This window comes from Klebsiella sp. HMSC09D12 (genome assembly GCF_001808475.1).
GTDB classification, from domain to species: domain Bacteria; phylum Pseudomonadota; class Gammaproteobacteria; order Enterobacterales; family Enterobacteriaceae; genus Klebsiella; species Klebsiella oxytoca.
Genome location: NZ_KV793382.1, coordinates 1 through 55,492 on the forward strand (window position 1 = coordinate 1; position 55,492 = coordinate 55,492).

Annotated in this window: 52 protein-coding genes and 1 riboswitch; of the genes, 26 read left to right on the plus strand and 26 right to left on the minus strand. The window is 56.1% G+C overall.

What is annotated here, in order from left to right; all coding sequences use genetic code 11:
* Window positions 1-98 precede the first annotated feature (98 nt).
* From HMPREF3178_RS01085 to HMPREF3178_RS01095, 3 genes are all read right to left on the minus strand, one after another.
* Window positions 99-1,202 carry a branched-chain amino acid ABC transporter substrate-binding protein gene (locus HMPREF3178_RS01085; protein WP_016807580.1) on the minus strand — a complete coding sequence of 368 codons (1,104 nt, stop codon included), beginning with the start codon at window positions 1,200-1,202 and terminating at the stop codon, window positions 99-101.
* A 256-nt stretch (window positions 1,203-1,458) separates the two neighbouring features.
* Window positions 1,459-2,703, minus strand: a complete 1,245-nt coding sequence (locus HMPREF3178_RS01090; protein ID WP_004106549.1) for an aromatic amino acid transport family protein — start codon at window positions 2,701-2,703, stop codon at window positions 1,459-1,461.
* 150 nt (window positions 2,704-2,853) lie between these two features.
* Window positions 2,854-4,119, minus strand: a complete 1,266-nt coding sequence (locus HMPREF3178_RS01095; RefSeq protein ID WP_004116085.1) for a 4-aminobutyrate--2-oxoglutarate transaminase — start codon at window positions 4,117-4,119, stop codon at window positions 2,854-2,856.
* Between the two features lie 117 nt (window positions 4,120-4,236).
* Between HMPREF3178_RS01095 and HMPREF3178_RS01100 the strand changes: the two genes are divergently transcribed.
* Complete coding sequence (locus tag HMPREF3178_RS01100) at window positions 4,237-5,751, plus strand: MocR-like pyridoxine biosynthesis transcription factor PdxR (protein WP_017145296.1); 1,515 nt, start codon at window positions 4,237-4,239, stop codon at window positions 5,749-5,751.
* A 32-nt stretch (window positions 5,752-5,783) separates the two neighbouring features.
* Here HMPREF3178_RS01100 and rpoH read toward each other — a convergent pair whose 3' ends face one another.
* The 4 genes from rpoH to ftsY all read right to left on the minus strand — a co-directional run bounded on the left by rpoH (window position 5,784) and on the right by ftsY (window position 10,137).
* Window positions 5,784-6,638, minus strand: coding sequence for an RNA polymerase sigma factor RpoH (gene rpoH, locus HMPREF3178_RS01105; RefSeq protein WP_004106554.1), 855 nt, complete (start codon window positions 6,636-6,638; stop codon window positions 5,784-5,786).
* Between the two features lie 256 nt (window positions 6,639-6,894).
* The gene (ftsX, locus tag HMPREF3178_RS01110; protein ID WP_024274786.1) at window positions 6,895-7,953 is read right to left on the minus strand and encodes a permease-like cell division protein FtsX; all 1,059 of its coding nucleotides are present in this window, start codon (window positions 7,951-7,953) and stop codon (window positions 6,895-6,897) included.
* A complete protein-coding gene (gene ftsE, locus HMPREF3178_RS01115) occupies window positions 7,946-8,614 on the minus strand; it encodes a cell division ATP-binding protein FtsE (protein WP_004106557.1) in 669 nt (222 codons plus the stop codon). The genes ftsX and ftsE overlap by 8 nt, the downstream gene beginning before the upstream one ends.
* A gap of 2 nt (window positions 8,615-8,616) precedes the next feature.
* Window positions 8,617-10,137 carry a signal recognition particle-docking protein FtsY gene (gene ftsY, locus HMPREF3178_RS01120; RefSeq protein ID WP_017145295.1) on the minus strand — a complete coding sequence of 507 codons (1,521 nt, stop codon included), beginning with the start codon at window positions 10,135-10,137 and terminating at the stop codon, window positions 8,617-8,619.
* 192 nt (window positions 10,138-10,329) lie between these two features.
* On the opposite strand from ftsY, the gene rsmD reads away from it, so the two are divergent.
* Both rsmD and HMPREF3178_RS01130 read left to right on the plus strand, forming a co-directional pair.
* The gene (gene rsmD / locus HMPREF3178_RS01125; protein ID WP_004106572.1) at window positions 10,330-10,926 is read left to right on the plus strand and encodes a 16S rRNA (guanine(966)-N(2))-methyltransferase; all 597 of its coding nucleotides are present in this window, start codon (window positions 10,330-10,332) and stop codon (window positions 10,924-10,926) included.
* Entirely contained in the window at window positions 10,916-11,194 is a 279-nt protein-coding gene (locus HMPREF3178_RS01130) for a DUF1145 family protein (RefSeq protein ID WP_004106574.1), read from the plus strand. The genes rsmD and HMPREF3178_RS01130 overlap by 11 nt, the downstream gene beginning before the upstream one ends.
* A 15-nt stretch (window positions 11,195-11,209) precedes the next feature.
* Here the strand turns inward: HMPREF3178_RS01130 and HMPREF3178_RS01135 are convergent, their stop codons facing one another.
* Window positions 11,210-11,569, minus strand: a complete 360-nt coding sequence (locus HMPREF3178_RS01135; RefSeq protein WP_017145293.1) for a DUF2500 domain-containing protein — start codon at window positions 11,567-11,569, stop codon at window positions 11,210-11,212.
* Between the two features lie 142 nt (window positions 11,570-11,711).
* Here HMPREF3178_RS01135 and HMPREF3178_RS01140 point away from each other — a divergent pair, with 142 nt between their 5' ends.
* Window positions 11,712-12,338, plus strand: coding sequence for a lysoplasmalogenase (locus tag HMPREF3178_RS01140; protein ID WP_004106578.1), 627 nt, complete (start codon window positions 11,712-11,714; stop codon window positions 12,336-12,338).
* Between the two features lie 78 nt (window positions 12,339-12,416).
* Window positions 12,417-14,621 carry a Zn(II)/Cd(II)/Pb(II) translocating P-type ATPase ZntA gene (gene zntA / locus HMPREF3178_RS01145; RefSeq protein ID WP_017145292.1) on the plus strand — a complete coding sequence of 735 codons (2,205 nt, stop codon included), beginning with the start codon at window positions 12,417-12,419 and terminating at the stop codon, window positions 14,619-14,621.
* Between the two features lie 110 nt (window positions 14,622-14,731).
* Here the strand turns inward: zntA and tusA are convergent, their stop codons facing one another.
* Window positions 14,732-14,977 carry a sulfurtransferase TusA gene (gene tusA / locus HMPREF3178_RS01150; protein WP_004106582.1) on the minus strand — a complete coding sequence of 82 codons (246 nt, stop codon included), beginning with the start codon at window positions 14,975-14,977 and terminating at the stop codon, window positions 14,732-14,734.
* A gap of 291 nt (window positions 14,978-15,268) precedes the next feature.
* On the opposite strand from tusA, the gene HMPREF3178_RS01155 reads away from it, so the two are divergent.
* Together HMPREF3178_RS01155 and HMPREF3178_RS01160 are read left to right on the plus strand one after the other, a co-directional pair.
* Window positions 15,269-15,934: a 7-cyano-7-deazaguanine/7-aminomethyl-7-deazaguanine transporter gene (locus HMPREF3178_RS01155; protein ID WP_004106584.1), complete on the plus strand. Its 666-nt coding sequence runs from the start codon at window positions 15,269-15,271 to the stop codon at window positions 15,932-15,934.
* A gap of 73 nt (window positions 15,935-16,007) precedes the next feature.
* Window positions 16,008-16,565, plus strand: coding sequence for a DcrB family lipoprotein (locus tag HMPREF3178_RS01160; RefSeq protein WP_004106586.1), 558 nt, complete (start codon window positions 16,008-16,010; stop codon window positions 16,563-16,565).
* Here HMPREF3178_RS01160 and HMPREF3178_RS01165 read toward each other — a convergent pair whose 3' ends face one another.
* Window positions 16,566-17,786, minus strand: coding sequence for an MFS transporter (locus HMPREF3178_RS01165; RefSeq protein WP_016807574.1), 1,221 nt, complete (start codon window positions 17,784-17,786; stop codon window positions 16,566-16,568).
* A gap of 132 nt (window positions 17,787-17,918) precedes the next feature.
* Here HMPREF3178_RS01165 and HMPREF3178_RS01170 point away from each other — a divergent pair, with 132 nt between their 5' ends.
* Complete coding sequence (locus tag HMPREF3178_RS01170; RefSeq protein ID WP_004106590.1) at window positions 17,919-18,968, plus strand: AI-2E family transporter; 1,050 nt, start codon at window positions 17,919-17,921, stop codon at window positions 18,966-18,968.
* Here the strand turns inward: HMPREF3178_RS01170 and arnF are convergent.
* The 8 genes from arnF to HMPREF3178_RS01210 all read right to left on the minus strand — a co-directional run bounded on the left by arnF (window position 18,965) and on the right by HMPREF3178_RS01210 (window position 27,249).
* Window positions 18,965-19,348, minus strand: coding sequence for a 4-amino-4-deoxy-L-arabinose-phosphoundecaprenol flippase subunit ArnF (arnF, locus tag HMPREF3178_RS01175; RefSeq protein WP_004106591.1), 384 nt, complete (start codon window positions 19,346-19,348; stop codon window positions 18,965-18,967). The two genes, HMPREF3178_RS01170 and arnF, sit on opposite strands and share 4 nt — an antisense overlap.
* Window positions 19,348-19,686 carry a 4-amino-4-deoxy-L-arabinose-phosphoundecaprenol flippase subunit ArnE gene (gene arnE / locus HMPREF3178_RS01180; RefSeq protein ID WP_004106593.1) on the minus strand — a complete coding sequence of 113 codons (339 nt, stop codon included), beginning with the start codon at window positions 19,684-19,686 and terminating at the stop codon, window positions 19,348-19,350. The genes arnF and arnE overlap by 1 nt, the downstream gene beginning before the upstream one ends.
* Window positions 19,683-21,338 (minus strand): lipid IV(A) 4-amino-4-deoxy-L-arabinosyltransferase, encoded by a 1,656-nt coding sequence (gene arnT / locus HMPREF3178_RS01185; RefSeq protein ID WP_016807573.1) that lies wholly within the window; start codon window positions 21,336-21,338, stop codon window positions 19,683-19,685. The genes arnE and arnT overlap by 4 nt, the downstream gene beginning before the upstream one ends.
* Entirely contained in the window at window positions 21,338-22,240 is a 903-nt protein-coding gene (gene arnD, locus HMPREF3178_RS01190) for a 4-deoxy-4-formamido-L-arabinose-phosphoundecaprenol deformylase (RefSeq protein WP_004116116.1), read from the minus strand. Before arnD ends, arnT begins: the two co-directional genes overlap by 1 nt.
* Window positions 22,237-24,222 (minus strand): bifunctional UDP-4-amino-4-deoxy-L-arabinose formyltransferase/UDP-glucuronic acid oxidase ArnA, encoded by a 1,986-nt coding sequence (gene arnA, locus HMPREF3178_RS01195; protein ID WP_070584972.1) that lies wholly within the window; start codon window positions 24,220-24,222, stop codon window positions 22,237-22,239. Before arnA ends, arnD begins: the two co-directional genes overlap by 4 nt.
* Window positions 24,219-25,202 carry an undecaprenyl-phosphate 4-deoxy-4-formamido-L-arabinose transferase gene (gene arnC / locus HMPREF3178_RS01200; RefSeq protein ID WP_004106606.1) on the minus strand — a complete coding sequence of 328 codons (984 nt, stop codon included), beginning with the start codon at window positions 25,200-25,202 and terminating at the stop codon, window positions 24,219-24,221. Before arnC ends, arnA begins: the two co-directional genes overlap by 4 nt.
* A gap of 1 nt (window position 25,203) precedes the next feature.
* The gene (arnB, locus tag HMPREF3178_RS01205; protein WP_016807571.1) at window positions 25,204-26,343 is read right to left on the minus strand and encodes a UDP-4-amino-4-deoxy-L-arabinose aminotransferase; all 1,140 of its coding nucleotides are present in this window, start codon (window positions 26,341-26,343) and stop codon (window positions 25,204-25,206) included.
* Window positions 26,344-26,742: 399 nt separating this feature from the next.
* Window positions 26,743-27,249 carry a phenolic acid decarboxylase gene (locus HMPREF3178_RS01210; RefSeq protein WP_029496771.1) on the minus strand — a complete coding sequence of 169 codons (507 nt, stop codon included), beginning with the start codon at window positions 27,247-27,249 and terminating at the stop codon, window positions 26,743-26,745.
* A gap of 97 nt (window positions 27,250-27,346) precedes the next feature.
* On the opposite strand from HMPREF3178_RS01210, the gene HMPREF3178_RS01215 reads away from it, so the two are divergent.
* From HMPREF3178_RS01215 to HMPREF3178_RS01250, 8 genes are all read left to right on the plus strand, one after another.
* A complete protein-coding gene (locus tag HMPREF3178_RS01215; RefSeq protein WP_004116128.1) occupies window positions 27,347-28,207 on the plus strand; it encodes a LysR family transcriptional regulator in 861 nt (286 codons plus the stop codon).
* Between the two features lie 250 nt (window positions 28,208-28,457).
* A complete protein-coding gene (gene nikA / locus HMPREF3178_RS01220; protein WP_017145289.1) occupies window positions 28,458-30,026 on the plus strand; it encodes a nickel ABC transporter substrate-binding protein in 1,569 nt (522 codons plus the stop codon).
* Window positions 30,026-30,970, plus strand: a complete 945-nt coding sequence (gene nikB / locus HMPREF3178_RS01225; RefSeq protein ID WP_017145288.1) for a nickel ABC transporter permease subunit NikB — start codon at window positions 30,026-30,028, stop codon at window positions 30,968-30,970. The genes nikA and nikB overlap by 1 nt, the downstream gene beginning before the upstream one ends.
* Window positions 30,967-31,800, plus strand: coding sequence for a nickel ABC transporter permease subunit NikC (nikC, locus tag HMPREF3178_RS01230; protein ID WP_016807567.1), 834 nt, complete (start codon window positions 30,967-30,969; stop codon window positions 31,798-31,800). The genes nikB and nikC overlap by 4 nt, the downstream gene beginning before the upstream one ends.
* Window positions 31,800-32,561 (plus strand): nickel import ATP-binding protein NikD, encoded by a 762-nt coding sequence (gene nikD, locus HMPREF3178_RS01235; RefSeq protein ID WP_004106623.1) that lies wholly within the window; start codon window positions 31,800-31,802, stop codon window positions 32,559-32,561. Before nikC ends, nikD begins: the two co-directional genes overlap by 1 nt.
* On the plus strand, window positions 32,561-33,331 hold the full coding sequence (gene nikE / locus HMPREF3178_RS01240; protein ID WP_017145287.1) for a nickel import ATP-binding protein NikE: 771 nt from the start codon (window positions 32,561-32,563) through the stop codon (window positions 33,329-33,331). Before nikD ends, nikE begins: the two co-directional genes overlap by 1 nt.
* A gap of 5 nt (window positions 33,332-33,336) precedes the next feature.
* Window positions 33,337-33,753, plus strand: coding sequence for a nickel-responsive transcriptional regulator NikR (gene nikR / locus HMPREF3178_RS01245; RefSeq protein WP_004106628.1), 417 nt, complete (start codon window positions 33,337-33,339; stop codon window positions 33,751-33,753).
* A 165-nt stretch (window positions 33,754-33,918) separates the two neighbouring features.
* Window positions 33,919-34,102, plus strand: a riboswitch (M-box (ykoK) riboswitch).
* A 56-nt stretch (window positions 34,103-34,158) separates the two neighbouring features.
* Window positions 34,159-35,172, plus strand: a complete 1,014-nt coding sequence (locus HMPREF3178_RS01250; RefSeq protein WP_017145286.1) for a magnesium transporter — start codon at window positions 34,159-34,161, stop codon at window positions 35,170-35,172.
* On the opposite strand, the gene HMPREF3178_RS29265 is transcribed toward HMPREF3178_RS01250, so the two are convergent.
* The gene (locus tag HMPREF3178_RS29265) at window positions 35,138-35,470 is read right to left on the minus strand and encodes a LysR family transcriptional regulator (RefSeq protein WP_004116154.1); all 333 of its coding nucleotides are present in this window, start codon (window positions 35,468-35,470) and stop codon (window positions 35,138-35,140) included. The two genes, HMPREF3178_RS01250 and HMPREF3178_RS29265, sit on opposite strands and share 35 nt — an antisense overlap.
* Before the next feature lie 333 nt (window positions 35,471-35,803).
* Between HMPREF3178_RS29265 and HMPREF3178_RS01255 the strand changes: the two genes are divergently transcribed.
* The 5 genes from HMPREF3178_RS01255 to HMPREF3178_RS01275 all read left to right on the plus strand — a co-directional run bounded on the left by HMPREF3178_RS01255 (window position 35,804) and on the right by HMPREF3178_RS01275 (window position 42,127).
* On the plus strand, window positions 35,804-36,757 hold the full coding sequence (locus HMPREF3178_RS01255; protein WP_004106636.1) for a hydroxyacid dehydrogenase: 954 nt from the start codon (window positions 35,804-35,806) through the stop codon (window positions 36,755-36,757).
* A 10-nt stretch (window positions 36,758-36,767) separates the two neighbouring features.
* Window positions 36,768-37,466: an RraA family protein gene (locus HMPREF3178_RS01260; protein ID WP_004106638.1), complete on the plus strand. Its 699-nt coding sequence runs from the start codon at window positions 36,768-36,770 to the stop codon at window positions 37,464-37,466.
* A gap of 66 nt (window positions 37,467-37,532) precedes the next feature.
* Window positions 37,533-38,927 carry a DASS family sodium-coupled anion symporter gene (locus HMPREF3178_RS01265; protein ID WP_004106639.1) on the plus strand — a complete coding sequence of 465 codons (1,395 nt, stop codon included), beginning with the start codon at window positions 37,533-37,535 and terminating at the stop codon, window positions 38,925-38,927.
* Between the two features lie 12 nt (window positions 38,928-38,939).
* A complete protein-coding gene (locus HMPREF3178_RS01270; RefSeq protein ID WP_017145285.1) occupies window positions 38,940-40,103 on the plus strand; it encodes a metallo-dependent hydrolase in 1,164 nt (387 codons plus the stop codon).
* A gap of 140 nt (window positions 40,104-40,243) precedes the next feature.
* Window positions 40,244-42,127 (plus strand): sigma-54-dependent Fis family transcriptional regulator, encoded by a 1,884-nt coding sequence (locus tag HMPREF3178_RS01275; protein WP_017145284.1) that lies wholly within the window; start codon window positions 40,244-40,246, stop codon window positions 42,125-42,127.
* A gap of 34 nt (window positions 42,128-42,161) precedes the next feature.
* Here HMPREF3178_RS01275 and HMPREF3178_RS01280 read toward each other — a convergent pair whose 3' ends face one another.
* A complete protein-coding gene (locus HMPREF3178_RS01280) occupies window positions 42,162-43,358 on the minus strand; it encodes a BaiN/RdsA family NAD(P)/FAD-dependent oxidoreductase (RefSeq protein WP_017145283.1) in 1,197 nt (398 codons plus the stop codon).
* A 229-nt stretch (window positions 43,359-43,587) separates the two neighbouring features.
* On the opposite strand from HMPREF3178_RS01280, the gene pitA reads away from it, so the two are divergent.
* Window positions 43,588-45,084, plus strand: a complete 1,497-nt coding sequence (gene pitA / locus HMPREF3178_RS01285; protein WP_004106648.1) for an inorganic phosphate transporter PitA — start codon at window positions 43,588-43,590, stop codon at window positions 45,082-45,084.
* A 67-nt stretch (window positions 45,085-45,151) separates the two neighbouring features.
* Here the strand turns inward: pitA and uspB are convergent, their stop codons facing one another.
* Window positions 45,152-45,487, minus strand: a complete 336-nt coding sequence (uspB, locus tag HMPREF3178_RS01290; RefSeq protein WP_004106649.1) for a universal stress protein UspB — start codon at window positions 45,485-45,487, stop codon at window positions 45,152-45,154.
* Window positions 45,488-45,867: 380 nt separating this feature from the next.
* On the opposite strand from uspB, the gene uspA reads away from it, so the two are divergent.
* Together uspA and dtpB are read left to right on the plus strand one after the other, a co-directional pair.
* Entirely contained in the window at window positions 45,868-46,305 is a 438-nt protein-coding gene (gene uspA, locus HMPREF3178_RS01295; RefSeq protein WP_004106650.1) for a universal stress protein UspA, read from the plus strand.
* Window positions 46,306-46,566: 261 nt separating this feature from the next.
* The gene (gene dtpB, locus HMPREF3178_RS01300) at window positions 46,567-48,033 is read left to right on the plus strand and encodes a dipeptide/tripeptide permease DtpB (RefSeq protein ID WP_017145282.1); all 1,467 of its coding nucleotides are present in this window, start codon (window positions 46,567-46,569) and stop codon (window positions 48,031-48,033) included.
* A 138-nt stretch (window positions 48,034-48,171) separates the two neighbouring features.
* On the opposite strand, the gene rsmJ is transcribed toward dtpB, so the two are convergent.
* The 5 genes from rsmJ to gntX form a co-directional block, all read right to left on the minus strand.
* Window positions 48,172-48,936 carry a 16S rRNA (guanine(1516)-N(2))-methyltransferase RsmJ gene (gene rsmJ, locus HMPREF3178_RS01305; protein ID WP_017145281.1) on the minus strand — a complete coding sequence of 255 codons (765 nt, stop codon included), beginning with the start codon at window positions 48,934-48,936 and terminating at the stop codon, window positions 48,172-48,174.
* A 7-nt stretch (window positions 48,937-48,943) separates the two neighbouring features.
* On the minus strand, window positions 48,944-50,986 hold the full coding sequence (prlC, locus tag HMPREF3178_RS01310) for an oligopeptidase A (protein ID WP_004106656.1): 2,043 nt from the start codon (window positions 50,984-50,986) through the stop codon (window positions 48,944-48,946).
* A 210-nt stretch (window positions 50,987-51,196) separates the two neighbouring features.
* On the minus strand, window positions 51,197-52,513 hold the full coding sequence (gntT, locus tag HMPREF3178_RS01315) for a gluconate transporter (protein WP_004106658.1): 1,317 nt from the start codon (window positions 52,511-52,513) through the stop codon (window positions 51,197-51,199).
* 330 nt (window positions 52,514-52,843) lie between these two features.
* The gene (gene nfuA, locus HMPREF3178_RS01320; RefSeq protein WP_004106660.1) at window positions 52,844-53,419 is read right to left on the minus strand and encodes a Fe-S biogenesis protein NfuA; all 576 of its coding nucleotides are present in this window, start codon (window positions 53,417-53,419) and stop codon (window positions 52,844-52,846) included.
* A gap of 58 nt (window positions 53,420-53,477) precedes the next feature.
* Window positions 53,478-54,152 carry a DNA utilization protein GntX gene (gntX, locus tag HMPREF3178_RS01325; protein ID WP_029496770.1) on the minus strand — a complete coding sequence of 225 codons (675 nt, stop codon included), beginning with the start codon at window positions 54,150-54,152 and terminating at the stop codon, window positions 53,478-53,480.
* Between the two features lie 37 nt (window positions 54,153-54,189).
* Here gntX and bioH point away from each other — a divergent pair, with 37 nt between their 5' ends.
* Both bioH and HMPREF3178_RS01335 read left to right on the plus strand, forming a co-directional pair.
* Window positions 54,190-54,972 carry a pimeloyl-ACP methyl ester esterase BioH gene (gene bioH, locus HMPREF3178_RS01330; protein ID WP_004116175.1) on the plus strand — a complete coding sequence of 261 codons (783 nt, stop codon included), beginning with the start codon at window positions 54,190-54,192 and terminating at the stop codon, window positions 54,970-54,972.
* A 110-nt stretch (window positions 54,973-55,082) separates the two neighbouring features.
* Window positions 55,083-55,352, plus strand: a complete 270-nt coding sequence (locus HMPREF3178_RS01335; protein WP_004106665.1) for a YdgH/BhsA/McbA-like domain containing protein — start codon at window positions 55,083-55,085, stop codon at window positions 55,350-55,352.
* The last annotated feature ends 140 nt before the right edge of the window (window positions 55,353-55,492 follow it).

Here is a 55,492-nt window from a genome sequence, read left to right on the forward strand (position 1 = left end):
GCGGCAAGCGCTGAAATCCCCGGGAGCTTACATCGGTAAGTGACCGGGGTTGAAGCGTGCAGCCAACGCCTCTGCGGCGCGAAAGGCGCAGGTTAAATTTATTTGGCGTCGGTCGCCGTACCGTTCGCATGCCAGGTAAACACACCGAATTCGAAGCCTTTCAGGTCGCCCTTCTCGTTCCAGGAGAGCGGCCCCATCACGGTCTCAACCGTTGCCCCTTTCAGGTATTTCGCGATTTCAGCCGGATCGTCAGACTGATTCAGGCCCGCTTCCAGCGACTGCAGCGCGGCATAGGTGGTCCACACGAACGCGCCGCTCGGATCCTGTTTCTTCGCCTTGATCGCATCCACAATCGGTTTGTTCGCCGGAACCTGGTCGTAGTTTTTCGGCTTGGTGACCAGCATACCTTCCGCAGAAGCGCCCGCGATATTAGACAGCGACACGTTGGCGACACCTTCCGGCCCCATAAACTGCGTTTTCAGGCCAGCGGCGCGAGACTGACGCAGGATCTGCCCCATCTCCGGGTGATAGCCGCCGTAGTAAACGAAGTCGATATTCTCTTTTTTCAGACGCGCCACCAGGGTGGAGAAGTCTTTCTCGCCGGCGGTGATGCCATCAAAGAACACCACGTTGGCGCCACCCTTCTTCAGATTATCCTGTACAGCACGGGCCAGGCCTTCGCCGTACTGCTGCTTATCGTGAACAATCGCGATACGCTGTGGTTTCACGCTTTCCAGAATATATTTGGCGGCGGTTGGCCCCTGGTCGGAGTCCAGGCCGGTAGTGCGCAGAATCAGGTGATAGCCGCGAGCTGTCAGCTCCGGCGCGGTGGCCGCCGGGGTGATCATCAGCACGCCTTCATCTTCATAGATATCAGACGCCGGCTGGGTGGAAGAAGAGCACAGGTGGCCGATAACGTATTTGATACCGTCGTTAATCACTTTGTTGGCGACGGCAACCGCTTGTTTCGGGTCACAGGCGTCATCGTACTTTACCATCTGCAGCTTATTGCCTTTGATACCGCCTTTAGCGTTGATATCCGCAATAGCCTGCTCTGCGCCAGTGAACTCCTGGTCGCCGTACTGCGCTACCGGACCGGACATCGCGCCAACAACGGCCACTTTGATATCCTCGGCCATTGCCGCACCGCTCATGATTAAGGCAATACATCCTGCCAGTAACGCTTTACCCTTCATATTCATCCTGAGGCTCCCCATTATTATGGTTTTTGCATTTGTTGTGATGTTGTTTATTAGCGCATTATTCTAATTAGACACATAAGTAAAGCATATGATAGTTAGATTAGGGTCTGCCGCCTGCGCTTTTGCAGCACACTATGCTAAACATACCGTCATTCAGGAGAATTGGAAACGATAAAATTGCGGAGTATGTAACAGATAAGTGACAAATAAAAACCCGCGCCGGAATAAACCGAACGCGGTGGCATGAGCGACGGTACTACCAGCCCGCAGGCAGGTAGCCAAAGGCGGAAGCAATGGCGTAGGCGGCGCTGCAAAGATAGAGCAATACGATGAAGATCTGGATTAAAGGATGCGTAATCAGCGCCGGGCAGGTCCAGCCGGGATTGATATCACCCTGCCTGCGAGAGCCTTTAAGGATCAGGATCGGCATGATAGATAAAATCACCCCGCTAAATACCCCGGCAAAATAGAGCGCATTCACGAAGGATACCATCCCACTGTAGGCCAGAATGAAAGGCGGTACGGCGACCACTAACAGCACCTTAAAGCGTTTCAACGGCTGCTCGTCGTTGCCAAGGCGAAACTGATCGAAGATATTGGTCAGGAAGCTGCCGCCCAGCCCCCAATAGGAGGTCAGCATCGCGCAGAGCGCAAAAAGGTTTGCCGAGAAGAAGGCCCACTCGCCGAGCGCACGACCCCAGGAAATGGTCGCCACATCAGAAATATTATCCAGCCCGCTTAATGCAATCACCGAGAGCGGGACCAGCGCCAGCAGGCAAAAGGTTAATAACATTCCCACCATAATGGCCTTCGGCAGTTTCTCCGGTTTATCAGCGAAACCGCGCGCCATTTCCGGCACGATATACTGCGCGGAGAAGCAGAACGCGACAACGTTAAATACCGGCACCATATACAGCCAGTTACCATCCAGCAAATAGCCGACGCTGGCGGTCTCTTTCAGCAACGTCGCGGCGACAAGTATGGTTATCATGACGACCATGCCGATACTGATAAATTTCTCGCCCCGGCCAATCGCCTTCAGGCCAAGATAAAGTACCCCGGCCGCCGGAATAAAAAACAGCGCGCTGCCGAGAGCCGGCGAGATACCGAATAACGAATGCAATAATTTACCGCTGCCGGTCATATAGGCCGTCAGCGCGCCGACGCTGTTGACGCAAACAGAGAGGAACATCATCAGCGCGCCAAAGCGGCCAACGTAGCGCTGCGACAGGCCGCTAAGCTGCAGATGCTTGCGCGTGCGCAGCGTCGACTCCGCTACGTAGAGCATGGTAATGGTCGTCAGACTACCGACCACAATCAGCCAAAACAGCAGCGGCAGAAAGCCCGCTTTGCTGGAGGCATAGGCGATGGATAGCACCCCAGCGCCGATATTGGTGCCGACGATCATTGACACGCCTTCAATGAAACTCAGGGATTTTGCAGGTACAGCGGTACGCTCCCGGCTCGTCAGAACCGAAGAAAAGGTGGAGTTGTCAGACATAATATTTTCCGTTTTATTCCGGCAGCGTGCGCTGCCGGAAAAAAGGTGATATCAGGGTGATAAACCACTCACGCTGAGCATGAATAACCAGTCTGCGGCCTCCTGTTTCTGTTCGGCTTCCGTGCCGCCGCAGCCTGACCGGACGAAAAGTTAGCGCTTCAGCACGCGGGCCAGAATATCCAGCGCTTTCGTAAACTGCGCATCCGGAATCGTTAACGGATAGAGGAAGCGAATAACGTTGCCATAGACGCCGCAGCTCAGCAGCAGCAGGCCGTTCTCCTGGGCTTGTTGCTGGATTTGACGGGTGATCTCCGCCGACGGCTCCCCGGTTTGCGGATCGTTAAACTCCACCGCCACCATCGAGCCCTGACCGCGAACGTCAGCAATGGCCGGGCAGCTTTGACGCGCCTGATTCAACACCTCTTTCAGATGGCTGCCTAAGCGCTCAGCGCGCTGGCACAGCTGTTCTTCTTCAATCACGTCCAGCACAGCGTGCGCCGCCGCGACCGCCAGCGGGTTACCGGCATAGGTGCCGCCCAGGCCGCCCGGCGCAGGCGCATCCATCACCTCGGCGCGACCTACCACGCCGGAGAGCGGGAAACCGCCGGCCAGGCTTTTGGCCATCGTCATCAGGTCAGGCTTCACATCATAGTGCTGCATCGCAAATAGCTTACCGGTGCGCGCAAAGCCGGTTTGTACTTCATCGGCAATCAGCAGAATGCCGTGGGTATCGCACAGCGCGCGCAGCGCCTGCATAAACTCAGGCGGGGCAACGTTAAAGCCGCCTTCCCCCTGAATCGGCTCCAGCACAATCGCCGCCACCTGATCGGCCGCGATATCCGCTTTGAAAATGCGCTCCAGGCTCTTCATCGCGTCGGCGGTGGTAATGCCATGGGCGGCGTTAGGGTAGACGGCGTGATAAACCGAGCCCGGGAACGGGCCGAAACCAATCTTGTAAGGCGCCACTTTGCCAGTCAGCGCCATGGTCATAAACGTACGACCGTGGAAGCCGCCGCCGAAGGTAATCAACCCCGGACGGCCGGTATAAGCGCGCGCGATTTTCACCGCGTTTTCAACCGCTTCTGCCCCCGTGGTAAAAAAGGCGGTTTTCGCCGGACCGTCAATCGGCGCCAGTTCGTTAATCCGCTCGGCCAGCGTGACATAGCTTTCGTACGGGACAATCTGGTAAGCCGTGTGGGTAAAGGCCTGCAGCTGCTGTTCAACGGCGGCAACGATTTTTGGGTGGCGATGGCCGGTATTCAGCACCGCGATGCCGGCGGCGAAATCGATCACCTCATTCCCTTCAATATCCCACAGCGTAGCGTTCTCAGCTTTCTCAACAAAGTAGCTGCACATCACCCCTACGCCGCGTGGAGTCGCCTGCTGGCGACGCTGATTCAGTTCTGAACTTTTCACCGGGAATCTCCTGTCATGTGTGTCACGTTATCGCAACAAATCCGAAACTATGTCGTTTATTTACACAGGATTTGGCCCTATAATCGAGTACCAATTCAGATTATCTGAGGGATCCAATTGCGTTCGCTTATCGCAGACCTGGTGCTGGTCAGATTGCAGAAAGAAACCGATCCGCTCCTGCACAAGCGCCTTTACAAGGCGATTCGCCACGCCATTCTGGATGGTTCTCTCCCGCCCCATAGCCGGCTGCCGCCGTCGCGGGATCTGGCGGGGGAACTAGGAATGTCTCGCAACACAATTTTAACAGTTTACGAACAACTCCTGGCTGAGGGGTACGTTGTGTCCCGTCGCGGCAGCGGCACTTTCGTGGCGAAAACGCTGCCCGATATGTTTCTTCCCGCCAGCAGCGCCAACGAAAGCCATCCCGCGCAGCCCCCCAGCGGGACTCTTTCCCGTCGCGGCCAACATCTGCTGGGGCACATCAGCGCCAGCCCGCGTCAGTGGGGGGCGTTTATCCCCGGCGTACCGGACGTCAATGCATTTCCCCACCCGCTGTTCAGTAAAATTCAGGCACGCATCAGCCGCCGTCCAAAACCCGAACAGCTCAGCTATAGCTGTAACGGCGGTACCGCCGAGCTGCAGCACGCGTTGGTGGACTATCTGAGAGTAGCGCGCGGCGTTCTGTGTCAGGCAGATCAAATTCTTATTACTGAAGGGATCCACCAGGCCATCGACCTGATCACCCGCATGCTGTGCGACCGCGGCGATCTCGCCTGGGTGGAGGAGCCTTCCTACTGGGGCATTCGCCACGTGCTGGCGATGAATGAAGTGCGGGCTGAGCCGATTGTGGTGGATGCCAGCGGCCTGTGCCCGCCCGAAAGCGTAGCCGAAGCGCCGCGGCTGATCTTCGTTACGCCATCCCATCAGTATCCCCTCGGCGCGGTAATGAGCCTTGAACGCCGACAGCGCCTGCTCACCCTGGCCCATCAGCACGGCAGCTGGATTGTGGAAGATGATTACGACAGCGAGTTTCGCTTTTCCGGCCAGCCGATCCCGGCACTACAGGGCTTAGTCCCCGAAGCGCCGGTGGTCTACGTCGGCACGTTCAGTAAAACGCTCTACCCGGGGCTGCGGCTGGGCTACGTCGTGCTGCCTCGACCGCTTGCGGCTGAACTCAAAAACGCCCATGCCGAGCTCTACCGCGGCGGCCATTCGCTTATCCAGCTGGCGCTGGCGGAATTTATCAATGCCGGTCATTACTCGGCGCACATTCGTCGTATGCGCCTGCTCTACAGCCGCCGTCGCGTCTTTTTGACCGAACTGATTCAGCGGCACTGCGGAGCGCATGCGCTGTCGGACTTCAGCGACAATGCCGGACTGCATCTGATTCTGAATTTGCCGGATGAGGCAGATGACGTGGCGATTGCCCGCGATGCCAACGCGCGCAATATTTTAGTGCGTCCGCTGTCGCGCTATTACCTGACGGCGCAGCGGAAGAAAGGACTGTTGATGGGGTTTGCTTCGCAGCCGGAAACGCAGATGGAGCCAGCGTTCAACGTGCTGCTTGAGTGTCTGAACAGGCACTGCCCGCAGGCGCTGACGGAGGCAGAAAAACAAAACGCCCCAACGTAATGTGGGGCGTTATCGGAGGACTGGCGCGCAGATTAGGCTTCGATAGCGGCGCGCAGTTTTTTCATGGCGTTCTTTTCAAGCTGCCGTACTCGCTCGGCCGATACGCCGTAGCGATCCGCCAGCTCCTGCAGCGTGGACTTATTGTCTTCGTCCAGCCAGCGGGCGCGGATGATATCCTGACTACGTTCGTCAAGACCCTGCATCGCGTCGGTCAGCTTGTTCGCCGCCTGCTCTTCCCAGTTGTCGTCTTCAATGCCGTCGGCAAAGTTAGACGTTTTATCCTGCAGATAGAGCACCGGGGCCATCGGCTGGCTATCGGATTCATCATCCGACGACATGTCGAAGGTCATATCCTGCGCCGCCATACGTGACTCCATCTCACGCACGTCTTTGCTCGATACGCCCAGTTCGCGAGCCACCATTTCGACTTCGTCCTGGTTGAACCAGCCCAGACGCTGCTTAGTTTTACGCAGGTTAAAGAACAGCTTACGCTGCGCTTTCGTGGTCGCGACCTTCACAATACGCCAGTTACGCAGAACGTATTCATGAATCTCCGCTTTGATCCAGTGCACGGCGAAGGAAACCAGACGCACGCCCACTTCCGGGTTAAAACGGCGCACGGCTTTCATCAGGCCGATGTTGCCTTCCTGAATCAGATCCGCCTGCGGCAGGCCATAACCCGAGTAGTTACGAGCAATATGAACAACAAAGCGCAGGTGAGACAGGATCAGCTTTTTCGCTGCTTCCAGATCGCCCTGGTAATGCAGCTTTTCAGCAAGCTCCCGCTCTTCATCAGCCGACAACATCGGCCAAGTGTTAGCAGCCCGGATGTACGATTCCAGGTTACCAACGGGGGCTAAGGCTAAAGTTTGCATATCTTTGGTCATTCAAATCCTCTCAATCGATATCTTCTGGCACCATTCTGTCCTCACAGCGGAACAACAAACATGCCAGCATTGATGAGCAACGAGAATATCACTCACATTAGTATCAGACAGTGATTTTATCCACAAGTTCCATGCAACGATGTGAATAGATTACGCACAAAATGTGACATGGTTATGAAGTTTAGGGAAGCGTCGACAGGGACTCTTTCCCTGCAGAGAGATATTCAGTGCAGGGAAAGATTATACCAGATTTTTACTACTCGGGAGTAAAGTGACGTAAATGTTGTACGGTTGCCAGCCAGGCGGCGACCCAGCCAATCATTGAGCAAACAATCAGCATCAGCAGGCACTCATCAAAGCCTAAGCCGCTGAGTTCAAACTGCGTGCCGAAGACTTTCGCCACTTCGGTGACCGCCGACGAAAGGCGCATGACCATAATTTCCGACAGGATCAGCGACAGAAACGCGCCGGAGAACCCCAGCAGCGCACCGCCGTAAAGAAAAGGACGCAGAATAAAGCCGTCGGTTGCGCCAATCAGTTTCTGCACGTTAATGGTATCGCGGCGGGCGAAAATGCTCAGACGCACGCTGTTGCCGATCACCAGGAACACCGCCGCCACCATCAGTACGCCGATCATCGCCGAAACGCGTCCGACCAGCCCGGTCAGCGACGAGAGGCGCGCAAACCAGCTATCATCCATTCGGACTTCATCAACGCCCTGAACATGGCTCACGCGGTCGCGCAGCGTGTTCAGCGCTTCGACACTCTGGAAATCAATTTTCGGCACGACGATCGCCACTGCCGGCAGCGGGTTCTCTTCCAGCATATCCAGCGCGCCGCCGAAGCCTGACCAGTTGCGGAATTCGCCAAGGGCTTCATCACGCGACAGATAGTTGACCTTCTCGACGCCCTGCTCCGCCTGCAGCTGACCGACTACCCGCGCAGCGGCATCGTCATCCAGCGTTTTCTCCAGATAGACGGTGATTTGCGGCGTGGGATAATACTGCGACGCCGCGGTGCTGACGTTTTTGTAGACCATGTAGCACACGCTTGGCAGGGTCAACGAAATGGCGATAACCATCACCGTCAGGAACGTCGCCAGGGGCGTGCTTTTCAGATCCTGCACCGCACCATGCCAGGCATAGCGCACCTGTTCATTGAACACGTTGCTCTTGCGGGAAGCCGGATTCGGCGCCGCCTTAGGCCGCTTCGACGTATTGCGTCCACCGCTGCCGCCCGCTCCGCCCGCATTGCGGAAACGATCGAATCGATTGCCGAACCGGCGAATGTGGTTCATTGCCTCGCGCTTATTCACCGATATGGCCTCCATGCATATGCCCCTCGCTGAGGGACAGAACGCGATACGGACGACTGGAGATAAGCCCCAGATCATGCGTCGCCATCAGCACCGTCACCCCAACGCGGTTAAACTCTTCAAACAGACGTAAAATCCCTTCCGACAACGCTTCGTCGAGGTTACCGGTCGGTTCATCCGCCAGCAGGACCGCTGGTTTGTTGACCACCGCGCGGGCGATACCCACGCGCTGTTGTTCCCCGCCTGAAAGCTGAATCGGCAGGTTTTTCGCTTTGTCCAGCAGCCCGACTTTATCCAGCGCCGCCGACACGCGACGGCGAATGTCATCGCCGCTGGCGCCGGCGATAATCAGCGGGATCGCCACATTATCGTAAACGGTACGGTCCATCAGCAGATGGTGGTCCTGGAAAATCATGCCAATCTGACGGCGCAAAAACGGCACTTCGCGGCTCTTCAGGCGGCTAATGTCATGGCCGCCGAAAAGGATTTTGCCGGCGCTGGGCCGCTCGATACCGCAGATAAGCTTCAGCAGGGTACTTTTCCCCGCGCCGGAATGGCCGGTCAGAAACGCCATCTCACCCGCCTGCAGGTGAAAAGTCACCCCCTGCAGCGCTTGTCTCCCACCGAGATAGGCTTTGCTGACTTGTTCAAAGCGAATCATTTTTAATCCTCTCGGGCAAAAAGTGCCTCAATAAAGTCGCCCGCATTAAACGGACGCAGATCTTCAATACGTTCGCCAACACCGATGTAGCGAATCGGAATACCGAACTGATCGGCAACCGAGAAGATAACCCCGCCCTTGGCGGTACCATCCAGCTTAGTCAAAGTGATACCGGTCAGTCCAACCGCCTCATGGAACAGTTTGGCCTGGCTAATCGCGTTTTGCCCGGTGCTGGCGTCAATGGTCAGCATGACCTCATGCGGCGCATCGACATCCAGTTTTTTCATGACGCGGACAATCTTCTTCAGTTCTTCCATCAGGTGCGATTTATTCTGCAGACGACCCGCAGTATCGGCAATCAGGACGTCAATGTTGCGCGCCTTCGCCGCCTGGATGGCATCGAAAATAACCGATGCCGAATCCGCGCCGGTATGCTGGGCAATCACCGGAATATTGTTGCGTTGACCCCACACCTGAAGCTGCTCTACCGCCGCCGCGCGGAAGGTATCGCCCGCGGCCAGCATCACCGATTTGCCCTGCTGCTCAAACTGACGCGCCAGCTTGCCGATGGTGGTGGTTTTACCGACGCCGTTGACGCCAACCATCAGAATTACAAATGGCGCCTTGCCTTCTACGTTCAGCGGCTCGTCCACCTTCGCCAGAATATCGCCCATCTCTTCTTTCAGCAGGCCGTACAGCGCCTCGGCGTCGCGCAACTGCTTGCGGCTGGCGTCGTTGGTAAGATTAGTGATGATCTTACGGGTGGTTTCCACGCCGACATCGGCAATCAGCAGCTGCTCTTCCAGCTCTTCAAACAGATCATCGTCGATTTTCTTGCCGCGGAACAGACTGATAAATCCGGAACCGAGGTTCTGCTTGGTTTTTATCAGGCTGCGTTTGAGGCGAGCGAAGAACCCTTCTTTGGTGGGTTTTTCCTGCTCTAACGGCGTCACCACGGTTTCGTCCGGCACCACTTCCACGGCGTTTTCCGCCGCATCGGCTGCAGCCAGCGCCTGCGCTTCCAGCTCTTCGTCAGTGATTTCGGCTTCTTCTACCGGCTCAACGATTTCCGGCTCTTCAATGACAGCCTCTTCACCTTTTTCAACAACGACAGCTTCCGGTTCGGCAATCACCTCTTCCGGCGTCAGCTCAACTATAGCTTCAGCCACTACCGGCTCGGCGATAGCTTCTTCAACTACAGGCTCAGCGACAATTTCCTCAACCACAGGCGGTTCTGCAATCGTCTCAACTGCCGGGGAGTCGACAACCGCCTGCGGCTGTTCGCTCTCCACAACCTGCCCGGTCACCTCGACCACCTCGACGGCAAAGGCTTCGGCATCCTGGTGCTCCGTCGCCGGCGCGTCGACCGTTTCCGGCGCAGCCGCAGGCGTTTCGCTTTCCGGAGCCTGTTCTTCAACCTCTTGCTGGGCTTCTACTTTTTGTTCTGCGTCGGTTTCCTGCGCCTGTTCTTTTTGACCAAAGCCCAGCCAGGAAAAGAAGCCACGTTTTTTGTCTTTCGCCATTTGCGACTACACTCCTCGCTGTTAATTCATGGCACAGCTTCGGCCTGTTGATAGCGGAAGCTGAAAAATGATGAAATTAGTCGGATAGTCTACCACTTAACTTAACTCGCATCACCGCCCCCGGATTAAGGTTTCGTCAACCGCTGGCGATCGTTAGAATAGCAGCCCGGAAGTTGAGACTTGAGCAAAGAAATGAAGAAACCAAACCACGCAGGCAGCGGTCAGATCCGTATTATCGGCGGGCAATGGCGAGGCCGTAAATTACCGGTGCCGGAGAGCCCGGGTCTGCGCCCGACCACCGACCGGGTGCGCGAAACGCTATTTAACTGGCTGGCGCCGTCGATCGTTGACGCGAGCTGCCTCGATTGCTTCGCCGGCAGCGGCGCGCTGGGCCTTGAAGCCCTCTCCCGCTACGCGGCTAACGCCACGCTGCTGGAAATGGAACGCGGCGTCGCGCAGCAGTTGCAAAAAAATCTGGCGACTCTCAAAGCCAGCAACGGCAAAGTCGTGAATACCAATACCTTAGCGTTTCTTGCTCAGGCGGGCACGCCGCATCACATCGTGTTTGTCGATCCCCCGTTTCGCAAAGGGCTGCTTGAAGAGACGCTAAAGCTGCTGGAAAACAACGGCTGGCTTAGCGATGAAGCGCTCATCTACATTGAAAGTGAAGTTGAAAACGGGTTACCGCCGGTGCCTGTAAACTGGCATCCGTACCGTGAGAAAGTAGCCGGACAGGTCGCCTACCGTCTCTATCAACGTGAGGCACAAGGAGAAAACCATGCTGATTAACTTTGGCCGCTTGCTGATGCTGTGCGTGTGGGCGTTTTTATTGCTGAATCTGTTCCAACCGTTCCCAAAGCCGCTCAATATCTTTGTTAACGTGGCGCTGATCTTTATGATTCTGATGCACGGCCTGCAGCTCACGCTGCTCAAGGCGACGCAGACGAAAGAGATGCCGCCGCTGGGGCGCTTCGAACAGATTCGTATTTTCATCTTCGGCGTGTTCGAACTGGTCGCCTGGCAGAAAAAGCTCAAGGCGACCCTGAAGAAGAAATAAGGCCGAATAAAAGGTTCAGGGCTCGGGCGTAAAACCCATAAACCGCGAACCTTTATAGCTCAGTACGCCCTTATCGCCGACGCTTAGCGCATGATACTGCGGCGCCTGCAGACGAAAAACCACTTCCAGCCCGCCGCTTTCCGGCCTGAAGCTTGCTTCATAACGCATTTCGCTGCCGGCAGGCATCACCGTCTGCTGGCGCGAACGGCGATCGTTAATCACCTTCTCCCGCTTATTGCTCACCACCACCCGTTTTTGCAACAGCGGCGCGGCATCGTTATCCATTTTTTCCCGACGCTGCTGCACATAGCGATACGACGCGGCAACCGCAATGATGGCAACGGCAACCATAAAAAACAGCGGAACTTTACTCATTCACCTTGCCCCCAGGAATTATCAGGAATAAGCATACTGTGGCTTGATTATCATTGTCATCTTCCTCTGCAAACCACTACACTGAGATTCAGTACTGTAAGTACAATCACTTACGTAATGATAACAGATACAGGGACTTACTATGCTTTGGTCATTTATTGCTGTCTGTTTCTCCGCATGGCTTTACGTCGATGCGTCTTATCGTGGGCCTGCCTGGCGTCGCTGGGTGTTTAAACCCGTCACGCTGATCCTGCTTCTGTTACTGGCCTGGCAAGCGCCGATGTTTAACGCCATCAGCTATCTGGTGCTGGCGGGGCTTTGCGCCTCGCTGGTCGGCGACGCGCTGACCCTGCTGCCGCGGCAGCGGGTAATGTACGCCGTGGGGGCATTCTTTCTCTCGCATCTGCTCTACACCATCTGGTTTGCCAGCCAGCTGACGCTATCTTTCTTCTGGCCGCTGCCGCTGGTGCTGCTGATCCTCGGCGCGCTGCTGCTGGCGATTATCTGGACGCGTCTGGAAGAGATGCGGATGCCGGTGTTTACCTTTATCGCGATGACGCTGGTGATGGTCTGGCTGGCCGGGGAGCTGTGGTTCGCCCGCCCGACGGATACCGCCCTGTCCGGCTTCGCTGGCGCGGCATTCCTGCTGCTCGGCAACGCGGTCTGGCTGATCAGCCATTATCGCCGCCGCTTCCGCGCTGACAACGCGATCTCCTCGGCATTTTACTTCGCCGGGCACTTCCTGATCGTCCGCGCGCTTTATTTGTAATTAAGCGCTTGACTCTGGAGTCGACTCCAGAGTGTATCCTGCGGGTAATGAGAAAATTATCATTACCCGGAGGGTCCTATGTCGGCTCCAGAATCGCAGGATAAAAAAGTCCCACACTTCTCATCGTTAAAATTTACCCCTGCCGCGCAGCCGGCGGAAAGCTGCTGCGCGGACCACGCCTGCCGCAGCGAAACCACCGAGGAAAACGAGGCTCTGAGTCACGCACGCTTTAGTTGGCTGGTAGAAGGCATGGATTGCGCAGCCTGCGCGCGCAAGGTCGAAACCGCCGTTCGCCAGGTACCGGGGGTCAGCCAGGTGCAGGTACTGTTCGCCACCGAAAAGCTGCTGGTCAACGCCGAGGGCGATGTTGGTCCGCAAATCGAAAGCGCCGTGCGCGCCGCGGGCTATCAGCTGCGTGATGAAAACGCGCCACGGGCAGAGGCGCCCACCTCGTGGCTGCGCGAGAATCTGCCGCTCATCACGCTGGTCATCATGATGGGACTAAGCTGGGGGCTGGAGCAGTTCAGCCCGCCTCTGGGCGAAATCGCCTTCATCGCAACCACGCTGGTCGGCCTGTGGCCGGTCGCCCGGCAAGCGATACGCCTGATCAGAAGCGGAAGCTGGTTCGCCATTGAAACCCTGATGAGCGTCGCAGCCATCGGCGCGCTGTTTATCGGCGCCACCGCCGAAGCGGCGATGGTCCTGCTACTGTTTTTAATCGGCGAACGTCTTGAGGGATGGGCCGCCAGCCGCGCGCGGCAAGGCGTCAGCGCATTGATGGCGCTGAAGCCCGACACGGCAATCCGCGTACGCGATGGTGTGCGTGAAACCGTAGCCCAGCGCGACCTGCGCCCCGGCGACGTGATTGAAGTCGCCGCCGGAGGCCGCCTCCCTGCCGATGGCCAGCTACTCTCCCCCTTCGCCAGCTTCGATGAGAGCGCTTTGACCGGTGAATCCGTACCGGTAGAGCGTAACGCCGGGGAACGCGTAGCGGCCGGCGCCACCAGCGTCGATCGTCTGGTACAGCTGACGGTGATCTCCAAACCGGGCGACAGCGCTATCGATCGTATTCTTAAGCTGATTGAAGAAGCGGAGGAGCGCCGCGCGCCGATTGAACGCTTTATCGATCGCTTTAGCCGCATCTATACCCCGGCGATTATGGTCGTCGCCCTGCTGGTGGCCATTGTTCCGCCGCTGCTGTTTGCGGGCGCCTGGCTGCCGTGGATCTATAAAGGCTTAACGCTGCTGCTGATTGGCTGTCCGTGCGCGCTGGTGATCTCCACCCCGGCGGCAATTACCTCCGGGCTGGCGGTAGCGGCACGACGCGGCGCGCTGATTAAAGGCGGCGCGGCGCTGGAGCAGCTCGGCCGCGTGCGCCAGGTGGCGTTTGATAAAACCGGTACCCTGACCATCGGCCAGCCGCGCGTCACTGCGGTGATGGCGACCGCAGACATCAGCGAAAACGATCTGCTGGCGCTCGCGGCCGCCGTGGAGCAAGGCTCCAGCCACCCGTTAGCCCAGGCTATCGTGCGTGAGGCAGAACAGCGCCGGCTGGTCATTCCGTCGGCAAGCGATCAGCGCGCGCTGGCCGGATCCGGCATTGAGGCTCAGGTTGAAGGACGCCAGGTGCTGATTTGCGCCGCCGGTAAAACTCGCGATCCGCAGTACGATGAACCTATTCAGCAGCTGGAGAGCGCCGGGCAAACCGTGGTGCTGGTAATGCGCGATAAGACGCTGCTGGGGATTCTGGCGCTGCGCGATACGCTTCGCGATGATGCCCGTCAGGCGGTGGATGAGCTCCATCAGTTGGGCGTTCAGGGAGTGATACTGACCGGCGATAATCCACGTGCGGCGGCGGCTATCGCTAACGAGCTGGGACTGGCGTTCCGCGCCGGGCTGCTGCCCGCGGACAAAGTGCAGGCGGTGATAGCGCTTAATGCCCAGTCGCCGCTGGCCATGGTCGGCGACGGTATCAACGATGCGCCGGCGATGAAAGCGGCGACGATAGGTATCGCGATGGGCAGCGGCACCGACGTTGCTCTGGAGACCGCCGATGCGGCATTGACCCATAACCGCCTGACCGGGCTGGCGCAGATGATTTCGCTGGCGCGCGCCACCCACGCCAATATCCGGCAGAACATCGCCATCGCTTTGGGTCTGAAGGGCATTTTCCTCGTCACCACCTTGCTCGGCCTGACCGGCCTGTGGCTGGCGGTGCTGGCTGATACCGGGGCGACGGTGCTGGTCACCGCTAACGCGCTACGCCTGCTGCGTAAGAAGTGAGGGCAAGCCCCGGGGGCGGCGCTGACGCGCCTTGCCCGGGCTACAGGTTAGTGCGGTCTGTTTTTTTGTAGCCCGGATAAGGCGTCAGCCGCCATCCGGGGAGGCCTGGCTCAGTGGCTTTTACGAATCAGATAGCGGTACGGCAGCGCCTCGGTTTCCTGCGCCAGTAGCTCATGCTCCATAAAGCGGCAGAAACCGGGAATATCGCGGGTGGTAGCCGGATCGTCGGCCACGATTAGCAGCGTCTCGCCCACCGGCATCGTACGCACGGTCTTGCGCACCATCATCACCGGTTCCGGGCAACGAAGCCCCTGCGCATCAAGCGTATGGTCAGGGCTGGAGAAAAGTTCGCTCATTTTCATCTCACATTAACAAAACGGCCCTAGTTTACCCCCAGTTCGCCAGTACGCAAGCCAGGTTAACGTTTGCGCGAAAAACAACCATTGCATTACGCACGCAACGCAGTATCATGCAGCCGTTTTTATTGGGTTCCCTCACCCCAACTCTCTGGCCCTAAATCATTCGAGTTGCAGAAAGGCGACGACGCAGCGAATTTCCAGGAGCTTACATCAGTAAGTGACTGGGATGTGCGAGGAAAGTTAACGCATCTGCAGCTTGAAGAATAACGGGCATAAAAAGGTCACAATATGAGTCCGTTTACTACCGTACAGCGTAAAAAAGCGCTGATCTGGCTATCGCTTTTCCATCTGCTGGTCATCACTTCCAGTAACTATCTGGTGCAGCTACCAATCTCCATCTTTGGTTTTCATACCACCTGGGGCGCGTTCAGCTTTCCGTTTATTTTCCTCGCCACCGATCTGACGGTACGCATTTTCGGCGCTCCGCTGGCGCGACGCATTATCCTCGCGGTGATGATCCCGGCGCTGCTGATCTCCTACGGGGTTTCCGCGCTGTTCTACATGGGCGAGTGGCAGGGCTTTGCCGCCTTAACCAGCTTTAACCTGTTTGTCGCTCGTATCGCCGCCGCCAGCTTTATGGCCTACGCGCTGGGGCAAATCCTTGACGTCCACGTCTTTAACCGCCTGCGTCAGAGCCGCCGCTGGTGGCTGGCGCCCACGGCATCCACCCTTTTCGGTAACATCAGCGATACGCTGGCCTTCTTCTTTATTGCCTTCTGGCGCAGCCCGGACCCGTTTATGGCGGCGCACTGGGGGGAAATCGCCATCGTCGATTATTGCTTCAAAGTGCTGATTAGCATCGTATTCTTCCTGCCGATGTACGGCATGTTGTTGAATATGCTGCTGAAAAAACTGGCAGATAAATCTGATTTATCCGCATTGCAGCCAGGTTAAGAGTACTCGCGAAACGATGTGATAAGATAAGCAAATGAGCCGTTAATGGCCGTTTATCGAAAGGAAGATGTCAATGCGCAATTTGGTTAAATATGTCGGTATTGGCCTGCTGGTTATGGGGCTTGCTGCCTGTGATAACAGCGATACCAAAACGCCGACTGCCGGGGCTGCTGCGGAAAGCAACGCCAGCGGGCAACCTATTAGTCTGCTGGATGGCAAACTGAGCTTCTCCCTGCCTGCCGGTATGACCGACCAGAGCGGCAAGCTGGGCACCCAGGCCAACAATATGCACGTCTACTCTGATGCCACCGGACAAAAAGCGGTGATCGTGATTGTTGGCGACAATACCAACGAAGAGCTGGCGGTGATGAGCCAGCGCCTGGAAGAGCAGCAGCGCAGCCGCGACCCGCAGCTCCAGGTCGTGAGCAATAAATCCATTGAGCTCAAAGGCCACACCCTGCAACAGCTGGACACCATCATCTCCGCTAAGGGCCAGACCGCCTGGTCTTCCGTGCTTCTCGGCAAGGTTGATGACAAACTGCTGACGCTGCAGATCACGCTGCCAGCGGACAACCAGCAGCAGGCTCAGACCGAAGCGGAAAACATTATCAACACCCTTGTCATCCAGTAACTACTGGCCTGACGCCGCGGCCTCCGGTTCATTGACCGGGGGCCGTTTTTTTAATCGCCATCCCAGCAGCAGCGCTACCGCGACCAGCCCCGCCGTCGCCAGATAGATCGATGAAATTCCCGCCCACGCCATCAGCAGCCCGGCCAGCGGGCCGGTGATCCCCAGCGAGAGATCCATAAATACCGTATAGGTTGCCAGCGCCGACCCCTGGTTGTGCTGCGGCACCGCCTTCACCGCCACCACGCCAAGCGCCGGGAACACCAGCGAAAAACCGGCTCCGGCAAAGAAAGTACCGATTTTCGCCATCAGCGGCGTCTCCGCCAGGCCCACTAACAGCAGCCCGATAATCTCGACGACAAAACAGATCATCGCCACGTTCAACCCACCGAGGCGATTAATTCCGTTGGGAAACAGCAGGCGAGTGCCGACAAAGGCGCAGCTAAACAGCGTCAGGGCGAAGGCCGCGCCGTCCCAGCCTTTGGCATCATAAAACAGGGTGATAAAGGTGGCGATAACGCCGAAACCCGCCGATGCGAGGGCCAGCGCCATGCCGTAGAGCCAGACGCGCCCCAGCACCGCGCGAAACGACATCGCTTTCCCCTTACCCGCTTTTACCGCCGCCCGCGGCAACGCGCACAGCACCGCCACCAGCGCAACCGCCATAATCGTCAACGCCAGGCCGTGCAGGCCAATCAGCGAGTAACAGAGCACCCCGAGCGGCGCGCCCATCGCCATCGCCCCGTAGGTCACAATCCCGTTCCAGGAAATAACCCGCCCGATATGCAGCGAACCGACTACCCCTACGCCCCACAGCGTTGAGCCGGTGCCCGCAAAGCTCTGCCCGATGCCGAGAATAATGCGCCCCAGACACAACAGCGCCAGACTAACCACGGGCCAGTCGCCGCAGAACGCCGCCAGCAGATAGCACAGTCCGCTCAGAAAGCAGCCGCACAGACCAAAAACAACGATTTTTTTCGGGCCCAGCAGATCGGCATAGCGCCCGGCGTGAGGGCGGCTGAGCAGCGTAGCAAAATACTGCAGGCTAATCACCAGCCCGGCCCAGAAGGCGCTATACCCCATTACATCATGAACATAGCCGGGTAATACCGCCAGCGGCAGGCCTATGGTCAGGTAGCTGGCAAAGTTAAAGATAACGACAGAGACAATCCGCAGATTGAGGCGCAATCCATTAAGCGCCGGTTCAGCGACGGTTTCGGGCATCGGGTTCCACCAGATTTTTACAACAGTGTTTCATTTCTACCACGCCGCACGTTATAAATCAGCAGCCAGATTAGGATTCCTGGCAGCAAGCCAGACGCTACACTTAATGAAAATCATAGAAAGGAAGAGTGAATGACAACCCCTCAGCCCGATAAAACGGGCATGCATATTCTGCTCAAACTGGCGTCACTGGTGGTTATCCTCGCCGGTATCCACGCCGCGGCAGATATCATCGTACAGCTATTACTGGCGTTGTTCTTCGCCATTGTCCTGAATCCGCTGGTCACCTGGTTTATTCGCCGCGGTATCAGACGTCCGGTAGCCATTACCATCGTGGTCGTGGTGATGCTGATCGTACTTACCGCGTTAATTGGCGTGCTGGCCGCGTCGGTTAACGAATTCGTCGCCATGCTGCCAAAGTATAATAAGGAGCTGACGGCGAAAGTCCTGCGCCTGCAGGAGGCGCTGCCGTTTTTGCATATTCACATGTCCCCGGAACGTATGCTGCAACGCATGGACTCCGACAAGCTAATGACGTTCACTACCGTCCTGATGACTGGCCTCTCCGGCGCCATGGCCAGCGTTATTTTACTGGTCATGACCGTGGTCTTTATGCTGTTTGAAGTCCGTCATGTCCCCTATAAACTCCGCTTTGCACTGAACAACCCGCAAATCCATATCGCCGGTCTTCACCGGGCGTTAAAAGGCGTCTCGCATTATCTGGCGCTGAAAACGTTGCTCAGCCTGTGGACAGGGGGGATTATCTGGTTAGGACTGATGCTGATGGGGGTTCAGTTTGCGCTGATGTGGGGCGTGTTGGCTTTTCTGCTGAACTATGTGCCTAACATTGGCTCGGTGATTTCCGCCGTCCCGCCAATGATCCAGGCGTTACTTTTTAACGGTTATTACGAATGCCTGCTGGTTGGCGCGCTCTTTTTAGTCGTGCATATGATTATCGGCAATATTCTCGAACCACGCATGATGGGCCACCGGTTGGGCATGTCTACGCTGGTAGTTTTCCTCTCATTGCTGGTCTGGGGGTGGCTGCTTGGCCCGGTGGGAATGCTGCTGTCGGTGCCGTTAACCAGCGTCTGTAAAATATGGATGGAAACCACTAAAGGCGGCAGTAAGTTAGCCATCCTGCTCGGGCCCGGACGCCCGAAAAGCAGGCTGCCGGGCTAGCCCTGCCGCTTCACCGGCCAGAAGATCGTCAGCACCCCGGCGACAATCAGCAGCACGCCCAGCAGCGATTGCCAGTGGAAAGGTTCATGCCAGCCGGGGAGCCAGATGGCGGCGGCCCAGACCAGAATGTAGCTCAGGCTCAGCAGCGCGTAGGCTTTCGCCAGCGGCAGCTGATGCAGGGCAAAGTACCAGCAGACCATCGACAGCAGGTAACCCAAAAGACCAAACGCCAGGCCAAAGGTGCCCGCCCGCAGATGCAGCAGATGGTTGAGGAAGGTAAATAGATCCGTCAGCGGCGGCAGCTCGACCATCGCGCTGCGCAGCAGCAGCTGCGCGCCGCTCACCAGTCCGACACTGAATAACGCCCAGATTAAGCCCATCAGATGCGGCTCCCCAGAATAACGATCCCAACGACGATAAGCGCCACGCCAAACCAGTGGCGGCGTGCGACCGGCTCGCGCCAGATCCCCCATGCTGCCAGCGTCACCCAGACAAAGTTCAGGCTCAGCATAGGGTAGGCGATGCTGACCGGAATCGACTGCAGCACGCTAAGCCACAGCAGCATGCTACAGCCCAGAGAGAGCAGCGCCAGCCCCAGCCAGCCAAGAATATGGTGCCCGCGCCGCCCGGATTTGGACGGGCGGGTCGCCTGTTTCTGGCACAGCTGTCCGGCGCAGCTCAGCAGGCTGGCGAAAACCAGACAGATCCACACGCTCATTGCGGCAGGTACTGGATAAACACTACCCGCCCCAGCTCATAAGAGCTATCCGGTTTCGGTAGCGGTAGATCGGCCATACTCTCTCCTTTATCCATCAGCAGAACCAACGAGATCGGCCCCTGCTGGCGGTGCGCCGCTAACCAGTCAGCAAATTGCGCCTTATCGACAAACTGGTGCTGCGCATCCGGCCAGGAGAGACCATATTTCAGCTCGCCCTGCTTGTCGAACAGGATAATATCGCTGCGCTTCAGCTCCCAGGACAGTCCGCCGGCAATACCGACGTTATTGGTCAACACGTAGCGGCTCGGCGTCAACGATTCGCTCACGATATCCACCATAAACTGCGGCTGCTTGCTGTCGATAACCCGGTCGGGAATCGCGAAACCCACCAGCAGCGCCAACCCCAGCGGGCAGCACGCGGCAAGCGTCCAGCGGCGACCGTTATTCTTCATCGCCAGCCATCCCATCAGCGCCCAACAGCCGAATATTAGCGCCGCCAGCAGGCATTTATACAGCTCAATATGGCTCCATACCGGCTTGTGCATAAAGCCCCACGGCGAAACCACCAGCACCGCTACCAGACCAATCAGGCCAAAAGCCAGGTTGATCGCGCCGTTAATTTTCAGCGCTTTCGCCCCCGCCTTTGCCGCATCCAGCGCGTAGCGCGCCATCAGAATCGACAGCGGCGCGAAACACGGCAGGATGTAGGTCGGAAGCTTACCCTTAGCAATGCTGAAGAACAGAAACGGCATCGCCACCCATCCGAGCAAATAGAGCGCCCCGCGCGACTCGTCGCGCTCGGTCCAGCCGCGCTTGAGCGCTCCCGGCAGCAGCGCCAGCCACGGCAGGCTTCCGGCAATCAGGAACGGGATGTAGTACCAGAACGGCGCTTTATGCTGGGCATCTTTTTCCGCGAAACGCTGGATATGTTCAACCCAGAAGAAGTAGCGCCAGAAGTCCGGCTCTCGTTTGGCGATGGCCAGCCCCCACGGCAGAACCACCAGCGCGCAGACGCCCACCGCCAGCCAGCCGTAAGTCAGCACTTCACGCCAGCGTTTACGCGCAATGACCCATGGCAGCACTCCAACCACCGGCACCGCCAGCGCGAGGAAGCCTTTGGTCATCACCCCCATCCCGCAGGCCACGCCCAGCAAGACGTAGCCGAAGATTTTACCGCTGTGGCTTTGAGCCTGCGCCGCACCCCAGAAGCTGCACATTGCCAGCGCCAGCCACATGGTAATCATCGGGTCGAGCACCGCATAGGTGCCGATACCGTAGACCAGCAGCGCGGTCAGGAATATCACTGCCGACAAAATCGCCAGGCGTTTATCGCGGAAAATACGCCATGCCAGCCAGGCCACCAGCAGGGCGGTGACGGTAATGGAGAACACCACCCCAAAGCGGACGGCAAAATTATTATGACCGAATAGCCACTGGCCGATGCTGTTGATCCAGTAGCCGGCAATCGGCTTCTCAAAGTAGCGCAGACCGAGGAAGTGCGGCACCACCCAGTCGCCGGTCGCCAGCATTTCGCGGCTGATCTCCGCGTAGCGGGTTTCATCCGGTTGCCACAGCAGGCGGAAGTTGAGGGGGAGTAAATAGTAGAGGACAAAAAGGGCGACCAGAGAGGCGCCGTAGCGAATGCTTTTCATCAAACACCCGAATTCAGTAATTGTTCACGCCCAAGCCAGCCTTCCCGGCCGGCTAATTCACCACGAACCACCTTGCCTCGCGGCAGCGCGCTAAAATCGGCGGGCAGCAGCTGGCTTAGCGGGCAAAAACGGATCTCTTGCTGAGCGGCCATGGTCAGCAGCTCGTCAAACTGTTGCGCAAAGGCGATCCCTTCCACTTCAGCGTGGATGGTATAGACCGGGGTGCCCTTATCGCGGTGGATGCAATCCAGCAGATAGCGATTGAAGCCCGCAATATCGACCGCGCTGCCGACCACTTCATCCCAGGTGGGTAAGGTGACCGGGATCTGCACGGTCCCGGAAGCGCCGTTACCGAGCTGCGGCAGAAAAGGGGCGGTTCCCCGGCAGTCGCTGTTGTAGAGGAAATCAAACGCCTCTTTGGCTTTAATGACCCGCTGATCGGCACGCCAGCCGGCAACGGCGGAGCAGGTCACCGGACGACCGATGATCCGCTCCAGCTCCAGCAGCCCGCGCTCCACCTCCAGCGTCAACTTCTCCTGCGGCCAGACTCCGCTCCACGTTTGCCAGCTATAGTGATCCCAGGCGTGCAGACCGACTTCATGCTCCTGCGCGGCGGCACGTATAACCTCTTCATTGCCCGCGCCGATCCTGCGCCCTGGCCAGGCGGTACCTGCCAGCAGGATATCCCAGCCGTACAGCGAAGCGGCCTTTGAGCGCAGCATCTTCCACAGAAATTTCGGTTTTATCAGGCGCCATAAATGACGCCCCATATTGTCCGGCCCGACGCTGAAAAAGAAGCTTGCCTGAATCCCGTGCTGGCTCAGCAGAGCCAGCAGCCGCGGGACCCCGTCCCGCGTGCCGCGAAAGGTATCGACATCTATGCGTAAGCCGACCTGTTTCATGATTTGCCGTTGTCCGTCAATTCAACCGTGCGCAGGAAGAAGTCCAGGGTATGTTTCACGGTCTCTTCCATTTCGACCGTCGGCACCCAGTTCAGGCAGCGTTTCGCGTTGCGAATGCTGGGCTTACGGTGCTCGACGTCCTGATAACCCTTCCCGTAATAATCGCTGCTTTCCACTTCGCGGAAACCGGCAAACGGCGGGAAACGGTCGCGCAGCGGATGACGTTCAAAGCAGGCCAGCAGCATTTCCGCCAGCTCTTTGATGCTCGCTTCGTTATCCGGGTTACCGATGTTGATGATCTGCCCGTCGCAGCGGCCGTCTTTGTTCTCAATGATGCGGAACAGCGCTTCGATACCGTCGCTGATATCGGTGAAGCAGCGCTTCTGTTTCCCGCCTTCAATCAGCTTGATCGGCGAGCCTTCTACCAGGTTGAGGATCAGTTGAGTAATGGCGCGAGAGCTGCCGATACGCGCGGCGTTCAGGTTATCAAGGCGCGGCCCCATCCAGTTGAACGGACGGAACAGGGTAAACTTCAGGCCGTTCTTATCGCCGTAGGCCCAGATCACGCGAGCCAGTAGCTGCTTGGAGACCGAGTAGATCCAGCGCTGTTTGTTAATCGGCCCGACGACCAGATTAGAGGCATCTTCATCGAAATTGTTGTCGGTGCACATGCCGTACACTTCCGAGGTCGACGGGAAAATGATGCGCTTATCGTACTTCACGCAGTCGCGGATAATCTTCAGGTTCTCTTCGAAATCCAGCTCAAACACGCGCAGCGGGTTACGGGTATATTCGATTGGCGTGGCAATCGCCACCAGCGGCAGGACCACATCGCACTTCTTGATGTGATACTCGATCCACTCGGAGTGGATGCTGATATCGCCCTCAACGAAGTGGAAACGCGGGTTGTCGAGGAAGCGGCTGATGGCGTCTGAGCCAATGTCCAGTCCGTAAATCTCGTAGTTGTCGTCCTGCAGCAGACGCTCGGTCAGGTGGTTGCCGATAAAACCGTTCACCCCGAGGATCAGCACGCGGGTGCGGCGCTTAATCGCCACGACCGGTTTGCTGCTCAGCACCGCTCCGGCTACCAGCCCCAGCGCCTGCGCCAGCTGCGTACCCTGCATATAAACGCCGCGCTCGGTCTGCCCGGTGACGATTTCTAATGCCCCTTCCTGACAGGCGACGACCAGCGGCGTGACGGAAAGCACGGTCCCCGCTTTGGCGGCGGGTAGATCGTCACGTACGCGGGACTTCCAGACGATAAACTTGTTCGCGCCGGCATAGCCGAACGCGCCCGGCCATGGATCGGAAACCGCGCGCACAAGATTATGCAGGCTCCGGGCGGAGTGCTCCCAGTCGAGGCGACCGTCTTCCGGCGTGCGGCGACCGACCCAGGTCGCCTGGCTTTCATCCTGCGCGCGCTCTTCGATTTTGCCATCGCGGATCGCGGGCAGCGCCTGAGCCAGCAGGTCCGACGCCGCAGCGCAGAGTTTACGATGCAGGGCCAGCGCCGCCTCATCCTCGCCGATAGCTACGCTTTTCTGCGCTACGATATTCCCGGCATCGGCGCGGTTCACCATGCGGTGCAGCGTCACGCCAGTTTCGCTTTCGCCGTTGACCAGCACCCAGTTCAGCGGCGCGCGGCCGCGGTATTTCGGCAGCAGGGAACCATGCAGGTTAAAAGCCCCCTGCGGCGCGATATTCAGAATGTCCTCGCACAGCAGATTGCGGTAATAGAACGAGAACAGCACGTCCGGTTTTATCTCGCGGAGACGTTCGATCCACAGCGGATGATTCACATCTTCCGGCGCCCATACCGGAATACCTTGTTCCGCGGCAATGCGCGCCACGGAGCCAAAGAAATGGTTTTCGCCAGGGTTATCCGGATGGGTAAAAATGGCGGCGATGTCATAACCGGCATCCAGCAGAGACTGAATACCTGCACAACCCATATCGTGATAAGCGAAGACTACGGCTTTCATGAACGATCTTCCTCTTGAGATGCCGTTTCCGGCTGGCGAACAACACGTTGAATAAAGTAGCGGGGACGGGCGCGAACGTCGTTATAGATACGGCCGATATACTCCCCGAGCAGACCCATACCGACGAACTGGGCGCCGATAAACATAAACAGCACCGCGAACAGCATGAACACCCCTTCCGCCGCCCACTGCGGGCCAAATACCAGGCGCAGCACCACCAGCAGCAGACCGAAGGCGAAGCCCAGCAGAGCGATGGCGCTGCCGAACAGGCTCAGCAGGCGCAGCGGCGTGGTAGTCAGGCAGGTCACCAGGTCATACATCAGGTTAATCAGACGCATAAAACTGTATTTGGAATCACCGAACTCGCGCTCGGCGTGCATCACCGGGATCTCCACCGCGCGACGGGCAAAAGTATTCGCCAGAATCGGGATAAAGGTACTGCGCTCATGGCAGTTAAGCATCGCGTCGATAATATGGCGGCGATAGGCGCGCAGCATGCAGCCGTAATCGCCCATCGCTTTACCGGTGGTGCGCTGAATCAGACGATTGATCATCCTGGAGGCGCTTTTACGGAACCAGGTATCCTGGCGATTCTGACGCACGGTACCGACAACGTCGTAGCCTTCGTCGGCCTTCTCCACCAGGCGCGGGATCTCTTCCGGCGGGTTTTGCAGGTCAGCATCAAGGGTGATGATCAGGTCGCCGGTGACGTGGCTAAAACCCGCCATAATTGCCGAGTGCTGGCCGTAGTTGCGGTTCAACAGTACCGCCACTACATGGCTGCCTTCGGCTTCAGCGGCTTCGGTCAGCATTCGCGCCGAGTCATCGCTGCTGCCATCGTCGACCAGCAGAATTTCATACTGCCGACCGAGCGTCGCGCAGGCGGTATCGGTACGGCGGATAAGCTCCGGCAGGCTCTCCTGCTCGTTATAGACAGGAATAACGACCGAGACCTTTTTCACGGGAGGATAGCTAAACATATCAACGTCCTGACAGCTGGTGCAGTGCGGAAATGACCCGAGTGACATCGTCGTCGGTCATATCCGGGAACAACGGGATGGAACAAATGCGCGCGCTGTTCCATTCCGTATGCGGTAATGAAACGTCGGGGAAACGCTCGCGGTAATACTTTTGCGTATGCGCGGCGCGGAAGTGCAGACCGGTGCCAATGCCCATGGCCTTCAGTTTTTCCATCAGGGCATCGCGGCTGATACCGCAGGCGGCTTCATCAACGCGGATAATAAACAGGTGCCAGGCGTGCTGATGCTCCCATGACGGCACCGCCAGCGGCCTGAAAGGCGTATCCGCCAGCTCGCGGAGATAGCGTTGCGCAATGGCGGCACGGCGCTGATTGGCGGCGGCAAGCTTGTCCAGCTGCACCAGCGCCAGCGCGGCGTTGATATCCGCCAGATTGTATTTAAAGCCCGGCGAAATCACCTCCGCCTGCGGGGCGCGGCCCAGGGTCTGCCGATCGTAAGCATCTACGCCGAGGCCGTGGAACTTCAGGCTGCGAATACGTGCGGCCAGTTCATCATCGTCGGTTACAACCAGCCCGCCTTCGGCGCAGGTCATATTTTTGATCGCATGGAATGAGAAAATGGCGGTGCCGCGCCAGCCGACGTGACGGCCTTTGTAGTACGTCCCTGCCGCGTGGGCGGCATCTTCAATCACCGGAATAGCGTGACGCTCGGCAATCGCGCGGATGGCGTCGATATCCACCGGCGCGCCCGCATAGTGCACCGGGACGATCGCCTTGGTCCGTGGAGTGATCGCCGCTTCAACCGCTTCGGGAGTAATCATCAGGTTATCGGGATCGACATCGATCATCACCGGCGTCGCGCCGAGCAGGCAGATCATGTTCAGCGTGGAGACCCAGGTCTGCGAAGGGGTGATCACTTCATCGCCGGCGCTGATACCCAGCGCCATCAGCGTAACGTGCATGCCGCCGGTCGCCGAACTGACGGCGATGGCGTGGCGGTTGCCGGTTAATGCGCAAAACGCTTCTTCCAGCGCCTGATTTTTCGGTCCGGTGGTGATCCAGCCGGATTGCAAAACTTCACGCAGCGCAGCCAGCTCTGCGTCGCCCATCGACGGGCGCGAAAACGGCAAAAAATCGCTCATCATTTTCCTGTTCTGTAATTGACCCGACTAAACACGGGGTCGATAAGAAATATCCTGCACCTGCTGACTTAAACAAAATGAAAATGAAAGCAAATCAGTCCGATGCCGCGTTTCATTACTTTGTATTCAGATGTTATTAAATCTAGACAGGTTTGCTTAGGATAATATTAAGAAATTAATATTAATTAATTTATAATGATAATTATGTTTAAATTCAATCAGGTAGGAAAAATTTCAGCGTGAGAAAGGGATGTGTAGCGTTCCCGCCATATGGCGAAATAGCGGGAACGCAGTGGGGAAAAGTAAACGGAGGTTAAACCACTTTTCAATTAGCCATTTTTAAACATGGATGACCAAATATAAAAAATCCAGTCGAATCACTAAACTATTTCAAAATTATTACAGATTGCCAGGAAAATTTTCAGGCAATTCATTAGCCGGGCAATTAATCACTTCGTCATTATCCGCGCCGCAATCGCGCACAAAAGTGATAGTGGCAAACTCATCAATCACCTCCGTCGGATACGCCGGGCCGGCTTCACGGTAGGAAACCATCAGCGGGATATGATCGTTCTGGAAGCAGACGGTTTTTTCCGGATTATTCATCACCCAGCGTGGGAAAAAGATAGTGCCGTGGAACAGTTTGTCGCCGAGGTTTACGATCAGGCTGACGTCGGTACCGGTCGGTTCGGTCCAGGAAATTTTGTAGATGCTTTCACCAACGCGAACGATGTAAGCCTGTTGATCTTTCACCCAACGATTCGCGACGATGCCGCTGTGAATGCGGTAATCCAGAGTGGTGGCGTTTTTCACGTAAATTTCGTAGTTCCAGCCATTATCATAGGTATAAAACAGATGTTTACCGATAAAACCGCTCATGTCATGTTTGTCGAATGTGCTCATAATTTGTTCTCCTCTATTTGTTGAGAACAAGCATACTGCTTTAAAAAATGGATGAATAACGCTATGTTTGGATTAAACTCATTCAATTTTTAGATGAATCATGCACAAGACTACGCTGGAACAATGGGCGCTGCTGGAAAAGGTGGTCGAACTGGGTAGCTTCGCGAAGGCGGCGGAAGAGACCCACCGCAGTCAGTCGTCGGTGAGCTATAATCTCGCGCTGCTGCAGGAGCGCCTCGGCGTCACGCTACTCACGCCATCGGGCCGTCGCGCGGTGCTGACCCCGGCGGGTGAGCTGCTGCTTGGCCAGGTTAAACCGCTGCTGCAGGCCTTCGCTTACGTCGAAACCCATGCCGCCACCCTGCGCGACGGCACGCGGACCCGACTGGACCTGGTGGTCGACAGCATTTTTCCGCGCGAGCGGCTGTTCGCCATTCTGCGCCAGTTTCAACAGCGCTATCCGCAGACCCAGGTCAGGCTGACCGAAGTGCTGGAAAACGTTGAAGAGGAACATCCGGCCCGCAGCGAGGCGGACGTGATGGTGCTGACCCGCCGCCAGGATATTACCGGCCGCGGAGAATGGCTGATGAATATTGATTTTGTCGCCGTCGCCCATCGCGAGCATCCGCTCTCCGCGCTTCAGGGACCGCTGGATGATAACGCGCTGGCCCCCTGGCCGCTGGTGCGCATCGCCGATCGCAGCAACGACCCGCAATCCTCCCGCGATGCATGGACCTTTTCCACCATTGATGCCGCCATTGATGCGGTGCTGTACCAGGTCGGTTTCGGCTGGCTGCCGGAGGAGCGTATTCGCCCTCAGCTACAGCAAGGAGTGCTGAAGATGCTGCCGCTGGGACACGGCGCGCGGCGCGCCACGCCGCTGCATTTGATCGTTAAGCGTGATTTAACGCCCATTGATGAGCAGGTCGCCACGCTGCTGGATCTGTTCAGAACCCCCTGAGGGTCTGATAGCCCGGACAGATGCGCAGCATCGCCTCCGGGAATCTCTGCCACGCTGCGCTCTGCTCCCGAAGCTGATGCTTCAAGGCTTGCGCTACGCTTAGCCAGGCTGCAGGCGGGTTCACAATCGCATACAGCCGAAAGAGACATACCATTTTCTTATACTTTCAGCCCCTATATTGATCCAGCTTACGTCGAAAGTATGATGAATTATTAAAATCGTCATACTTTCCTGTCGCTGAGAAAATGCTTTGTCTATCATCCGCACCACCCTGCTGGCGCTATTCGCCTGCGCTCCGTTGCTGGCCTGCGCCGCGCCCAATGAACTCACCACCGCATGGCCGGTCAACGTGGGGCCGCTTAATCCTCACCTCTACACGCCCAACCAGATGTTCGCACAGAGCATGGTCTATGAACCGCTGGTAAAGTATCAGGCGGATGGCTCAGTAAAACCCTGGCTGGCCAAAAGCTGGACCCACTCGGCGGACGGCAAAGTCTGGACCTTCACCCTGCGCGATGATGTGACATTTTCCAACGGCGAAGCGTTTGACGCCCATGCCGCCGCGGAGAACTTCCGCGTGGTGCTCGATAACCGCCAGCGCCACGCCTGGCTGGAGCTGGTCAATCAGATTGTCGATGTCAAAGCGCTCAGCCAAAACCAACTGCAAATCACCCTGAAAAGTGCGTATTACCCGTTCCTGCAAGAGCTGGCCCTGCCGCGCCCTTTCCGCTTTATCGCCCCGTCGCAGTTTAAAGACAATGAGACCCTGCACGGCATTAAAGCGCCGATTGGCACCGGCCCTTGGGTACTGAAGGCATCAAAACTCAATCAGTACGACGTGCTGGTGCGTAACGATCGCTACTGGGGCGAAAAGCCGCAGATTGAAAAGATTACCGTCAAGGTGATCCCGGACCCGACGACCCGCGCTGTAGCTTTTGAAACCGGAGATATCGACCTGCTCTACGGCAACGAAGGGCTGCTGCCGCTCGACACCTTCGCGCGCTTTAGCCAGAACCCGGCATACCATACCCGGCTTTCCCGGCCAATAGAGACGGTGATGCTGGCGCTAAATTCCGCCAAAGCGCCCACCAGTGAGCTGTTGGTGCGTGAAGCGCTGAACTACGCGGTGAATAAAAAATCGCTGATTGATAACGCTCTGTACGGCACGCAGCAGGTTGCGGATACGCTGTTTGCCCCCACCGTGCCTTATGCCGACATTGGCCTGACGCCGCGCCGGTACGATCCGCAGCAGGCGAAAGCGTTGCTGGAAAAAGCGGGCTGGCTACTGCCTGCGGGAAAAGAGATTCGCGAGAAAAACGGCCAGCCGCTGCGCGTTGAACTGTCGTTCATTGGCACTGACGCCCTGAGCAAGTCGATGGCGGAAATCATTCAGGCCGATATGCGGCAGATTGGCGTGGACGTGGCGCTGGTCGGCGAGGAAGAGAGCAGTATTTATGCCCGCCAGCGCGATGGTCGCTTCGGCATGATTTTCAACCGCACCTGGGGGGCGCCGTACGATCCGCACGCCTTTATGAGTTCGATGCGCGTGCCGTCGCACGCCGATTTTCAGGCGCAGCAGGGTTTAGCCGACAAACCGGTTATTGATAAAGAGATTGGCGAGGTGCTGGAAACCACCGACGAACCCCACCGTCAGGTGTTGTACCGCGACATTCTGACCCGTCTGCACAATGACGCGGTGTATCTGCCCATCAGCTATGTCTCGACGATGGTGGTCGCCAGACCGGAGCTGGGTGCTATTCCTTACGCGCCGATTGCGTCTGAAATTCCGTTTGAACAAATTAAACCGGTGAAACCCTGATGCTACGTTACGCGCTACGGCGGATCTCGCTGCTGATCCCGATGATCTTCGCCGCCTCGGTGATTATCTTCCTCATGCTGCGCCTGGGCACCGGCGACCCGGCGCTCGACTATTTGCGTCTGTCGAACCTGCCGCCAACGCCAGAGATGGTCACCTCTACCCGCGTGATGCTGGGACTGGATCAGCCGCTTATCGTCCAGTACGGCAGCTGGCTGTGGCAGGCGCTGCATCTGGATTTCGGCATCTCGTTCGCCACTCAGCGTCCGGTGCTGGATGACATGCTGAACTTCCTGCCCGCCACGCTACAGCTGGCGGGGGCTGCGCTGGTGTTGATTCTCCTCACCTCCGTACCGCTCGGTATTTGGGCGGCGCGGCATCGTGACCGCCTGCCGGATTTTATTGTGCGGGTTATCGCCTTTCTTGGCGTGTCGATGCCCAACTTCTGGCTTGCCTTTCTGCTGGTGATGTTCTTTTCAGTTTACCTGCAATGGTTGCCTGCGATGGGCTATGGCGGCTGGCAGCACATCATTCTACCGGCGGTGTCGATTGCCTTTATGTCGCTGGCGATCAACGCTCGTCTGCTGCGCGCCAGTATGCTGGAAGTCGCCGGGCAGCGCCATGTGACCTGGGCCAGACTGCGCGGTCTGAACGAGAAACAAACCGAACGTCGTCATATTTTGCGTAACGCTTCGCTGCCGATGATCACCGCCGTAGGAATGCATATCGGCGAGCTGATTGGCGGCACGATGATTATCGAGAATATCTTTGCCTGGCCCGGCGTGGGGCGTTATGCCGTTTCGGCGATATTTAACCGCGACTATCCGGTGATTCAGTGCTTTACGCTGATGATGGTGATTGTTTTTGTGGTTTGTAACCTGATGGTTGATCTGTTGAATGCCGCGCTGGATCCGCGCATTCGTCGCCATGAAGGAGCGCACTCGTGAACGTTTTCCTCTCTTCGCGCTGGTCTGTCCGCCTCTCTTTCATCATCATCGCCCTGCTGGCGGTAATTGCGCTCACCAGCCAGTGGTGGTTGCCGTACGATCCGCAGGCGATTGATCTTCCTTCGCGCCTGTTGACCCCTGATAGTCAACACTGGCTGGGCACCGATCATCTGGGGCGCGATATCTTCTCGCGCCTGCTGGCGGCAACACGCGTATCGCTTGGCTCGGTGATGGCCTGCCTGCTGCTGGTGCTGGCGCTGGGATTGATCGTCGGCGGCAGCGCGGGGCTTATCGGTGGTCGCGTCGATCAGGTCACCATGCGCATCGCGGATATGTTTATGACTTTCCCGACCTCGATCCTCTCTTTCTTTATGGTCGGCGTGCTGGGAACCGGGCTGACCAATGTGATTATCGCCATCGCCCTGTCGCACTGGGCGTGGTACGCACGGATGGTGCGCAGCCTGACCCTCTCCCTGCGCCAGCGCGAATTTGTGCTCGCTTCCCGGCTTTCCGGCGCGGGCCATGTTCGGGTGTTTATCGACCATCTGGCCGGTGCCGTGATTCCGTCTCTGCTGGTACTGGCGACGCTGGATATTGGTCACATGATGCTGCACGTCGCCGGGATGTCGTTCCTTGGCCTCGGCGTCACCGCGCCCACCGCCGAATGGGGGGTGATGATTAACGACGCGCGCCAATATATCTGGACCCAGCCGCTGCAAATGTTCTGGCCGGGGCTGGCGCTATTTATCACCGTGATGGCCTTTAACATGGTGGGTGACGCGCTGCGCGATCGTCTGGACCCTCATCTGGTTACGGAGCATACCCACTGATGCCGCAACAAATTGAACTGCAAAACATCGCCTTACGGGCCGAGCGTCCGCTGGTGCACGGCGTTTCTTTGACGATCAAACGCGGACGCGTGCTGGCGCTGGTTGGCGGCAGCGGCAGCGGCAAATCCCTGACCTGCGCCGCGGCGCTGGGCATTTTGCCTCCCGGCGTACGCCAGACGGCCGGGATAATCCTTGCCGACGGCCAGCCGGTTTCTCCCTGTGCGCTACGCGGCAGCAAAATCGCCACCATTATGCAGAATCCGCGCAGCGCTTTTAATCCGCTGCGAACAATGGCCGATCACGCCCGGGAAACCTGCCGGGCCCTGGATAAAGCCTCAGACGACGCCACGCTTATTGCGGCGCTGGAAGCCGTCGGGCTGGAGAACGCGCCGCGCGTGCTCAAGCTATACCCGTTTGAGATGAGCGGCGGCATGCTGCAGCGAATGATGATTGCTATGGCGTTGCTGTGCGATGCGCCCTTTATCGTTGCCGACGAACCCACCACCGATCTGGACGCGGTGGTCCAGGCACGCATTCTCGATCTGCTGGTAAGTATTATGCAAAACCGCGGCCCCGGCATGCTGCTGGTGACGCATGATATGGGGGTGGTGGCCAGGCTGGCGGACGATGTCGCGGTAATGGATAGCGGCAGCATTGTGGAACAGGGCGATGTGGAATCACTGTTTCGCGCCCCGCGACACGACATCACCCGCGGGCTGGTGGCGGCGCATCTCGCCCTTTATGGTCTGGAGCTAAGCTGATGACATTACTGACCGCCTCGACAATTACCCATCACTACCCGGACTTAAAGGTGCTAACAGAGGTCTCTTTAGCGCTGAAAAGCGGTGAAACCGTGGCCCTGCTGGGGCGTAGCGGCTGCGGCAAAAGCACGCTGGCGCGCCTGCTCGTCGGCCTGGAATCCCCAACGCAGGGTCGCATCTGCTGGCGGGGAGAGCCGCTCTCCAGGCTCAATCGCGCTAAACAAAAGGCGTTCCGTCGGGATATTCAGATGGTGTTTCAGGACGCCATCAGCGCGGTCAATCCGCGTAAAACCGTACGCGAGATTCTGCGCGAGCCTATGCGTCACCTGCTATCGTTGACGAAAGCGGAGCAGCTGGCCCGGGCCAGCGAAATGCTCAGGGCGGTGGATCTTGACGATAGCGTGCTGAATAAGCGCCCCCCGCAGCTGAGCGGCGGGCAGCTACAGCGCATCTGCCTGGCGCGGGCGCTGACGGTAGAACCGAAGCTGCTGATCCTGGATGAGGCGGTTTCTAACCTCGACCTCGTGATCCAGGCGAGCGTTATTCGTCTGCTCAAAAAGCTCCAGCAGCAGTTCGGCACCGCCTGCCTTTTTATCACCCACGATTTACGCCTGGTTGAGCGCTTTTGCCAGCGGGTGATGGTGATGGATGAGGGGAAAATCGTGGAGATACAAACCGTGGGCGTGGCATTAACTTTTTCCTCTGACGCCGGTCGCGTGTTACAAAATGCGGTACTTCCCGCCTTTCCCGTGCGCCGAAATAAGGTTTAAGCCAGATGCAACGAATTACCATTACTCTCGATGACGATTTACTCGATACGCTGGATAGCCTGAGCCAGCGCCGTGGCTACAACAACCGTTCCGAAGCGATCCGCGATATTCTGCGCGGCGCGCTGGCCCAGGAGGCCGCTCAGGAGCACGGTACCCAGGGCTTCGCGGTGCTCTCTTACGTCTATGAACATGAGAAACGCGATCTCGCCAGCCGTTTAGTCTCCACCCAACATCACCACCACGATCTCTCCGTCGCCACTCTGCATGTGCATATTAATCACGACGATTGTCTGGAAATTGCCGTGCTGAAGGGGGATATGGGCGACGTTCAGCATTTTGCCGATGACGTTATCGCCCAGCGCGGCGTGCGCCACGGCCATTTGCAGTGCCTGCCGACGGAGAAGGAATCTCCTCACTCATAAACTGTGCGCGGCGATAAACGGCTTTTTAACTCGCGAGTGGGGCTAACGCTATCATGCTGGCTCGTTAGCCCATGCGCCTCGCAGCGGTTTTTCTCAACCATTAATAAACGACATGAATTATACGTTTGGTTAATTATTTCACTTCGCTAATAATCACGTCTCATTTAACGATCTCGTTATGGCGAGGCTCCTGCATAAACATAAGTTACCGCCCTGTTGGTATCGAGAGAGACCACTCAGGGAAATACAGGCTTCCATCGAATCAAGGTGTTGCCAAGGTAACTTCTGACGGCGTTCATGTCGGACAGATACGTTGTGCAGTGCTAAAACCAGGACGTAGGGATCTGCCTGTGCTCATCCTGTCTTGTTCGCCCCTATGAGTGATTTTTTATAGGGAATTACACCATGTCTTCCATTCAACTGTGCGCCGCACACCAGGCGACTTCGACTTTCGACGGCGACGCAATTGCCCAGTACATGCGTACCGATTTTATTACCCTGCCGGAGCATCTCAGCGTTCATGAGGCGCGAGAACTGTTCGTTTCTCAGCTGGCCAGCGATGAGATCCCCGGCCAGGTTTTTGTCGTCGCCGGAAAAAAACTGCGCGGCAGTTTATCGATTAAAAAGCTGCTGCAGGAGAGCGATACCGCGCAATCCATCCGTTATTTAATGGATAGCTGTCTGTTTCGCGTCAGGCCCGACGACCCGCGCCCGCAGGTGGTCGCCGAACTCGGCGAGCGCGGGCTCGATCTGGTGCCGGTGGTCGAAAAGGGTAAGCTGGTCGGCTGCCTGATGGAAAAAGAGATCGCTCATCTGCTGGAAGATGACGTGACCGAGGATGCTCAGCGCCAGGGGGCGACGCTGCCGCTGGAAAAGCCCTATCTGGAAACCAGCCCGTGGGCGCTGTGGAAAAAACGTTCGGTATGGCTGCTGCTGCTCTTTGTCGCCGAAGCCTACACCAGCAGCGTGTTACAGCATTTTGAAGAGGCGCTGGAATCGGCTATCGCGCTGGCCTTTTTCATACCACTGCTGATTGGTACCGGCGGAAACAGCGGAACGCAGATAACCTCTACGCTAGTACGTTCGATGGCGCTCGGGGAAGTGCGACTGCGCGATATGGGACGCGTGATCCGCAAAGAGGTCTCAACCTCGCTGCTGATCGCCATCACGCTCGGCCTGGCGGGCTGCCTGCGCGCCTGGATGATGGGCATCGGCATGGAGATCACCCTGATTGTCAGCCTGACGCTGGTATGCATCACCCTGTGGAGCGCGGTGGTGTCGTCGGTGATCCCCCTGACGCTTAAGCGCGTCGGCATCGACCCGGCGGTGGTGTCAGCGCCGTTTATCGCCACCCTCATCGACGGTACCGGATTAATTATCTATTTTAAAATCGCCCAGTATTTTCTTGGCCTGAATTGATTATTGCGCCCGGCGGGCACGTCTTGCCGGGCTGTTTTATTCCCGCACGAATATCAGCAATCGCATTAAGCAATCTCAGTAAATCCGGTGCAAGTCGATAAAAAGCGTGCCCTTTCTCCGTTAAAATAACTTTTCTGATATTCCTGCCACGCGTAATCAGGTTAAAACCCAGTTCATTTTCTAGCGCACATATGCTGGTTGTTATTAGCGAAGGGGCAATACTCAGCCGCTGCGATGCAAAGTGAATACTCCCCTCCCGAACCATAAGCATGAATATCTCCACCTGTGATTTATTCATTGCCGAAATTCCTCCTGATTAAACCTTTGGCTTACGTTTTAAGTTGTCCATTACGCAATGTCAATCGGTACAAACGGCCCCTCCGCCCCTACAAATAAAATAAAGTGTGAAGCTGACCGCTAGCGCATTTAATTATGCATTTCAGCCATTTCATTATTAAATATCCAGTCTCGCGGCGGCGTCTGCGGATGTGAACGACATCACTATAAGCCAGCCAACCAAAAAACAAAATATTCATATCTATCAATCAATTAAAGAAAACGCACTTGCTGAATTAATTTATGGCACACGCCATGCAATTACCTCCACGTAATCAACACTGGAGATAGTTAAATGACGTACAAAATTTTACTCCCGCAGGAAATCATGGCTGAAGGGAGAGAATACCTGGAAAGTCGCGGTTATCAGCTGATTAACGGATCAGGGATGGAAGAAGAAGATATCATTCGCGACATCGGGGACTGCGACGGTATTATCGTACGCCTTTCAAAAATGTCCGATCGCGTATTTGAGGCGGCTAAAAAGCTGAAAGTCGTTGCACGACACGGTGCCGGTTACGATACGGTCGATCTGGAGTCAGCGAAACGTCACGGCGTAGTCGTATTAAATGCGCCAATTGCGAACAGCATGTCCGTTGCCGAACTGGCCATATTTTATATGCTGCACTGCTCGCGTAATTTCAAGCTGGTACAGGAAAAGATGCTTGAAGATTATTACTGGGCAAAACTGCGCACGCCAAAAGTGGAGCTGGATGGTAAAACGCTGGGTCTGATTGGCGTGGGAAATATCGGTTCACGCGTGGCAATCAAAGCGCTGCATGGCTTTAATATGAAAGTTATCGCCTACGATCCGTATAAAACCCAGCAGCAGATCCCCGAAGGCGTAGAACTCACCGACGATTTTGACCGTATTTTCAAAGAGAGCGACTTCGTTTCTCTGCACTGCCCGACGACCGCGGAAACCACCGATTTTGTTGGTGAGAAACAGTTTTCCATGATGAAGCCCACCGCCTACTTCATTAATACCGCACGCGGAAAGCTGGTTGATGAAAAAGCGCTGTATCACGCCTTGAGCACCCACGCTATCGCCGGAGCGGGCGTGGACGTCTTAAAGAAAGAGCCGTTTGATGCCAACGATCCGATTTTCTCGCTAAGCAATATCGTGATTGCCCCGCACATTGGCGCCGCCACTATCGAAGCGACCGACAGAGCCTCGCTCCATTCCGCGATTGGCATTGATGAAGTCTTATCCGGTAAGAAACCATCCTGGCCGGTGCCGGGTTTTTAAGGAGAAAAACATGACTATTGGTAACCGTATTTTTTTAAAACGTCCGGCCTGCAGCGTTGATCTTCTGAAAGAATTTGAACAGCTCCCGGCGGCGAATATTGCTGACACCATGAATCGTATTGCCGTACTGGGTAACGGGATTAAACGGATTTCTTCGCCGAAAAAACCGATTATGGCGGGCTTCGCCATCACCGTAAAAGTTCGTGCGGGCGATAACCTGATGCTGCACGCCGCGCTGGATATGGCGGGTGAGAACGATGTGATTGTGGTCTCCAACGAAGGCGACCGTTCGCGAGCGCTGATGGGCGAGATCATGGTGGCCTACGCCCACTGCATGAAGAAAGTCGCCGGTATCGTGCTGGACGGGCCAATCCGTGACATCGATGCGCTGTCGGTTCTCGATTTTCCACTGTTCGCCACCGGCTCCAACCCCGCAGGCCCGTTTAAACAAGGTCCTGGCGAGGTGAACACGCCGATCGCCGTTGGCGGCGTCGCGGTTTGTCCGGGCGACCTGATCGTCGGCGATGCGGATGGCGTCATTGTTATCCCCCTCGGCGACGCAGAAGCCGTACTGAATAAAGCCAAAGATTATGCAAAATTCGATGCAAGCAAAGTAGAGGCCGCGAAAAACGGCACCGCGAATCGCCTTTGGGTCAAAAAATCACTGGATGAGACAGGCGTTGAGTTTATCGACGACATGTATCGTTAATTTGATTAAATAATATCAGGCCGCGGTGCCCTGACGGGCCGTGGCTTTAAAGCAAAGGTAATAAAAATGCTTTATTTAAAACTCTTGCCCATTATCTTTTTTCCCGTTTTATTTTGGATAATACCGCACCCGGAAGGCGTCGCCGCGCCGACCTGGCATATGGTTGGCATCTATCTGGCGATGCTGTGCGGACTGGTTTTACGTCCGTTTACCGATGCGGTCATTATGCTGATTATTCTCGGGTTTGCCTCTCTGGTTCTCGACCCTGCTCCTCTGTTTGCGGGTTTTGGTAGCCCGATGGTCTGGTTTATCATCAGCGCCTTTATTATTTGCAAAGCGTTTGTCATTACCGGTCTGGGTAAACGTATCGCCTATCTGCTGCTAAAACGCTACGGTAAAAATACCCTCACCCTGGGCTATCTGATGATGGTGACGGATACCGTACTGGCCCCGGCAACGGGTTCAAATATGTCCCGTTCCGGAGGCATCACCTATCCCATCTTCAGGAACATCGCCGAAGCGCTGGGCTCGAAGCCCGACGACGGTAGCCGGAAAATCGGCGCCTATCTAACCATCCTGATGTACGTCGTCTCAATGGGAACCTCCAGCCTGTTTCTGACGGGGATGGCGACCAACTCAATTACCGTCTCGCTGGCTAACGAGATCATGAAAGTGAATCTCGAATGGATGACCTGGTTTAAAGCCGCCATTGTGCCCGCCGGACTGGTGCTGCTGCTCGCGCCATGGATTCTGTATAAAATCTACGCCCCGGAACTCAAAGTTATTGATAACGTCAACGAAATTGCTGAAAAAGGCCTGCGTGAACTGGGTCCGGTAAAGCGCGAAGAGAAGCTGTTGATCGTATTCTTTATTCTGGGCGTACTCGGCTGGATGACGGGCTCCATTACCGGCATCGCCTTTATTCCCGTCGGCCTGGCTTTCCTCGCCTGCCTGCTGCTTTTCGGCGTCCTGAGCTGGAACGACGTGGTGAGCGAAAAATCGGCCTGGCAGACCTTCGTCTGGTACGGCGCGTTTTATGGATGCGCAGTTGCGCTATCAAAAGGCGGGTTCTATGTCTTCCTGGTCGACGTTATCAAAAACTATCTTGACCTGTCGCACCTGAATGAAATCAGCGCGATTGCCGTCCTGGTCTTTATCAGCCTTGCTGTCCGCTATTTCTTTGTCTCTAATAGCGCGTTCGTGGTCTCATTCTACCCGGTACTTTTTACCCTGGGAATGACGACTCAGGCGCATCCTATGTATGTGGCGCTTTCTCTGGCCTTCTCCGCAGGCTATGGCGCATTGCTGACGCACTATGGCAACGGCGCTGGCGTATTTACGTTCTCCAGCGGCTACGTGCCGCAAAAAACATTCTGGATGCTGGGCACCATCATGGTGGTGGTCAACGTATTAATCTTCTTCCTGATCGGTATTCCCTACTGGAAGTTTATCGGCATTTAACAGGAGCATAAAATGAAACTGGATATTCTGATTAAAAACGGTCTGGTCGCCGATCTTGATAGCCGCGATTATATTAATCGCAATATTGGCATCATCGGCGATCGTATCGTTGACTTAAATGCCGTTGATGATTTACAGGCCGAAACGGTTATTGATGCCGCAGGTTGTATCGTACTGCCTGGCTTAATCGACTTCCATGGCCATGTTTTTCATGGCGGGACCGCCATCAGTGTTAACCCTGATATCGTATGCTTGCCAAATGGGGTCACCAGTATGGTCGATGCCGGCAGCAGCGGCTGGGTAAATTATCAGCTTTTTCGCAATAGCGTGATTCATCCTGCCATGGTGAAAATCAAAAGCTATCTGAACGTGGTCAACGTCGGACTTTCTACTCTCGGAGGCGGGCCGACCGGTTATCTGGAAAATACCAATCCGGCAAATTACAACGAGGAGAAGATAGCGCAAACGCTGAATGGCAACAGAGACAATATTCTCGGCCTGAAACTACGCTACAGCCAGGATATCGCTAAAGGGAAACAGTACGCCAGCGACCCTCTTCTCTCTACCGTCTCCCTGGCGCGTAAACTGGATACCACGATTTGCGTTCACGTCACGGACTCTCTTCTCTGCGCCGATGAACTAATCCGCTATTTTAATGCCGATGATATTTACGCGCACTGTTTCCACGGCACCGGCCACTCGATTCTCAATGAACAGGGCGAGGTCTATGCGGCGATAAAAGAGGCCCAGTCCCGGGGCGTTATCTTCGACTGTTCAAACGGCGTGGCCCACTTTGATTTTCACGTCGCCAGAACCGCCATGGCGCAGGGATTCTATCCTGATATCATTAGTACCGATCTCACTTTAAGAAATAGCTTACGGACGGATAAGGTCTACAGTCTGCTCCACGTCATGTCGAAATATCTCAACATGGGAATGTCCTTCTTCGATATTGTTCGCGCGGTAACCGCTACGCCGGCCCGCCTGATGAAGATGCAGGGACAAATTGGTACCCTGGCGCCCGGCGCGTTTGCTGATATTTCGATTGTTAAACTGCAAAAAGAGAAGATTGTTTTTGAAGATACTCAGGGCGTTAAAATTGAAGGCGACCGTTACATTGATAACTGCGCTACCCTGTGTAATGGTCAAATTGTCTACCGCCGCCTGCGCTTCTAATCGCTAATTATTAAGCCTTACGTCTACATCGGCGTAAGGCTTTTATTCTGAATCGCGTATAATATGACTTCACTCATTGATTCTCCTCGCGCTCATCATATACTAAGGCTTGCCTACCCTGCTGTCTGCGAGAATAATGCATGAATAATAATGAAATTGTTATCTTTTCAGTTTCCAGGACAATAACCCAACGAATCATGAATGTCCTTATTGAAAGGAAACTCGACATCCCCGTGTATGAATTTCGTTATTCAGAAGTTCTCGATAAAGCCCATGAGATGATTCAATCCGGCACTAAGATAATTATTAGCCGAGGCGGTACCGCCGCACTCCTGCGTAGCAATATTACTATCCCCGTCATTGAAATAGCCCATGATTTTCATGGCGTTTATCGCATCTTACAAGAAGCGAATAGTAAGTCGCAAAAAATCGCCGCCGTTGGTTTCCCGCAGTTTTGCAGCGCCTTACGCCATTACCAGAACATGACCAATGAAGATTTTAAAATTTGTCAGGTTTATAATCATCACGATATTGAAAATGTTATAAAAAATCTTTCGGAGAATAATTACCATACCGTAATCGGCGGACTGACCGTTGCTGAAATGGCTCAAAAATATCACCTCAATGCTATTATGGGGGATACTGATAACATTTCCATTGAGCAGGCCATCAATGAAGCTCACAGTTTATTGAAATACATTAATCGTGAAAACAGCAAACTGATCATGAGCCACTCAGCATTGAATCAGGCGCGTGAAGGTATTATGTGCATCGATCAGCTTGGTGAAATTATCAATATCAACGCTACCGGCGTGGCATTATTCCAATGTCAAGCCGGAGATAAAATATTCAAAAAAGAAGCGTTTAAAGAGATCTACGCCAGTATTATTAATGAATTAGACATCAAAGAGCAGGCTATAGACATCAACGGCGTAACGATTCATATTTCCGTGCGCCACTTTTCTAACCGAAAAATATCTTATGCCGTTATTACGGGGCTAAGCCAGGAGAGCACGCTTTGGCAAAACAGCGTCAACAAAAAAAGTAAGCTGCGCGGTTTTTCCACAACCTGGTCTTTCGACGATATTATTGGCCAGTCGCCGGCCATCCTCGATGTTATAAAAAAAGCCAAACTTTGCGCCCGCCACGAACTGCCGATTCATATTTTAGGTGATACCGGCACGGGCAAAGAACTTTTCGCCCAAAGTATTCACCACTATAGCGCCAGAGGCCATAGTCCTTTTATCGCGATTAACTGCGCGGCCATCCCCGAGAGCATTCTGGAAAGTGAACTCTTTGGCTATGCCGACGGCGCGTTTACCAGCGCGCGAAAGGGCGGCAAACCTGGGGTGTTTGAAATGGCGATGAACGGTACGGTGTTTATCGATGAAATCAGCGAAGCGCCGCTATCGGTACAGGTTAAGCTGCTGCGCGTATTGCAGGAAAAGCAGTTTTCTCGTCTCGGCGGCGATACGCTTATTACCGTCGATTTTCGCCTGATCACCGCCAGCAATAAGGATCTGCGCCAGCTCGTCGCCAACGGTGAATTCCGGCAGGATCTGTACTACAGAATCAATATCCTTGAGTTGACTCTACCGGCCTTACGCCAACGACCGGGCGATATTATGCTGTTAATTCAGCACTTGCTTCATCAGCAGGGTAAGCAAATCACCTTTACCCCCGACGCGGTGGATTTTTTACATAGCTATCGCTGGCCCGGCAATATTCGCGAACTCCAGGCGGTGATCTACCGACTCATTGTGCTGCTCAATATAGACAGGGTGAACAAGGAGATTTTACTCCAGGTTAGTCAAATTACACCCGATGACCATCAGCAACTCGCTCACTCCCCGGCTGTGAGCGTCTCATCCGATGAAACCGATCTATTAAAGAAACAAGAGAAACAACTGATTACCAGCGTAATAGAAAAAACCGACGGAGACAGAACCAGAGCATCGGTCATGCTGGGTATTAGCCCCACCACCCTGTGGCGCAAATTAAAGCAGCATAATATCAGCGGATAAGTCGAAGCCTGCTCCGCTGATACAGAGCAGGCGGTTATTTCTGTTCCGCTAAAGCCTGCGCGCATGCCCAGGCTGACGCCCATGCCCACTGGAAGTTATAACCTCCCAGCCAGCCGGTAACGTCCATCACTTCGCCGATAAAGTAGAGCCCGGGCACCTTACGGGCCTCCATGGTGCGCGAAGAGAGTTCGTTAGTATCTACGCCGCCGAGGGTCACTTCCGCCGTACGATAGCCTTCGGTGCCATTCGGCTGGACGCGCCATGCGGTCAGCGTCTCAACCAGCGCCTGCTGCTCGCGGACGTTAAGCTGTTTCAGGGTGACATCCGGGAGTTGGCCCAGCTGCTGCAGGCACTCAACCAACCGTTTCGGCAGTTGCATCGCAAGCGTGTTTTTCAGGCTCTGATTAGGATGCGCCGCGCGCTGTTCGTTGAGGAAGTCATCAAGATGGCAATCCGGCAGCAGATTGATGCTGACGAATTCTCCCGGCTGCCAGTAGCTGGAAATTTGCAGTACCGCCGGCCCGGACAGCCCGCGGTGGGTAAAGAGCAGATTTTCCCGGAATACGGTCCCGTTTTCCGCCGTGATGGTTGACGGCACCGAGACGCCGGAAAGCACCTGCAGCTGCTCAAGCAGCGGCTTATGCAAGGTAAACGGCACCAGGCCCGCGCGGGTCGGCAGTACCTTCAGGCCAAACTGCTCGGCAAGCTTATAGCCGAACGGCGAAGCGCCCAGACCGGGCATGGATAACCCGCCGGAGGCCACCACCAGCCTGTTCGCCGCCATCGTCTCGCCGTTAAGCTGCAGCATGTAGCCCTCATCATCCCGCTCAACGCTGATAATTTCGCTACGCAGGCGAATTTGTACGCCGCCCTTTTCACACTCCGCCAGCAGCATGTTGACGATTTGCTCGGCGGAATCATCGCAGAAAAGCTGGCCCAGGGTTTTCTCATGCCAGGCAATACCGTGTTTGCTAACCAGATCGATAAAGTCCCACTGGGTGTAGCGCGCCAGCGCGGATTTGCAAAAATGCGGGTTTTGGCTGAGATATGCCGCGGGTTCGATATACATGTTAGTAAAGTTGCAGCGTCCGCCGCCTGACATCAGGATCTTGCGCCCGGGCTTTTTACCATTATCGAGCAGCAGCACCCGGCAGCCTGCCTGCCCTGCCTGCGCCGCACAAAACATTCCCGCCGCTCCGGCGCCGATTACGATGGCATCAAACCTTTCCACACAACATTCCTCATATCCCGATTGTCGGGAATTGTAAATTTTTCATTCTGGTCGCACCAGCATGAAAAAAACAGACTTACGTACCTCATTGAAAGATATAGGAATACTCCCAACAAGGTAAAACTTAAACAGGAAGAAAATCAAAAAAAGTCTATATTTCACTTTGCCCGCGCCGCTAAAGTCACTGATAATGCGCCGCGTTCATGTCCTCAAAATGGCGTAACGTCCTATGCTACATTTATTTGCCGGTCTGGATTTACATACCGGGCTACTGTTATTGCTTGCTCTGGCTTTCGTGCTTTTTTACGAAGCGATCAATGGTTTTCATGATACCGCAAACGCTGTTGCAACTGTGATCTACACACGCGCAATGCGGTCGCAGCTTGCTGTGGCGATGGCGGCTCTTTTTAACTTCTTCGGCGTTCTGTTGGGCGGTCTCAGCGTAGCCTATGCCATCGTGCATATGTTGCCGACCGACCTGTTGCTTAACATGGGTTCAGCACATGGCCTCGCCATGGTCTTTTCCATGCTGCTGGCGGCAATTATCTGGAACCTCGGCACCTGGTACTTCGGCCTTCCGGCCTCCAGCTCGCACACCCTGATCGGCGCGATCATCGGTATTGGTTTAACCAATGCGCTGATGACCGGTACGTCGGTGGTGGACGCGCTGAACATCCCGAAAGTCATGGGTATTTTTGGCTCGCTTATCATCTCGCCAATCGTTGGCCTGGTCGTGGCGGGCGGCCTGATTTTCATCCTGCGTCGTTACTGGAGCGGAACCAAAAAACGCGCCCGTATCCACCTGACCCCAGCCGAGCGTGAAAAGAAAGACGGCAAGAAAAAGCCGCCGTTCTGGACGCGTATTGCGCTGATTCTCTCCGCCATTGGCGTTGCGTTCTCTCACGGCGCGAACGATGGTCAGAAAGGCATTGGCCTGGTCATGCTGGTTCTGATCGGCGTAGCTCCGGCTGGCTTCGTGGTCAATATGAACGCTTCCGGCTACGAAATCACCCGTACCCGCGATGCGGTCAACAACGTGGAAACCTTCTTCCAGCAGCGTCCTGAGCTGTTGAAGAAAGCGACCGGCGCTGAGCAGCTCATCCCGTCTCCGGACGCGGGGGCAGCCGCAAATGGCGAATTCCACTGCCACCCGGCAAACACCATCAACGCGCTTGACCGCGTGAAGACGATGCTGACCGGAACCGAAAGCTACGACACGCTCTCCGTTGAGCAACGCAGCCATCTGCGCCGCATTATGCTCTGCATCTCCGATACCACCGATAAAGTGGCGAAGCTGCCGGAAGTCAGTGCCGACGATAAGCGTCTGCTTAAAAAGCTGAAAACCGATATGCTGAGCACCATCGAATACGCGCCAATCTGGATTATTATGGCGGTTGCGCTGGCGCTGGGTATCGGCACCATGATCGGCTGGCGTCGCGTGGCGACCACCATCGGCGAGAAAATCGGTAAGAAAGGGATGACCTACGCACAGGGTATGTCAGCTCAGATGACCGCAGCCGTATCGATTGGTCTGGCGAGCTATACCGGTATGCCGGTTTCCACCACCCACGTGCTCTCCTCCTCGGTTGCGGGGACAATGCTCGTCGATGGCGGAGGTCTGCAGAAGAAGACCGTCACCAGTATTCTGATGGCATGGGTACTCACCCTGCCCGCGGCGATTCTGCTCTCCGGCGCGCTGTACTGGCTCTCGCTGCAGATTATCTAAGCCGTCTCGGTAATAAGACAGATAAACGGGTCAGGAAACTGGCCCGTTTTTTTTACCCGCAGTGTCACTAGTGCCAGATAGCCAGGGCAATCATGCTCACCATCACCAGGCCGCAGAGGGCGCTGGTAAGGATAAACTGCCGACGAACCCGCTCGCAGCGGCGGATGAACTCATCGTCGTGATGATCGCGGTAGCGCTGAGCGTAGATATACCACACCAGGCGCATCTGTTTGCTGGGCTGTCCATGCGACGTAAAAAAACCGCCGCCGTCGACATATTGATAGAGCAAAGGGTCACAACCACGTAGCACAACAAGCAATGCACGCAGCGACGAGAAGTAGCGTGCCATATTCACTACACATACGATACACAGGGCCCAAAACAGCGCAACAGTGCTGATCATACCTCCTCCCCGGCGACCCGTCCTCGGAGGCTCCCTCCGGGACTACCGCTCCCCAATATCAAACCGACTGTACTGTGAAAGAGTGCGATTCCGATCACGTTTATTTATCCGACCGGCTCATTAAATAGTGTAGGAGATCAGTTAATTTTTTTACCACAACGTTAATCATTATCAATGCATAAGTCGGATATATTTGTTTAACTATTTGCTGAACAAGGTAGATTGACGGATCGCGAGGGGCGCTATAAGGTAGAAATATCTTCTACAATTAGGTCCTTAAGGACTACCCCCCGCGAATGTGGCACGCAGGACGCGGGCGAAGCGGCAGCGCTGGCTGTCAGGTCCAACGGTCATCGACAACTTATGGAAGGAGTAACACTATGGCTTACAAACATATTCTTATTGCAGTAGACCTGTCCCCGGAAAGCAAAGTACTGGTAGAAAAAGCCGTTTCTATGGCCCGTCCCTACAATGCAAAAGTTTCCCTGATCCACGTAGATGTGAATTACTCCGATCTCTACACCGGCCTTATTGATGTTAACCTGGGCGATATGCAGAAACGCATCTCCGAAGAGACTCACCACGCGTTAAGCGAACTCTCTACGAATGCGGGCTATCCGATCACTGAGACCCTGAGCGGTAGCGGCGATCTCGGCCAGGTGCTGGTCGATGCGATTAAAAAATATGATATGGACCTCGTGGTTTGCGGTCACCATCAGGACTTCTGGAGCAAGCTGATGTCCTCCGCGCGTCAACTCATCAACACCGTTCACGTCGATATGCTGATTGTCCCGCTGCGCGACGAAGAAGAGGAATAACAGGACGTTATTTCATTTCGCTGATGACCAACGCCCGCCCATGCGGGCGTTTTTATTTCTCACTCCCCGCCGAAAAGAAGGAATATAAATCCATAAAATCCGCAAATTGCCAGATTGATCAACCAACAAAATCGCCATTTATCCATATAATCATTCGCCAAAGCGTATAAACATCATATCATTGCGCAAAATTAAGGTTTTTAAGCGCGTTTTGGCATACGCGTGCATACTTTTTCGGACAGGACTAAAAGGCGAAGCAATATGAACTCCACCGCACCCACAGGCTTGCTGCAGCAACCTCGCCCATTCTTCATGATCTTCTTTGTGGAACTATGGGAACGATTTGGCTATTACGGCGTTCAGGGCATTCTGGCCGTTTTCTTTGTTAAACAGCTCGGCTTCTCGCAGGAACAGGCGTTTATAACCTTTGGCGCGTTTGCGGCGCTGGTATATGGCCTGATCTCCATCGGCGGCTATGTCGGCGATCATCTGCTCGGCACCAAACGTACGCTGGTGCTGGGCGCGATTGTCCTCGCCGCGGGCTACTTTATGACCGGCCTGTCGCTGCTCAAACCCAATCTCATTTTTATCGCGCTGGGAACCATTGCGGTGGGAAACGGGCTATTTAAAGCCAACCCGGCGAGCCTGCTCTCCAAGTGCTATCCGCCAAAAGATGCCCGCCTCGACGGCGCCTTCACGCTGTTCTATATGTCGATTAACATCGGTTCGCTGCTGTCGCTGTCGCTGGCGCCGGTGATTGCCGATAAATTCGGCTACGCGGTGACCTACAACCTGTGCGGCGCCGGCCTGATTGTCGCCCTGCTGGTTTACTTCGCCTGTCGGGGGATGGTGAAAGATATCGGCTCTGAGCCGGACCACAAGCCGTTGAGTCTGCGCAATTTACTGTACGTGCTGGCAGGAACGGTGGTGATGATTTTTGTCTGCGCCTGGCTGATGCATAATGTAAAAATCGCCAATCTGGTGCTAATTATCCTCTCAGTGGTGGTGACGATTTTCTTCTTCCGCGAAGCCTTCAGGCTGGATAAAACCGGGCGCAATAAAATGTTCGTCGCCTTTATCCTGATGCTGGAAGCGGTGCTGTTTTATATTCTGTACGCGCAGATGCCGACCTCACTCAACTTCTTTGCCATCAACAACGTCCGCCATGAAATACTCGGTTTCGCGATTAACCCAGTGAGCTTTCAGGCGCTAAATCCGTTCTGGGTGGTGGTGGCCAGCCCGATCCTCGCCGCGATCTACACACGTTTGGGCAATAAAGGCAAAGACCTGAGCATGCCGATGAAGTTCACCCTCGGCATGTTCCTGTGCGCGCTGGGCTTTTTAACTGCCGCAGCGGCGGGAATGTGGTTTGCCGATGCCCAGGGATTGACCTCGCCGTGGTTTATCGTGCTGGTCTATCTGTTTCAGAGCCTGGGAGAACTGCTGATTAGCGCCCTGGGGCTGGCGATGGTTGCCGCACTGGTACCGCAGCATCTGATGGGCTTTATTCTGGGGATGTGGTTCCTGACGCAGGCCGCCGCGTTTCTGCTGGGCGGCTACGTCGCAACCTTCACCGCCGTACCGGACAACATTACCGACCCGCTACAAACGCTGCCGATATACACCAACGTATTCAGTAAAATTGGCCTGGTGACCCTGGGCGTCACGGTGGTCATGGCGATCATGGTGCCGTGGTTGAACAGGATGATTAATACAAAGAGCGCGTAAAAACGGTGCGGTCGACGAGGTTTCCCGGATTGCGGCTAACGCCTTATCCGGGCTACAGAACCCCCAGATCGCAAGAACCTGTAGCCCGGGCAAGGCGCATTGCGCCGCCCCCGGGGAAATAGCCCTGATGCAGGTTGTTTACCCCTGCGGCTCAACCGCCGTTCCGGCATAGATATCAAAGCGATGGCCTTTGGTCACCACCGCGTTAGGGGTCGCAACATTCGCCAGCGGCGGCGCGTAGTCCGGGCGCTTAACCACCACCCGCCTGATCGCCAGCTGACGCGCCGGCGCCAGCAGACCGTCGGCGTCTAAATCCGGCCCCACCAGCGACTGAAATACCCGCATCTCTTTCTTCACCAGCGCGCTTTTTTGCTTATGCGGAAACATCGGGTCGAGATAGACCACCTGCGGACGCGGGGTAATATCGGTCAGCGCCGTCAGGCTGGAGGCGTGAATCAGCTGCAGGCGCTCCTGCAACCACGAGCCGATTTCAGCGTCGGCGTAGCCACGCGCCAGGCCATCGTCGAGCAGCGCGGCAACCACCGGATTACGCTCCAGCATCCGTACGCGACAGCCGACTGACGCCAGCACAAAGGCATCCCGCCCCAGACCGGCGGTCGCATCGACGACATCCGGCAGATAGTCGCCTTTGATTCCCACCGCTTTCGCCACCGCCTCGCCGCGGCCGCCGCCGAACCTGCGCCGGTGAGCCATCGCCCCGCCGACAAAATCCACGAAAATGCCGCCGAGCTTCGGTTCATCGCGCTTACGCAGCTCAAGATGCTCCGGCGTCATCACCAGCGCCATCGGGTTGTCATCGTCCTGCTCCAGCCCCCAGCGGTCGACAAGAACAGATAAGGCGCCGTCTCCGGCGCCCGTTTCATCAATTAAACAAATTTTCACAACAGGATTAACTCTTAATACCGTAATGCTCAAGCATCGCGTCCAGCTGCGGCTCGCGACCGCGGAAGCGTTTGAACAGGACCATTGGCTCTTCCGAACCGCCGCGGCTAAGAATGTTGTCGAGGAACGACTGGCCGGTTTCGCGATTGAAGATCCCCTCCTCTTCGAAGCGCGAGAAAGCATCCGCCGCCAGCACATCGGCCCACAGGTAGCTGTAGTAGCCCGCCGCGTATCCACCGGCAAAAATGTGGCTAAAGGCATGCGGGAAGCGGCCCCAGGACGGCCCGGGAATCAACGCGACCTGCTGCTTGATTTCCGCCAGCGTTTCGAGGATTTTCGCCCCCTGCTGCGGGCTAAATTCCGCATGCAGGCGGAAGTCGAACAGGCCGAACTCCAGCTGACGCAGAATAAACATCGCCGCCTGATAGTTCTTCGCGGCCAGCATTTTCTCCAGCAGCTCCTGCGGCAGCGGCTCGCCGGTTTCGTAGTGGCCGGAGATAAACGCCAGCGCTTCCGGCTCCCAGCACCAGTTTTCCATAAACTGGCTCGGCAGTTCGACTGCATCCCACGGTACCCCGCTGATACCGGAAACGCCGGCGGTATCGATGCGGGTCAGCATATGGTGCAGACCGTGGCCAAACTCGTGGAACAGCGTGATCACTTCATCGTGGGTAAACAGCGCCGGTTTGCCGCTGACGGGACGGTTAAAGTTACAGGTCAGATAGGCAACCGGCTTTTGTAGCGTGCCGTCAAGCTTGCGCATCTGGCCAACGCAATCATCCATCCACGCCCCGCCGCGTTTATGTTCGCGGGCGTAAAGGTCGAGGTAGAAGCTGCCGCGCAGCTCGTTATTTTCGTCGTACAGTTCAAAGAAGCGCACTTCCGGATGCCAGACGTCGACGTCAGTACGCTCTTTCGCAGTAATGCCGTAAATACGCTTAACGACTTCAAACAGGCCGTTAACCGCTTTGTTTTCCGGAAAGTACGGGCGCAGCTGTTCATCGCTGATGCTGTAAAGATGTTGCTTCTGTTTTTCGCTGTAGTAAGCGATATCCCACGGCTGCAGTTCATCCACGCCGAATTCGGCTTTGGCGAAGGCGCGCAGCTGAGCCAGTTCTTTCTCACCCTGCGGACGGGCGCGTTTAGCCAGGTCGCTCAGAAAGTCGAGCACCTGCTGCGGATTCTCCGCCATTTTGGTCGCCAGCGACTTATCGGCATAGCTGTCGAAGCCCAACAGCTGAGCCAGCTCGTGGCGCAGGGCGAGGATTTCCGCCATTACCGGGCTGTTATCCCACTTACCGGCATTCGGCCCCTGGTCAGAAGCGCGGGTGGAATAGGCGCGATACAGCTCTTCACGCAGCGCCTGGTTATCGCAGTAGGTCATTACCGGCAGATAGCTCGGGATATCCAGGGTCAACAGATACCCTTCCTGCTCTTTGGCTTCAGCCTGAGCTTTCGCCGCAGCAAGTGCGCTTTCCGGCATCCCGGAGAGCTCGGATTCATCGGCGATCAGCTTCGTCCAGCCCATGGTGGCATCGAGGACATTGTTACTGTACTGATTGCCCAGTTCAGACAGGCGTGCGGCGATTTCGCCGTAGCGTTTCTGCTGCTCTTTGGCCAGGCCAATACCGGAGAGTTCAAAATCACGTAGCGCGTTATCCACCGCTTTTTTCTGCGCGGTATTCAGGGTGGCGTAATGGTCGCCGTCGCGCAGGTCGCGGTACGCTTTGTACAGACCTTCATGTTGCCCAACCCAGGTGCTGTATTCGGAGAGCAGCGGCAGAGTTTGTTCGTAGGCTTCACGCAGCTCAGGGCTGTTTTTAACCGAGTTCAGGTGGCTGACCGGGGAAAAAATACGCCCCAGCACGTCGTCCACTTCCGCCAGCGGCTGGCAAAGGTTTTCCCAGGTATACGGCGCCCCTTGCGCCACCGCGCGTTCGACCGCCGCCCGGCAATCATCCAGCGCTTTGGTGACCGCGGGGACCACGTGCTCGGGTTTGATTGCAGAAAAGGGCGGGAGCGAAAAAGGCGTCAGTAATGGATTGGTCATATGCGCAGTCCTGTTGAATTGGGTGAATGAAGCGCGCGTCCGGCGCTATAGCATGAGATCTAGAATGGGGGATAGTTTGCTGAATTTCAATGTCAGGCGCCGCGCGCAGGCGGGTATTACTGCGATAAGTCTGGCCGTGGTAGCCATTGCGCATAAAAAAAGCCGGGTTCGCATCGCGGCGACCCGGCTCGTTTCAGGCTGACGACCAGCTTATACCACCATCCCCAACAGCAGGCAGCCAATCAAACCGCACACTGAGATGATGGTTTCCAGCATCGACCATGACTTGATAGTCTCGCCAATGGTCAGGTTGAAATATTCCTTAAACAACCAGAATCCCGGATCGTTAACGTGAGAGAAGATAACGCTACCGGAGCCAACGGCGATAACCATCAGTTCCGGGCTCACGCCGGTGGTGGCGATCAGCGGCGCGGCGATACCGCCCGCGGTAATGGCCGCAACGGTGGCGGAACCCAGCGCGATACGCAGTACCGCAGCAATAGACCAGGCCATAAACAGCGGAGACATATTGGATTCGTGCATGATAGACGCAATGTACTTATCCATGCCGCTATCGACCAGCACCTGCTTGAAGGCGCCGCCGCCGCCGATGATCAGCAGCATCATGGCGATAATTTTGATCGAGGAGGTCAGCGTATCGTTAATCTGCTCCATGGAACGACCGCGGTTGAGGCCGAAAGTGAACATGGCGATCAGCACTGCGATCAGCGTTGCCATCACCGGGTCGCCAAAGAATTCCGCAATCGGCAGGAAAGCGTGGCCTTTCGGCAGCACCATTTCGGCGACGGCGCGCATGGCCATCAGAATCACCGGTACCAGAGAAGTCCAGACGCTGACGCCAAAACCCGGCATCTCTTCTTCAGTGAACGTCTTCGGGTTGTGCAGGCCTTCCGGAATCGGCTTATCGATGCCTTTCAGGAAACGTGCGTAAACCGGTCCCGCAAGAATAACCGTCGGAATCGCCAGAATCGTACCGAACAGCAGGGTCTTACCCATGTCGGCATGGAAAATAGTAGCAATCGCGGTCGGGCCCGGATGCGGAGGCAGGAATCCGTGCGTGACCGAGAGCGCAGCCGCCATCGGTACGCCGATATAGAGCAGCGGAATACCGGCGGAAGCAGCGATGGTAAAGACCAGCGGCAGCATCAGTACAAAGCCGACTTCATAGAACAGCGCAAAGCCGACGGTAAAGCCGGTCAGCACGACCGCCCATTGAATATGTTTTTTACCAAATTTGGCAATCAGCGTGGTGGCGATACGCTGCGCACCGCCGCAGTCCGCCAGCATTTTTCCGAGCATCGCGCCGAAGCCCATGATCAGCGCGAGGCTGCCGAGGGTTCCCCCAACGCCGTTTTTGATGGATACGATAACTTTATCCAGCGGCATACCCTGCATGAGCCCGACGGCAAGCGCCACCAGAACCAGAGCGATAAACCCGTTAAGCTTGAAACGGATCATCAGCAACAATAACAGGGCAACCCCGATAGCAACGATGACTAATGGCATGATTTACCTGGCCTTAATTTGTTATGGGTAACGTCATAGTTTCAACATTGACTTCATCCGTCCCGACCGGAACAAAAAATGTCTGACGCCGTAGAAGCTGGCTTTATCCTTACCCAGAGAAAGGATAGCTGGCTATTTTTTTATCTGTGGCGCCTGATGCGAATGATACGGGTAACATGACGAGTTTGAGAATCACCTGGGCGGTGAAAATTTCAAATATGAGACTTAAGTCATACTCTTTCCCGGGTTTCTGGCGGGTCGCTTAGCGGGGAATGTTGCGCGGTAACATGAAGAGAGTTGCCCGGCAGCGGAAAGCTGCCGGGCGGGGAATCAGTAGTAAGAGTGCTCGCCGCGCTGATGCTCGGTGAGATCGCGTACGCCTTTCAGTTCCGGGAACTCGTTCAACATCTGTTTCTCGATCCCTTCTTTCAGCGTTACGTCGACCATCGAACAGCCGTTACAGCCGCCGCCAAACTGCAGAATCGCCAGGCCATCATCGGTGATTTCCATCAGCGTGACGCGCCCGCCGTGGCCGGCCAGCTGCGGGTTAATCTGCGACTGCAGCAGATACTCGACGCGCTCCATCAGCGGGGCATCGTCAGAAACTTTGCGCATTTTGGCGTTGGGCGCTTTCAGCGTCAGCTGGGAGCCCAGCTGGTCAGTAACAAAATCGATTTCAGCGTCTTCCAGGTACGGCGCGCTAAGCTCATCGACGTAGGCGGTGAGCTGCTCAAATTTCAGCGCAGTATCGGAATCTTCCACCGCATCCGGTGGGCAGTAGGACACGCCGCACTCGGCGTTAGGGGTGCCGGGATTGATCACAAATACGCGAATTTGTGTCCCTTCTTCCTGATTTGCCAGCAGTTTGGCAAAGTGCGCTTGTGCAGCATCGGAAATACGGATCATAGCGTTGGCCTAATAGTTGACTATTTTACTGGGTTATTATACGCCCATCAGCAGGGGTCTACAAGGTACGGCATATACACCATACCTGAACCGTCGCGGCGCCGTTTCGCAAAAGCAGGCGGGATATCTCAGCGACGGTGCTTCCGGTTGTGACGACATCATCCACAATGGCGATATGGTGCCCCTGTAGCGACAATTCAAGCTGGAAGGCGTTTTTCAGGTTCTGTTTGCGCAATCTGGCGCTGAGCTGATGCTGAGTGGCGGTGCGGCGTCTGCGGGTCAGCGCATCGCTACGCCAGGCGCAGCCCAGCCAGCGGGATAGCGGTCGGCACAGCAGGTCGCTCTGATTAAACCCTCTCCTCCACTGGCGGCGCTGCCAGAGCGGCACGCTAATTATCCGGTCCGGATGAGGAAGATCCGGGCTGTGACGTATGCGCAGCAGCAGCAGACGCGCCAGAGCGGGCGCCAGCTCGGGCCGCTTATTGAATTTCAGCTGGTGAATCAGGCCGCTCAGCGGCGGTCGATAGTCATTAATCGTTACCAGCCGCTGCCACGGCGGCGGTTTTTGCAAGCAGCGTCCGCAGGGCAGCGTGTTTGACTGGGCCGGCAGTCCGCACTGAGGGCATAGCGGTTCGCAGGCCAGCAGCGCCGACGCGCATCGCGAACAGATCCCCCAGCGGGCGATGGCCAGCGGCATTTGGCATAGCCAGCATAAGCTGTGTGCTGTTAGCATATTTCCCCTCATATTGGTGGAAAGAGAACAGTAACTGATGAACGCGATCGAGTGGCAGACCATGGGCGAAGGAAATTGTCATCTTGTGCTGCTGCACGGATGGGGGCTGAATGCCCAGGTGTGGGATTGCATCACGCCGCAGCTGCGCTCGCATTTTACGCTGCACCTCGTCGATCTTCCTGGCTACGGCCGCAGCGGCGGCTTTGGCGCTCTGTCGCTGGAAGAGATGGCGCAGCGGGTGCTGGAGAAAGCGCCGGAGCGCGCTATCTGGCTAGGCTGGAGCCTCGGCGGGCTGGTAGCAAGTCAGGTAGCATTATCCCATCCCGATCGCGTGCAGGCGCTGGTTACCGTGGCTTCTTCCCCCTGTTTTAGCGCTCACGACAGCTGGCCTGGCATCAAGCCCGAAGTGCTGAGCGGATTCCAGCAGCAGTTGAGCGAAGATTTTCAACGCACCGTCGAACGCTTTCTGGCGCTGCAAACCATGGGTACCGAGAGCGCACGCCAGGATGCGAGAATGCTGAAAAGCGCGGTGCTGTCGCTACCGATGCCATCATCGGAAGTCTTAAACGGCGGGCTGGAGATCCTCAAAACCGCCGACTTACGCCAGCCGTTATCTACCCTCAATATGCCGTTTTTGCGCCTGTACGGTCGGCTGGATGGCCTGGTGCCGCGTAAAATCGTCCCGATTCTCGACGCCATGTGGCCCGGCAGCACGTCGTTCGTCTTTGATAAAGCCGCCCATGCGCCGTTCATTTCGCATCCGCAGGCGTTTTGCGCTCAACTGGTCGAACTGAAGCGTGAGGTCAGTAAATATTTTTAGCGGGACGTGGTAAAAACGCAGGGTGCAGCAATACTTAGGTTGTTGCGGAGGTTGACTATTTCACGCCGGACCCGCGACCTAAAAAAACAACCTAATGGAGAGTAGAGGCTATGAAACTTGTTACAGGAATTGTTGCATCTCTGGTGATTGGCTCCCTGTCCTTTGGCGCGTTCGCCGCCAAGGAGATCCAAAAAGACGAAGTGGCTAAGATGAACCTGACTAAAATCGGTTCCATTACGACCTCAAGAACAACCTCTCCGATGGATGCAAAGCGCGATCTGTCGAAAAAAGCGGATGAGCTGGGCGGCACTTATTTCGTGGTAATTGCCGGCGAGAAGAACGAAAAAACGGTTCACGCTAACGCGGACGTCTACAAGTAAGCCAGAAAGCGGGTCTCACGACCCGCTTGCACCCGAGGGCGCAGAGGCTTCCCCGGAGGCGGCGCGTTGCGCCTGTCCGGGCTACAAACCCAAAACCGCACAAACTCGTAGCCCGGACAGATGCGCAGCATCGCCTCCGG

Coding starts and splice junctions, on each gene's coding strand:
- HMPREF3178_RS01085 (WP_016807580.1), bottom strand. CDS start 1,202: ATGAATATGAAGGGTAAAGCGTTACTGGCAGGATGTATTGCCTTAATC.
- HMPREF3178_RS01090 (WP_004106549.1), bottom strand. CDS start 2,703: ATGTCTGACAACTCCACCTTTTCTTCGGTTCTGACGAGCCGGGAGCGT.
- rpoH (WP_004106554.1), bottom strand. CDS start 6,638: ATGACCAAAGATATGCAAACTTTAGCCTTAGCCCCCGTTGGTAACCTG.
- ftsE (WP_004106557.1), bottom strand. CDS start 8,614: ATGATTCGCTTTGAACAAGTCAGCAAAGCCTATCTCGGTGGGAGACAA.
- ftsY (WP_017145295.1), bottom strand. CDS start 10,137: ATGGCGAAAGACAAAAAACGTGGCTTCTTTTCCTGGCTGGGCTTTGGT.
- rsmD (WP_004106572.1), top strand. CDS start 10,330: ATGAAGAAACCAAACCACGCAGGCAGCGGTCAGATCCGTATTATCGGC.
- HMPREF3178_RS01130 (WP_004106574.1), top strand. CDS start 10,916: ATGCTGATTAACTTTGGCCGCTTGCTGATGCTGTGCGTGTGGGCGTTT.
- HMPREF3178_RS01135 (WP_017145293.1), bottom strand. CDS start 11,569: ATGAGTAAAGTTCCGCTGTTTTTTATGGTTGCCGTTGCCATCATTGCG.
- HMPREF3178_RS01140 (WP_004106578.1), top strand. CDS start 11,712: ATGCTTTGGTCATTTATTGCTGTCTGTTTCTCCGCATGGCTTTACGTC.
- zntA (WP_017145292.1), top strand. CDS start 12,417: ATGTCGGCTCCAGAATCGCAGGATAAAAAAGTCCCACACTTCTCATCG.
- tusA (WP_004106582.1), bottom strand. CDS start 14,977: ATGAGCGAACTTTTCTCCAGCCCTGACCATACGCTTGATGCGCAGGGG.
- HMPREF3178_RS01155 (WP_004106584.1), top strand. CDS start 15,269: ATGAGTCCGTTTACTACCGTACAGCGTAAAAAAGCGCTGATCTGGCTA.
- HMPREF3178_RS01160 (WP_004106586.1), top strand. CDS start 16,008: ATGCGCAATTTGGTTAAATATGTCGGTATTGGCCTGCTGGTTATGGGG.
- HMPREF3178_RS01165 (WP_016807574.1), bottom strand. CDS start 17,786: ATGCCCGAAACCGTCGCTGAACCGGCGCTTAATGGATTGCGCCTCAAT.
- HMPREF3178_RS01170 (WP_004106590.1), top strand. CDS start 17,919: ATGACAACCCCTCAGCCCGATAAAACGGGCATGCATATTCTGCTCAAA.
- arnF (WP_004106591.1), bottom strand. CDS start 19,348: ATGGGCTTAATCTGGGCGTTATTCAGTGTCGGACTGGTGAGCGGCGCG.
- arnE (WP_004106593.1), bottom strand. CDS start 19,686: ATGAGCGTGTGGATCTGTCTGGTTTTCGCCAGCCTGCTGAGCTGCGCC.
- arnT (WP_016807573.1), bottom strand. CDS start 21,338: ATGAAAAGCATTCGCTACGGCGCCTCTCTGGTCGCCCTTTTTGTCCTC.
- arnD (WP_004116116.1), bottom strand. CDS start 22,240: ATGAAACAGGTCGGCTTACGCATAGATGTCGATACCTTTCGCGGCACG.
- arnA (WP_070584972.1), bottom strand. CDS start 24,222: ATGAAAGCCGTAGTCTTCGCTTATCACGATATGGGTTGTGCAGGTATT.
- arnC (WP_004106606.1), bottom strand. CDS start 25,202: ATGTTTAGCTATCCTCCCGTGAAAAAGGTCTCGGTCGTTATTCCTGTC.
- arnB (WP_016807571.1), bottom strand. CDS start 26,343: ATGAGCGATTTTTTGCCGTTTTCGCGCCCGTCGATGGGCGACGCAGAG.
- HMPREF3178_RS01215 (WP_004116128.1), top strand. CDS start 27,347: ATGCACAAGACTACGCTGGAACAATGGGCGCTGCTGGAAAAGGTGGTC.
- nikB (WP_017145288.1), top strand. CDS start 30,026: ATGCTACGTTACGCGCTACGGCGGATCTCGCTGCTGATCCCGATGATC.
- nikD (WP_004106623.1), top strand. CDS start 31,800: ATGCCGCAACAAATTGAACTGCAAAACATCGCCTTACGGGCCGAGCGT.
- nikE (WP_017145287.1), top strand. CDS start 32,561: ATGACATTACTGACCGCCTCGACAATTACCCATCACTACCCGGACTTA.
- nikR (WP_004106628.1), top strand. CDS start 33,337: ATGCAACGAATTACCATTACTCTCGATGACGATTTACTCGATACGCTG.
- HMPREF3178_RS01250 (WP_017145286.1), top strand. CDS start 34,159: ATGTCTTCCATTCAACTGTGCGCCGCACACCAGGCGACTTCGACTTTC.
- HMPREF3178_RS29265 (WP_004116154.1), bottom strand. CDS start 35,470: ATGAATAAATCACAGGTGGAGATATTCATGCTTATGGTTCGGGAGGGG.
- HMPREF3178_RS01255 (WP_004106636.1), top strand. CDS start 35,804: ATGACGTACAAAATTTTACTCCCGCAGGAAATCATGGCTGAAGGGAGA.
- HMPREF3178_RS01260 (WP_004106638.1), top strand. CDS start 36,768: ATGACTATTGGTAACCGTATTTTTTTAAAACGTCCGGCCTGCAGCGTT.
- HMPREF3178_RS01265 (WP_004106639.1), top strand. CDS start 37,533: ATGCTTTATTTAAAACTCTTGCCCATTATCTTTTTTCCCGTTTTATTT.
- HMPREF3178_RS01270 (WP_017145285.1), top strand. CDS start 38,940: ATGAAACTGGATATTCTGATTAAAAACGGTCTGGTCGCCGATCTTGAT.
- HMPREF3178_RS01275 (WP_017145284.1), top strand. CDS start 40,244: ATGAATAATAATGAAATTGTTATCTTTTCAGTTTCCAGGACAATAACC.
- pitA (WP_004106648.1), top strand. CDS start 43,588: ATGCTACATTTATTTGCCGGTCTGGATTTACATACCGGGCTACTGTTA.
- uspB (WP_004106649.1), bottom strand. CDS start 45,487: ATGATCAGCACTGTTGCGCTGTTTTGGGCCCTGTGTATCGTATGTGTA.
- uspA (WP_004106650.1), top strand. CDS start 45,868: ATGGCTTACAAACATATTCTTATTGCAGTAGACCTGTCCCCGGAAAGC.
- dtpB (WP_017145282.1), top strand. CDS start 46,567: ATGAACTCCACCGCACCCACAGGCTTGCTGCAGCAACCTCGCCCATTC.
- prlC (WP_004106656.1), bottom strand. CDS start 50,986: ATGACCAATCCATTACTGACGCCTTTTTCGCTCCCGCCCTTTTCTGCA.
- gntT (WP_004106658.1), bottom strand. CDS start 52,513: ATGCCATTAGTCATCGTTGCTATCGGGGTTGCCCTGTTATTGTTGCTG.
- nfuA (WP_004106660.1), bottom strand. CDS start 53,419: ATGATCCGTATTTCCGATGCTGCACAAGCGCACTTTGCCAAACTGCTG.
- gntX (WP_029496770.1), bottom strand. CDS start 54,152: ATGCTAACAGCACACAGCTTATGCTGGCTATGCCAAATGCCGCTGGCC.
- bioH (WP_004116175.1), top strand. CDS start 54,190: ATGAACGCGATCGAGTGGCAGACCATGGGCGAAGGAAATTGTCATCTT.
- HMPREF3178_RS01335 (WP_004106665.1), top strand. CDS start 55,083: ATGAAACTTGTTACAGGAATTGTTGCATCTCTGGTGATTGGCTCCCTG.